Here is a 57,671-nt window from a genome sequence, read left to right on the forward strand (position 1 = left end):
CCGAATGATTCACGGATGGATTGTGTTCCGATTACCGTGATCGGGCTCAATGACTCGCCGACCGGCAACATCGCGGTCGCGGTGCCGGTGACATCGAGCATTTGATGGGCGGTGTCCATGAGTGTGTAGCTGCAGAAGAGAGCGACTTGGGAGGCGGCATGACGCTAATGCGCGGGGGGCTGGCAGCGTTGCCGCGGAAAGCCGCTCATGCGAAGTGTTCCAATGACACTCGCGGTTTCGATGAGGTTCACCGTGTCCTGCAGGAATATCGCGGAGCGTCGGGGGCGTCATTTCGCGATCGAGCGAGCACGCTATCTCGAATCGGCCAGGCGGAAGCCGCTGAATTGCCATCGAGCGTCAGGTGGGAAGAAGTTTCGATAGCTGAGGCGGATGTGGTCCGATGAGGTTGCGCAAGAGCCACCCCGGAGCACGAATTGGTTACACATGAATTTGCCGTTGTATTCACCCAACGCGCCGGAGACCGGACGGTATCCGGGGTATGGAAGGTATTGGCTTCCCGTCCACTCCCAAACGTTGCCGGTGAAGTCGCTCGCGCCGGCGGTGCGTGGATGGATGACGTGGCCCGATTCCATCAGTCGATCGGCAAACACGCTGCCGGTCGGGTTCGCAGTTGCTGCGTGTTCCCATTCGAACTCGGTTGGTAACCGTTTGCCGCTCCATCGAGCATACGCATCGGCTTCGAAGTAGCTGACGTGGCAGACCGGTTCGTGGAGGTCGAGCGGGCGTAGTCCGGAAAGGGTGAACTGTCGCCAATCTTCGTCGCCTCGAACCCAGTACTGAGGTGCCTTCCATCCGTTCTCGTTCACCGCGGTCCATCCTAGCGAGAGCCAGTGTTCAGGCTGTTGGTAGCCACCGGCGTTGATGAACTCGAGATACTCTCCATTGGTGACGCACCGGTCGGCGATCGCGTGTGGTTGGATCAGTTCGCGGTGGCGTGGGCTTTCGTTGTCGTACGCAAATCCTTTCCCGTTGTGTCCGATCTCCACGATCGTTTCCGGCGTCTCAGACCACTGAAGAGTGGTTGAGAGCGACGCTTCGGTGTTGTTGTTGGTGGCGGTGTTCTTGGTGTAAATCGGGTACAGAGGGTTGGAGGCGAGCACGTGTTTGATGTCCGTGAGCATCAGCTCTTGGTGTTGTTGCTCGTGGTGAAGGCCGAGTTCGAGAACGTACCGCTGGTGTTCGTTCAGTTCGCCCTGATCGATCAGTTGAGAAACAGCCACATCGACATGTTGCCGGTACTGAAGAGTTTCCTCCAATCCAGGACGCGATAGTTGTCCGCGACGGTGCCGCGGGAACGGTTCTCCGACTGAGTTGTAATACGAGTTGAAGAGCCGTTCAAAATCAGAATGAAATGGGCGAAAGCCCGGTTGTTCTTTTAACAAAAACGTTTCGAAGAACCAGGTTGTGTGTGCGAGGTGCCATCTCGTCGGGCTGACGTCCGGCATTGTTTGCATCGCGCAGTCTTCGGGGGTCAGCGGAGCGGCGATATTGACGCTCATCGCTCGAATGCGTTGATAACGTTCGCCGGTCGATCGGTTTGTCGAGGTGCCCGTCGATGGACTCGTTGCCTGGTCCGCGGTGAGGGCGGACTGCTCTGACTGCAGGTCAGTTGCCATGGTTGGATTCCAGATACATGACCGCGAACCAATCGCGAGGATCGGTCCACATCTTTCGAGCACTGAAGCCCGCTGCGGCCGCCATGCTGACGAAGCCATCGCGAGTGTACTTGTGAGAGTATTCGGTGTGAATCAGTTCGCCTTCGTCGAACTCAAATTCTCGTCCTGCGATGGTCGCGGTCTGGTCGCATTGGCTGACGATTGAAATCTCAATCCTACCTCTTTCCACGTTGTAGATAGCGTGGTGGTCGAATTGGTCGACATCGAGGTCCGCGTCGGCTTCGCGGTTGATGCGATGGAGCAGGTTGAGGTTGAACGCCGCGGTGATCCCTTGCGAGTCGTTGTATGCGTCGTGCAGGACAGCGGTCTCTTTCTGCAGGTCGAAACCGATCAACAACCCGCCGCCGGGACCGACGAGTCCGGCGATGTTCTGCAGCAGTTCAATTGCTTCGTCGGATTCCAGGTTTCCGATCGTAGAGCCCGGGAAATACACGCAGCGTTTTTTGTCATCGAACGACGCTGGGATTTCAATCGGCTGAGTGAAGTCGGCGACGAGCGGGTGGATGCGGAGGCCGGGATGTTCTCGTCGGAGTTTGTCTGCCGTTTCGAGCAGGTGCTCACGTGAAATGTCGACGGGAAGGTAGGCGGCGGGTGCCCGCAGGTGGTCGAGCAGCACTCGCGTCTTTTGACTGCTTCCGCTTCCGAGTTCGACCAGGACGGCATCCTCGCCCACCTGCTCGGCCATCTGATCGGCGTACTCATCCATAATGGCGAGTTCGGTGCGGGTCGGATAATACTCGGGGAGTTCGCAAATTCGGTCGAACAGTTGCGACCCGCGTTGGTCGTAGAGGTGTTTGCAGTGAAGGCGTTTGGGCGACTGCGACAGCCCGCTAAGGACATCGAGTTCAAACGACGCCGCTGATTGATCAGATTGCTCCGAGGACGCCACAGTCGGCCTTTGTTTTCCGTCAACAGGCAAGTAGGTCATGGCGTTCTTGCGGCGAGTGGTGAAGAAGAGGTCAGCAATCGTTAAGCGGCAACCTGCAATGTCGAAGCAAATGATGTGCCCGTCGCAAGGTTGCTGCATCCGGGTGATTCGCTGCGAGTAGGATTGCAGTCGGTCAAGTTGCTCAGTCGCGTTCTCTATCGCATGAGGCGGTGTGCAGTTGAGTTTCGGTTCCGGTCACAGGAGTTTTTTCGGAACATTCATGATCCCGGGTTGGTGCGGCGCTCGCCTAAGTCGACTTGCGTCAATCTAACAGATCTGCGGAAGCGTCGTTTTGCCGAGCCGCGTGAAGAATTGGTTAGCGGTGATCCACGGCCACAGCAGGCCACTGCGCGATTGTGGAGTCAGTGTTCCGGCGCAGTTCGGTTTTGGTGGCGGCGGTAGTGGATGTCGTGATAGATTCTGCTGCATGAGGATCTTTCACAGGATCCACTACGCGAAAACTGGAGTGGTGCGTCCGGTCCCGTCGTTGAGTTCGCTGGAATTCAGGCCACCGAAGTTTGGCGGTATCGGCTACGCCATTCTTGAAAACGCTCTCGCTAAGAACGTCGGTGATGCGACCCGCCGGTGCGCGTTGACCCGCCGAGGTGCGTGCTGGCCTCAGTGGCTTCCTGCAATCGCGTCGATTAGCCGTGTTAGCCGTCGACGTTTGCGTTACCGGTGATCTTATCGCTGTACATCGCGAGTTTGCCGAGCACTTGATCGATCGCGTGCGGGGTCACGCCGTGCGATTGCAGGGCCGAGGTGAAGTGGCCGACGAATTGAGAGAAGTGCTGCCGGGTGATCCCGCGGCCTTTGTGGACTCGCGTCAGGTCGGCGCCTGTGTACTCGATATCACCCGACGTGATAGATGCCATGAACTCGGTCTGCATGCGAACGAGTTTGTCCATCTCGACGTCGGCGAAGAAATGGTTCAGGTCTTTGTCGGCGAGGACTCTGACGTACATTTCGTCAACGACTCGGCGCAGCCCCTCGGTTCCGCCGAGTTGAGTGAGAAGGTCGGGTTCCGATTCGCTCATCGAATTGATTCTCAAAACAGTGCTGCAAACAGTGCCACGCATGTTGCGTGGTGATCAATGAGTTTCCGCCGATTCCTCGAGTGTGCCGGGAGGTAGCTCCCGGCATACTATGAACCTTTCCGAAATCCTCGGTGAATTGATTCGCCGGCGGGTGTTCGCTCCGGTTGTCTTGTTCAACCAAGGCTAACGCCGAGCGGCGATGAGTTTTTGGATAGGTTCTCAGAACAATCCCGAAGAGGTATTCGGGGGATGGTGGTTGGAACGGCGTCCAACTAGATCATCGGTGTCGGCTCGTAAGGGATGTCCTCGATCAGGTCCATCGGCAACGGAGCCACGGTCATGCCGGCTTCTTTGCAGATCGCGTCGATGGCTTCTTGTGCTTTCTGCACGAGGAACTCGCGAGTTTGGCCTTTATACTGCATCGTCGATGCGGTTGGGCTGATCGGGCCTTCGAAGTTGCCGTCGTGAAGGTGTTTGACGACCTTGACGTGATCGAGCAGGCCGTTGAGTTCAGGAAGGACACGGTCGTTCGAGGTGGCCGTCGATGGGTCGACGTCTTCAGGCAGCGATCCCAATCGGACAGCGACGATTTTCTCGCCCGGGATTTCGCTGAACTGATCCATGGCGCCTTCGCCAACAACCCAGTCCCAGGTGTCGATGAGGTAGCCGACGTTTGGAATTGCATCGACCAATGCGCGGAACGTTTCGACCTTCGAAATGAAGGGGAATTGTTTTCCTTCGGTATGTTCTTTGCCGGCCCGGAATCCGACGCCGAGTTTGATGTCGCGTGATCCGAGAACATCCGCGATTTGGCTGATGCGATCGCGTTGGACTTCGAAGAACTCGTTAAACGGAAGGCGATCGGTTGCTGCGGGGACGCGAATGAGTGCACGATCGACTTGCAGTTGTTGGGCGATCTCGCTGAGCGGGTGCAATGTTGCAACGCTCGCCGAGAAGGCGTCGTCATCGGCATCGAGATCCAACGCCAAGGTGAAGGTGCCGATGCGGATGTCCGTAGCCTTGAGGTACTTCGATGCCTCTTCGAACGATGAACGTTGTGAACGGCGCAACATGTCGTGCATGTCGATATCCATGCCGCGGAAGGCATAGGTTAGCGCCAATTCGATGAGTTCACTTTGGCGGCCGTTGATACCGAGGGCTTGAGGACAAAAGTTCTTAAACACTTCGTAGAGTTCCTTGCAAATTGATAATGGATCGTTGTTGGTTTGTTGTTAGATCAAGGCAACATTCGTTAGCGACGTCGACCTCGAGAGCCGTTCGACGCGTTGCCGCGTCCGCCACCACGGGAGTTGCCACCTCCACCACCGCTGCCACGTCGACTGCTGAGGTTTTTGTCGACCATGGTGTTCACGATGGTGTTCCAGGTTGGGAAATCCTGGGGCGTCGATGAGTCCGAACGCGAGTCGCGGTCTCGCCCACGGCCACGGCCGCCTCGGCGTGAGCGTTCGCGGCCACCACCGTCGTCATCACGTGAGCGGCTTTGGGAATCGCCTTTTGAGCGGCCCCGGCGGATCACTTCGACTTCTTCATCATCTTCGAGGTCGTCGTCGAATGCCGAACGCGGCAATTCGTCAGCGTCCTTCGATGTGCGTCCGGAGTTTTCCGAGTTGCTCGAATCGGAGCCTCCCGAACCGCGACGGCCACGTCGGCGGCCACCTCGGCGTGAACGGCGTCCTGCGCGAGGACCGTCATCACCGGATTCTTCACGGTTGGATTCGGACCGACTGTCAGAGTCGGATTCGAAATCGGATCCGCTGTCGTCGAAATCGTCAAAGAGTTCTGCGGCGAACGAATCGTCATCGTCGTCGTTGCTGGTTTCCGATTCGCGGCTGCGTGCGGCGGGCTGGTTCGATTCGTCGCGTCCGCCACGGCGTGAGTCGCCCCGGCGACCACCGCGTCCGCGGCGTGATCGTCGTGGAGAGTCCTGCGAGTCAGAATCATCTGAGTCGTTGTCGTCACGTGCATCTTTGGCGACGATCGTGTCACCGAGGTCATCGTCTGCGTCACGGTTGCGACCGCGTCCGCGGCCACGACCACTGCGCCCTCGGTCGTCACGTCCGCGTTCGTCGGAGGAATCATCGTCCCGTCCGCCTCGGCGGCTGCGTCCCCGTGGACGCGAACGCGAGTCATCGTCGTCGGACTTCTCGGCTCGTGGGCTACGGTTGGACGGCGATTCGTCATCGGACGAGTCGTCGGTCAAATCTGCCTCGGTCATCCGTTGGCGTTGTCCACGGCGACCGCGACGCCGCGACGGACGTGGCACCTGCGGTGACTCATCGTCGCTTTCGTCATCGGCGGATTCACGCCGAGTTTCCACCTTCGCAGATTCGGAGCGTGCTGCCGGTGCCTCCTCGGAATCGTCATCTTCGTCGGCTTGATCGAACTGGACGAATCCGAGTGGATCGTCCTCTTGGACTTCGTCGTCGTCATCATCCGGTGAGACGACACCGAGACCGTCGGCAAAACTCGACCGGCGTTGCGGGCTACGGGAGTCGTCCGAATCGCGCCGCGACCGTGAATCGCGACCGGTTCCCGAACGGCGTCCGGCGCTGAGTTTTGATTCGCGCTCGTTGATCTCCGCTTCGGCCGAACCGAATCCGGGTTTCTCCGGCTCGGCTGGCGATGAGGAGGCTTCTTCGACCGGGAGTCCAAAACCGGGCAGTTTCGGAGGCGGTTCGACGGACGTGAGTGCTTCGAGGACGTCGACATCGGGATCGTCGGTTTCCGGCTCGTCAGCGGCAGGTTCTTCGGCGACCAGTTCGCTGTCGACGTCATCGATCGGTTGCGTGTGCGATGACCGCAGGCTGTCGCGGCTGGATTCGCTGACTTCGATCTCGTCGGTGTCACCGTTTTCGTTTTCAGCGACCGCAGCGGAGTTTTCGTCGTTGTCTTCGTTTTCGGCGGTTTGGGACGCGTTTTCAGGCTCGTCCTCAGGAGTGTTGGCCGGCTCTGGTGGGCGTGGGGTACCCAGTAAGCTGGCGAGAATGTTCCAATTATCGGGCATGGGGATCGAAAATCCGATGGGAATCGACGGGGAAAATCGACCGTCGATTTGTTGTAGGTGATTGTTTCCTCGTAGGTATACCTTGTGGAGCGTTATCTCCCAAGGGTGAATGTGCTGATGAAATCAGGTTCTGTAGGGCTGCGGCGGGGAGGGGGCGATGCCGTCGGTCGGACCATCGATGTCCCAACCCGGCTTCGGGTCGCGAAAGATAGAAGAATTTTAGCGGCGTCTTTTTTTACCGAATCGGTGTTTTCGTAACTTGGTAACCCATGAATTTACGGGCAGTCGCTGATCGGATCGGGCGGCGAAGAAGCCGCGACAAAAATCCGCCGATTGACAACGCACCGGTCTCTGCCCAATCTTGGTCGCGTCGGCCGGCAATCGTGCCGGTGTCTGATGAGAGGCAGGCCAACGCGCATAGGTTTACTTGTGTTCAGGTGCGTGTGGTTCGGTGCCGTGGCACAGCAGTTGCCACTGGTGCAAAGTGCCTCTCACTCACCGACCGAGAGAAACACGAAATGCTTCCCCACACCAAGGCCCTGGCTACACGTCAGGACTCTAGGTATTGGCATTTTGTGGTTTCCACTCTCGATCGGTGGTTTCGATCCTCGTTGGAATGGACCTTATGAACCGAGCCAAGCTCGATTCGATTCGCAACGCCGGCCCGGCTATTTTGCCGAGCGTGCTGAACTGCGACTTCGGCGATTTGATGGCCGAGGTCGACCGTCTCCGCCAAGCCGGTGCCGAGATTCTGCACCTCGATGTAATGGACGGCCATTTCGTTCCGAACCTGACGTTCGGGATGCCAATCGTCGAAGGCCTGCGTCGACACACCGATATGCCACTGGACGTTCATCTGATGATAAGCGATCCGTTGGCGTACGCTAAACCGATGGTCGAAGCGGGGGCCGATCTGTTGACCTTCCACATCGAAGCCGTCAGCGACCCTGTCGACGTGGCGAACAAAATTCGCGACCTGGGCGTTGGTGTCGGAGTCGCGATCAATCCGGCCACCCCGCTGAGCAGTCTCGATGTGTGTTTGGGCAGCGTGGACATGGTGTTGGTGATGAGTGTCCAGGCCGGTTTCGGCGGGCAGTCATTCAATCCCGTGGCATTGGAACGAATTCGAGAATTGCGTTCACGCTATCCCGATTTGCTGTTGGAGATCGATGGGGGCATCAATACCGAAACCATCGGACCGGCACGAGAAGCGGGTTGCGATTTGTTTGTTGTCGGATCAGCAATCATTTCGAGCGATGACTACACGGCAGCCGTTTCGGAGCTGTCCGATGCGATGATGTCCGCAAACGGAGGTGCACGATGATTTCATTGAGAGCAGCCGCACGGTCGCGTGTGATCCTGATCCGTCCAGGTGCGACATCGTTTGATGAACAGGGGCGAATGAAAGGTTCGCTCGACATGCCACTGTGCGAGCGTGGCCGGCAACAGGTCGAAAACCTCGCCGAGGAGTTAGCCGGTATCCGGCTCAACGCGATCTACCATGCACCCTGCGAATCGGCAGGCGAAACCGCGGCGGTCTTGGTCGAGGGACGCGACCTGCGGCCGAAGATGATCGAAGGTTTCCGCAACATCGATCACGGATTGTGGCATGGGAAATTGATCGATGAGATTCGTCGCAACCAGCCTAGGCTCTACCGCAGCGCGGCGGAGAACCCGGAGACGATCTGCCCACCCGGTGGCGAATCGATGGACGAAGCATCCAACCGCGTGATGAAGGCGATCAATCGGATTCTGCGAAAGAGCCGTAACCAAGTAATCGCGTTTGTGATCCCGGATCCGATGGCCAGTCTCGTTGCGGCGCACCTGAATCACGAAGCGATGCCTGGCATCTGGAAGGTTGAGACCGACGCGGGCAGTTGGCAGTTGATCGACGCCGCCTGCTGATCCTGTGGCGGTCGTTGCTGTTAAGCGGTTTTCGATTTACTAGCCCGACGCACGACGGGCTGTAGATTTATTCGTTTAACGGCAATACCGTTCAATTTTCGTTTAACCCGTGCCCAAAGGGTAGGTCGTGTTCCGTCAAGCGTCGCCTACGGCTACCGGTTAAACGAAAACGCCACAACCCGGTGCTTCATTGAACGGTATTGCGGTTAAACGAAAATAGGTTGACTCTTGATTGAATCGACAAACCGGTGCCGGTCGGGCTAGTAAATCATCTGCTCAGTAACGGCCTGCGATGAAAAGAAGAGGCGATGTGCGTCGACTCTTTCTGTGTGCCGGGTTGATTAAAGGGAACTCACTCGAGGTGCACTTCCTCGACCTGAGGCAAATCCTCGAGCGATTCGAGTCCGAGTAGCACGAGCAATCGCTCTGCGGGATAGAACCTCGAGACCATTTTGGGTTTCGATTTCTTCTTGGGTTTTCGCGGTGCGGGTGAGGATTCCAAGGTGAATTCGTCGTCCTCAGGATTGCCCGGTGCGGCGTCTGATTTATTTTCCTCGGGGGCGTTTGCTGCGGAGTCGTCGGGCACGGGGGTCTCTGGTTCTCGCCGCATTTCGACGAGCCGGCGGCGGACCATTTGATTGAGCAGGGAGCCACTGTCGCGTCCGCGTTTGTCGGTGCATTCTGCGGCCGTGATGCCCGGTTGGTAGGCGACGAGCGAAAGGACTTCGATGGCGCCTTGGCTGAGCTTGGTTTCGCGAACCTTGCCGGTGAAGACGTGCCGAATCGATTCGACTTCCGGGGCAACAACGAGACGGTACCCCGAGTCGTCTTGGGCGATCCGAATGCCTTGTCGGTGGGTTCGATACGATTCATTCAACGCGTCAATGATTTCGACCACTTCCTCGGGCGTCATGCCACGCATGATCGAGGCCAAACGCGCTGCGGTGATGCCGTTTCCGTTGGGATGTCCGACGAACAAAGCCGCTTCGATGATCGCCTCTGGGGTCGCTGCGGTTTCGGGTTCTTCTTCCGTAGTAGTCGCATCGTCGGCGACGTCTTCGGATTCGTCGTCCGGTTCGGACGGCTCGTCACTTTGGTCAACGGCTTGGGCGGCAATTAGCTGTTCGCGCTGCAGGACCTCGCCTGTTTGAATCGCGTCGCCACCTTCCTCGGAGTCCGACTTGGCGACGATGTGTTTGTAGGCGGCGCCGAGTTCTTCGAGTGAGAACGCGTCCTCGTCGTCCTCGAAATCCACTTCGGCGTCATCGTGTTCCTCTTCCTCATCTCCATCCTCATCGGCATCGTCTTGGGGGGCGCGTGCGGCGTCGTCTTCCTGCGATTGTCGATCCTCGTTTGAGTTTGGCTCGGTCAGCTCGTGCGGTGGTTTGGCCGAGTCCGTCGGGGCAGGCGTGTCGGCGTCGGCCTCCTCATTGACACTGTTTGGGGAGGTATCCTCGTCGAGGTTTTCGTTGTTGGGGTTTGGGTCGTTGCTCATGATGATGGGTCTCGTGGAGAACCGGTTTGTGACGATTCCCAATTGGATCGCAGTTGTTTCATGCCACGATGCAGCAGGCCGGCGATCGCCCCGTTGGTTTTGCCCATCGCTTCAGCGACCTCGGCGAGTTTGAGTCCGGCGAGGTAGTGCAGCTCAATCGCTTGGCGTTGTGCGTCGGGGAGTTGCTCCACCGCGGCGGCGAGTGCGGTTACGTTTTCGCCGACGATGGCGACTTGGCTCGGCGTGGCTTGGTCTGCCGCGAGGAGCCCCTCGAGCCGCATGGACGACTGATTGAGTTTTTGTTCCATCGACTGTTCGCGACGGACATCACGTTTGTCGCGGTGCAGGTCTCGGTCGAGGTGGCAGATCTGCCGGACGAGGATTTGACGCAGCCACGCCCGGAGTTCGGCTTCGGTGTGGCCTCGGAACTGATCGATCGCACCGACCGCCTGCAACATGGCTTGCTGGACGATGTCGGATGCGCCAATCTTGGCTCGATAGGCCGCTCGCATGTGCGACCGGGCGAGCATCCTGAGGTACGGTTCGTATTTTGCCGCCCACTGTGGATCGGACAAGTCGACCGGGGGCGACAGCGGTGGATCGTGTTTATCCGGCGTCGGCTGCGGGGCCGGCGAAGGTTCCGACATGGTTGGGGCACTCGAAATAATGGCATTTTACGCGGCATTCTCGGGCGAGAACACGACGCAGCGTCGAACTGAACTACCAATGATGGGTTCTCGACCGCTACAGTAAACCAACTCGAACGCGTTGGTGTGACAGACAATTTTGACGGAATTCTCGATGGCACGTGAAGCAATCTACCAGCAATCCGATCCTGAACGACGAGGCAACTCGTTCGACGAAGGGGATCCGTCGGAGTCCGATGCATCATCGAATCAGCCGCCGGGGAAGCCGCCCGGCGCTGCCCCAGGAGCGGAATCGGGCGACGGTTCGCGTTCACGCGGTGAAGCGGACAGCAAGCTGCGGCCGCGACGGATGGATGAGATGGTCGGCCAACGCGACGTCATCGAGCGTTTGAAAATCGCGATCGACGCGGCGCAGTCCCGTGGCGAACCGCTCGGGCATATCCTCTTTGACGGCCCTCCAGGGCTCGGCAAGACGACCTTTGCCACGGTCATTCCGGCCGAGATGAACACATCGGTGCAAATGGCTAACGGTGCCGGTTTGCGGGCGCCGAAGGATCTGCTGCCTTACCTGACCAATGTTTCCGAAGGTTCGGTGCTGTTCATCGACGAAATTCACCGGGTCCCGAAATCGGTGGAAGAGTACCTCTACACGGCGATGGAAGATTACCGGATTGACGTGGTGCTCGGCGATGGCGTCAACGCACGCACTCTGAACCTGGAACTCAAACCGTTTACCCTGATCGGAGCGACGACCCGCGCTGGTATGCTTAGCGCGCCGCTTCGAGATCGTTTTCAAATCCGCGAGCACCTCGGTTGGTACACGCGAGACGAGTTGGCCGAGATCGTTCACCGAAATGCGGCGAAGCTCGCCATCAAAGTCGACGAACTGTCCGCCAACGTGATCGCCGACCGCTCGCGCAGCACACCACGCCTGGCGAACAACCGTCTGCTGTGGGTTCGTGACTACGCACAGAGCAAAGCCAAAGGGAAGGTCAGCGAGAAAGTCACCTGCGCGGCGCTGGATATGATTGGCATCGACTCGCTCGGGCTGGACAAGCAGGACCGGAACTATCTCGACACGTTGATGCGAGTGTTCTTGGGCGGGCCCGCCGGGCTCGATGCGATCGCTCACACGATGAACGTCAGTGGTGACACGCTCGAGGACGAGGTCGAGCCATTCTTGCTGCGGAGCGAATTGTTGGTGCGGACCCGGCGCGGTCGACTGGCAACGCCGGGTGCCTACGAACACATGCAGCGACCGATGCCGGACTGATTCGGCGGGAAACGTCCCGGCGGAAAATGTCCCGTCAGAAAATGATGTTTGTCCCTATCGAGGGCACTTCCCTGTCGCCGGTTCAGCCGATCGCTTTCTTTTGCAATTCGGTCAATTCGCCGATTCCTTTTTTGGCCAGGCGAAGCATTTGAGCGAGTTGCTCGTCGTCAAAGGTCGCTTCTTCGCCGGTGCCTTGGATTTCGATGAATCGGCCGTCGCCGGTCATGATCACGTTCATGTCCACGTCGGCGGCTGAGTCGAGCACGTAGTCCAGGTCGAGCACGACCGCATCGTCGATGACACCGACGCTGACCGCGGCAACGCTGCGCGGAAGCACGTCTGCGACGACAACCGGTTTCGCCTCTGGATCAGGATCTGGGTTTGCGGCGAGATTGGCGATTGCCAACGACAAGGCAATGAAACCGCCCGTGATCGATGCGGTGCGGGTGCCCCCGTCGGCCTGCAGGACGTCGCAGTCGACGGTGATGGATCGTTCGCCAAGGGCTTCCAGGTTGACGACCGCTCGGAGGCTGCGGCCGATCAAGCGTTGAATTTCAGTGGTGCGGCCGTCGATCTTGCCGCCACGTTCACGCCGTTTTCGCGGGCTCGTGCTGCCGGGCAACATGTTGTATTCCGCCGTCACCCATCCTTTGCCGCGTCCGACCATCCATGGTGGGACATTGCTTTCGACCGAGGCGGTGCACAGCACGATTGTCTTGCCGCTGCGGTACAGGATGCTGGCTGGATTCGATTCCAGATATCCGCACTCGATTTGCACCTCACGCATGGTGTCAGTGGGGGCGTTTGGGGGCGTCGGTCGTGGCGGTGTGGCTCATGGGGATTCGTTCTGAAAAAGGGGGCAGGGGTAATTGTGTGTTTCTCGAGGTTGGGTCGCAGGAGTTTCAGCGTTGCAGAAGTTTTCGGGCCTTGCGCAGGCGAGCGGTGACATCGTCGAGTGACTCGCCGACCGCCGACATGTGTCCCATCTTCCGCCCGACTCGCGCGGCATGTTTGCCATAGAGGTGCAGCGACACGCCATCAACCGAGAGTGCTGCCGGCCAATCAGGCTGCGTCCCGTCTTCGCCCCAAAGGTCGCCGAGGAGATTGATCATTCCCGCCGCCGGGGCGACCAGGTCAGTATCACCGAGAGGTAGCCCACAGATCGCGCGGACGTGCTGTTCGAACTGGCTCGTGTGACAGCCTTCGATGGTCACATGGCCAGAATTGTGGGGCCGTGGCGCGACCTCGTTGATGTAGATGCGTTGCTCGCCGTTTCGCTTTTGAACGAACATTTCCACACAGAGGAGGCCGACAACGTCGAGGCAGCGGGTTGCCTCGATCGCGATTTCGCGTGCCCTGGTTTCGGTCTCGGTTGAAATATTGGCAGGCAGGGTCGTGAGGTCGAGGATGTGATTTTGGTGATCGTTTTCAAAAACCGGGAACGTCTGGCACTGCCCGTCGACGCGGCGCGCGACCACGACGGAAACCTCACGTTCGAAATCGATCATGGCTTCGGCGATCCAATCACCGCCTCCTTCCCAGTCGACGTTGGCTGCCTGTTCTGGATTTTCGAGGCGGTGTTGTCCTTTGCCGTCGTAACCACTGCGTTGGGTTTTGACGATGATTGGCCAACCGAACGATTCGCCTGCCTTGCACGCTTCGTCGGCATTGTGAACCGGCATGAACGGAGTCACCGGCAACCCGGCGTCATGCAGCGTCGACTTCTCGAGCAATCGGTCCTGCGCGGTCGCCAATACCGAGGCGTCAGGATAGGTCGGTGCGTGACGTCCGCAGGCAGCGATGGTTTCGGCGGGAATGTTTTCGAACTCGAGCGTGATGACATCGCATCGATCGGCAAAGGCTTCGATCGCTGAGTGATCTTCGAGGGGGCCGCAGACGGTAAAGCTGGCGACGTCGGCCGCGGGCTCGTCACTGCTGCCGCAAAAAACGCCGACGCGATAACCGAGTTTGGCGGCCGCCATTGCAAACATACGTCCGAGTTGGCCACCACCGACCATCCCGATGGTGGAGCCCGGCAGGATCGGGGCGTGTGTCGAATTCATATCGCGTGTTTTTCTCTCGAGGGGCGGCGCGGATTCGCCAGACATGCGAGGTGTCCGACGAACTGCCGAGGATAGCGGTTCGTTGATTGCAGGGCAGAGACTGCAGGGCGTGCAGTTCAGGACGTGTCGTTTGGGATGACGGTGAACAGCGGGGCGTCGTTCAGAGGTCGCTCAGGTCGGCGCCGGCGATCACGTCGTCGTGTTGCTTTTGCACGAATGCCTCGACCCGGGATGCCAACGCGTCATCGGTCATCGCCAACATGCGGGCGGCCAAGATGCCTGCATTTTTGGCGCCTGATTTGCCGATCGACATGGTCGCGACCGGAATCCCGCCCGGCATTTGTACGATCGACAGCAGCGAGTCGAGACCCTGGAGGGCGCGGCTTTGAACCGGGACGCCGATCACCGGGAGGATCGTTTCGGAAGCCACCATGCCCGGCAAATGGGCCGCGCCTCCGGCTCCCGCGATGATCACGCGGAGGCCACGGCTGCGGGCAGATTGTGCGTACTCAAACATCCGCTGCGGCGTTCGGTGAGCGGAAACGACCGACTTTTCGTAAGGCACTTGCAGTTGCTCTAACATTTCACACGCACCCGACATGGTGTCCCAATCATTGCGGCTGCCCATGATCACGCCGACCAAGGCACGGCTGTCGGAGGTTGGATTCGAAGGGGCGGAAGCGGTGTCGGAGGTGTTGTCGTTCGAAGTCACGAGCGGTTGAGTCTTAAACGGGGACGAGGGCTGAGTTTGTGGCGGACGAACCCGGCGGAGGACGAACCAGGCGATTGTCGCCGAGAGCCAGCGGCGAGTGTCGCGAACTCGGGCGGATCGGTCGCCTCGGGTCGAGCCATGGGGTTGTACGGGCCATGGGGTTATAACCGAGAAGGGCGTTGATCGAAATCAGCCCAGTGTTTTCCAGATTCGATGTTTTCCAGTTTCCATTTCGATCGAGCACGCAAAGGTGATGGGTTGACGCAACCGTTCTGGCAAGGGGAACCTTCCGACCGAGATGACGAGCCGGGACGAGTTCGTTTGATGCATCATGACCCGAGATGGCGTCAGGAATTCGAACAGACTCGCAGCAGCATCCTGCAGTGCTGCGAAGGCCGCGTTGTCGCCGTCGAACATATTGGTTCTACCGCGATCAGCGGCATCATTGCCCGACCGATCGTGGACGCGGTCGCCGTGGTCGCCGATCCGGTCGACCTGGATGACTCGGCGGCGTTGATCGAAGGATTGAACTTTCTGCCGGTCGATTCGCCCGAGTGGGTTCCGACCGGAGGCGGACGGCAAATCTCGCTGCATAAACCGAGACACGGCGAAATCACTCACCGCGTGTATGCGGTCACGCAAGGCTCGCCGTTGCTCTTGCTCGCGACCCGGCTGCGTGATTATCTGCGTTCGAGCCCGGAAGAGGCGATCGCGTTCGAAGAGGCGAAAGTCAACGCGTGGCAGCAATGCGAAGGCGACCCGCAGGCCTATGCCGAGGCGATGAGTTCCGTTTTCGCAGGAATCGACCCGCGATAGATCGACCACACTCGGTTACGACCTCATTCGGTTACACAGGTACTCGGTCACGGACCGCTCAATCACTGGTCTTGCTATGGCGATTCGACTTCACCATTGGCGTTCGCCTTACTCTTGAGTTTGGATTCGGCTTCGAGTTTCGCGGCGGCTTCGCGGATCGCTGCGGCGTTCTTCTTTTCCGCTTCGGCCGCCGCTGCGGCTTCGGCAGCTTCTCGTTCCGCTTTCTCCGCGGCAACCGGATCGGCAATGTACGGTTTTTCGTTGCGGTAACGCGTCAGCATTTTTTCGGCGAATGTTTTGACGTCGGGAGGAGCGATCTCGACGACCTTTTCTTGCCAACCCACCGCGTCCTTGAAGTTGCCGGCGGCGGCGTAGGCTGCAGCCAACGCGGACAGGTCGCCGATGTTCCCGTACGAGTTAATCTCGCAGGCCTTTTCGGCCGATTGAATTGCCGCCTGAGGATCGCGGAGTGACTCGTCCTGGACCGTTGCCAGCAACCAAGCTCGGTTTTGATGAGCGAGTGCGTAGTTCGGTGCCAACTCGATCGCGTGGTTGTAGTCGGCCAACGCTTGCTCGGCTTTGCCGAGTTGATAGCGGTTGTAGCCTCGGTTGTTCCACGCGACGGGATCTTCCTCGTTGAGTTCGAGGGCGGCTGAGAAGTCGGCGGCCGCGGCGGCAAATTCTTGCTGTTGGAAACGGATGTAGCCGCGACCCATGATCGCGGCGACGTCTTCGGCGTCGGCGTCGACGATCGTGTCAAAGTCAGCAATCGCTTTATCGAGTTTCCCCGCCGCTTTGTACGCGATCGCCCGTTGTCGCAGGAGAGCCGCGTTGTTTTTGCGGACTTCCAACGCGTCGCTGTAATCGCTGATCGCTTTTTCGTATTCACCCTGCCCCATGTGCACGGCGGCCCGGTTGATCAACGGAGTGATGTCGTCCGGGTCGATTTTCAAGGCCCGGTCGTAGTCTTCGATCGCCTCGGCGTGTTTTCCACGGGCCGCCATGAACAGACCGCGACTGCTGTAGGCGTGCGCTTCCTTGTACCCTTTTTCGATCGCGGTGTTGAAATCTTCGAGTGCCTTTTCCTCTTTGCCGAGTGCCCACCATGCCGACGCGCGGAGGGTGTAGTAGCGTCCTTCGTTGGGAAATTCTTCGATCAACTCGGTGTAGATGGCGGTCGATTCGGCCAACTCCACGGCGTTGACTTTGTCGACCGCACCGCGGGTTCCGTCGTGCGTCACGATCACGTAGTCATCACCCCGGTCTTCCACCACGGTGAGCAGGTCGCCTTTGGCGATCACATCGACGATCTCTTCCCCGGTGGCGAATTTCATCTCAACGCGGGCGACGACGGGTTGACCGGGGCTCGCGGCCGATGCGTTGGTCGTCCACGTCAGGGTCGCAGTGAGGCACGAGGCGGTCACGATCAGGCTGCAGAGCGCCTGGAGCATGCCCCGCCGAGGATTGTCTCGGAGCCTCCGAACCAAAACATTCCACAGGTCGCCGTTCCACAGGCAGCCGTTCCACAGGCAGCCATTCCACAGGGAATCGTTCCTCAGGAAAGAAGGGGCACGATGCATTTGTTTACCTTTGGCGGGCTTGGGAAAAGATTGTAGGTGAGTTCTCGCCGCAAATTGGAACCATTGAGAATGGTCTTTTGAAGTCCGGAGGCCGCGAAAACGTGGTTTTTTAGCCATCGTTTCGCGTTTTCAACGGTTCATTGGGTAAGGCGGGGCGGATGTGGGGATGTTCACTATTATCCGCTAACTCCCCAATGTTGCGACTCTAATGATTGCAATGGTTTTGGTAAGACGCGACACTTTTGCCGGTTGCCCGTTTTGCGCAAAAAATAACGCCTGGACGATTGAATGAGTGGATGTTCAGTCTAGTCTTGTGTCCTGGTGTCATTTGGAGGCGGTCGACTCGGAAGTCTCGCTCGGAAGTAAATGTTTCGCCGTAACGGCTTTTTTGGAATCTCTTTGAGGAATACAGCAGTGAATTCAATGTCTCGAATCTTGGGCCTTGCTACTGTGGTGTTGGCGTCTTACGCGACGACCGCCACAGCACGATGCCGGCCATGCGGTGGCTGTTCGGACCCGTGCGGTGCCGCACCAACGGTTGTCAGCAGCGGATGTGGCGGTGCCATCGGTTGTGGGCAGGGCTACGTCGTTCCGACGGTCAGCAGCTACAACGCCGTTGCCACCTACGCCCCCTCAGTATCGGTGAGTTCCGTTCCGCAGCCTGAAACGCTGTGCGAACCGACGACCGCATACCGTGTGGTCATGAAGCCGACTTATGTCACCGAAACTCGGCCCGTCACTGTTCAGGAAACTCGCCCCGAAACCCGGTACCGGACCAAGACCGTTTACCGGACGGTTCCTGTCACTGAGGAAAAATACCGCACGAAGGTGACCAACGTTCCAAAGACCGACACCAAGACGATCACCTACACGGTTCTCGTTCCTAACAAAACCGAGAAGACTGTCGAAGTGACCGAGACCGTTCCACAATGGTCAGAGGTTCCTGAAGAATACACCGTTCGTGTCCCAAGCCTGGTCGACGTTCCTGAAGAGTACACCGTGAAGGTGCCACGTCTTCGCGACGAAACCTTCACTTACACGGTCAACGTGCCCTACCCGGTCACGACTCAGAAAACTCGCACGGTGGTCAACGCCGTTCCCGTCACTAAGTCGCGAACGATCCAAATCGACGTCCCGAAGACCGAGATGAAAACCGTCACCAAGGACTACGGTCACTGGGAAGAACAGGTCATCGAGGTGCCCGCCGCACCAGTTACGACAAACGTCGTTTACAGCAGCGGATGTGGAAGTTCGTCTAGCTACGCTTGTGGTTCCCGGCACAGCAGCAATTGCGGATGCGGTTGCCGTTCGGCATGTGGCGGATGTGCGACCGTTTCCTCATGCGGCGGATGCGGTGGCGGAAGCTACGGCGGATGTGGCGGTAGCGTCAGCTACTCGGCACCGGCTGTTGCGACTGCTTGTGCCCCAACGACGACCACCACCACGAAACGCGTTTGGGTTCCCAACGTGACGACGGAAACCATCGAAGTCACCACCACCCAAAAACAGTCGCAGGTCGTGAACTACACCGTTTACGAACAACAATCGACGCAAGTCCCTTACGAGTGCACCACGATCGCATATCGTCCTGAAACTCGTACAGGAACGAAGCAAGTTGTCGACTACGTGGACGAAACCCGTACCCGTAATCGCAAGGTCGTTCAGTACAACGAAGAAAGCCGCACTCGCATGCGGAAAACGTTGACCTACAACACCGTCACCAAAACGGAAACGATCCCGTACGTTACTTACTCAACCGAAGAACGTACCAAGGAAATCAGCTACACCTACAACGTGCCTGAGTACACCGTCGAACCTTATCAAACGACTCGCTACGAGCGAGTCGCCGAAGAGCAGGTCGAAGAGTATGTCGTCAATGTTCCCCATTCGGTGATCAAAGAGCAAACCGTTCAGGTTTGCAAAATGGTTCCAACGTTGGTGGAGGAAACCATCCACCCATGCCGCAGTGGTGCCGCGACCGGCATCATTAGCGGAGGTGTGATCAACACCGGGCCATCGATCATGCAGGGTGGCGGATGCGGGGCACCGGTTTACTCGGCCCCTGTGATGTCGACTCCCGTGCTCAACAGTGGTTGTGGCGGATGTGGCGCACCGGTAAGTGCATCGCCTTGCCACGGTTGCTAGACATCCGGCGCAGCACGTTTTTTGGGTAGGCAGGAGTGGATCTTGAGAATGATCCTGCTGCATAAGGATCTTTCACAGGATCCACTACCCGAAAATGGAGCCGGCATAAACTACTCGTTCGGTACGTTGCTAACTCCTGTCGATCGACAGAGAACAGCAAACACATCGAAATCGAAACCGAAATCGAAACCGCTACTGCCTCAGGCTGTAGCGGTTTTTTTGTGGACTGAGTTTAGCGGGGCGAGATTTTTGGGCGAGTCTGGTGGATTGGGTTTTGTCGACTGAGATTGTTTGTCGACGGTGATGTATGCCCCATCGCGTGGTTCGGTTTCGCTACACTGGGATGCCGATTGGGGGGATCGCCCCCTCTGGTCATGTTTTCGCTCACAACCGGACAAATCAATGAATCGAGCTTTCTTTCTCCACATCAACGAGGCGTCTGTTGCGTCTTCGTTCCGCATTCTGGCAATTGCGATTGCCGTGCTTTCGTCTTCCTTGATCGCCGCTCCAGGTTTTGCCCAGGACGCGCTCGCACCGACGAAAACCTCGAGCGACAACGGATCGCTGAGCCGGTATGTTCCCGATGATGCGTTGGCGGTGGCGATTCTCTCACCGGAAAATTGGCTCAACAACTCGATGCTCGAGATGTTCCCGATCGAGGTCGTTCGGGTGCAGATGATTGAGCAAACCGGCATCGATCCGATGGACATCGCGGAGATCAAAATTGTGGTCTCGCTGGACCCGCAGACGATGCAACCCGAGTTCGGTGCGATCACACAATTCACGGACTCGATTCGTTTCGAACGTCTGCGTGAAGCGTTGGACGCCTCGCCTGAGTCGATGCCGGTCGGTTCGCACGAAGGCTATGCGGTCGAAGGTCCGCCCGGGACGATCGTGTCGATGATTGACGACACCACGTTGTACGTCGGAATGGCGGGCTATCTGCAGAAGATGCTCGATGCCGAGAATGGCAATGGCGACCTGCCCTTCCTGTTGCGATCGATGTCGCATTCCTCTGGGCTCACGATTGCGATGGTTACCGAACAGGTCCGGCCGATCCTCAGCGGTGTCGCGATGCAAAACGCGAGCGAACTCGCGCCGGACCTTCAACCGCTCGCGCAGGTTCCCGGATTGACCGACGCGATCAAAATCCACATCGACTTCAACGATGAATCTGCGGCGGTGCGGGTGGCACTCAAAGGAACCGACGAGGTGGCGGCGCAGCGAATCGAGTCTATTCTCGCTGATTCAATCGTCGCGACGCGAGTGTTGGCGATCGAGGAGGTCAGCCGCAACCTAGCGGAATCCGAACAGTCCCGAGCAATGCGCGAGGCGATCGATCGGTACGCCAATCGGATCGCAGACAAGATTACCAAGGCTCTGCAACCAACGCTGCGAGGTGACGAAGTTGCCCTTGAGATGGAGCCCGAATTAAGCGTCGCGACGACCGGCGTTTTGGTCGGATTGCTTTTGCCCGCGGTCCAAGCGGCACGCACGGCCGCGCGGCGGATGAGCAGTTCTAACAACTTCAAACAGGTGATGTTGGCATTCCACAATTATCACTCGGCCTATAGGCGATTGCCTGCGCCGGCGATTACCGATGCCGATGGTAAGCCACTGTTGAGTTGGCGGGTTGCCCTGTTGCCGTTTCTCGAAGAGCAGCAACTGTATCAGCAGTTCCACCTCGATGAACCGTGGGACAGCGAGCACAACCTGCCGCTGTCGAAGAAGTTGCCGAGCGTCTACGAGTCCCCCGGGGTTCCACTGCCGCCAGGCAGGACCATGATTCAGGCTATCGTCGGCGAGAAGATCGGAATGCATCCTGAAAAGAAAACCAGCTTTCGAGATTTCCTCGATGGGTTGAGCAACTCGATATTGATCGTTGAGACGAATCCGGACGCGGCCGTGGTTTGGTCCAAACCGGAAGACATTGAGATCGATCTCGATCGTCCGCTGCGAAATCTCGGCAACGCGCGCGACGGTGGATTTCATGTCGGCATGGGGGACGGTGCGGTGCGTTTTGCATTGCGAGGCATTGATCCCGATCTATTCACGAAGTTGCTCACTCGATCCGGGAAAGAAGTCGTCGACCACAACGATTGGTAGCAGTACCGGCCCCGGGCTAACGTCGCCTGACCAGACGACAGAAACGAACCAAACGCACTAACGCCATGCGCCTTAATCCGCATGGCGTTTTGCGTTTGCATTTCGCTACAGGGGGCTGCCGACCCGACGTCGATGATGGCCGGAACCGATCGGTTCGCTCGCGCAAAATCCTCGTAGTTGGATTTGCCAGAATTCAGTTCTCCGAAGTCTGACCACATCAGCTGCATCCTTCCTGAACACGCTCTCGCGATCAACGAGTTGCAGCGAGCACTTCGGTATACGATGTGCTCTCTCGTGAGAATGGTTGGCGACAACGCCGGGTAAACGCGCGAGTCGCTCTTTGGCGGAGAAAAAATGGGCGAAATCCTCGGATTTTATGTCGCGGATGCCGCCCCATTTTCGCTATTAGGTAGTAGATCAAGGCCTTGTGGTTTTGGTCCATCGACTCAAACTGAATACACGAGTTTCGCAATGGACATCCCATCTCAAAGTAACAGCGGCGCAAACCGAAGCCTCAAACGAATCCAATCGATGATCCGTGTTCACGAGCGGTTGGGGGCGTATGCCACCCGTTTGCAGGTGTCTGTCGAAAACACCGCAATTATATTGCGTGGCACCTTGCCGAATCAGGAGCTGCGGAGCGAACTGGTTCCCACCATCCGACAAGCCGGCGTGTTGTGGCAAATCAAGAACCGCGTCGACGTTGCGGCCTCGTAAATACGAGCCCGTGAACGCCGGTCAGTCAGTGGCACGTCGTAGGCGGTATGTTGCCCACGACATCACTCTCGTCCGGTAGGCATTCATCACGGAAAGCCGTGGGGCGAATGCCACGCGGCGCGCTGAAACGTGATCCTTGCAAGCACCGACTCTCGCAAGCATTGCCTTTGCAAACGCTGTCTTTCCAAAACGCTGGTTACTCGTCGACCATCACTGAACGGCCGCGGCGAGCGTCTGTTTCTTGCGTTCCTGTTCGCTCATCTGGGCAGCCACCACGTCGTGAGCTTGAATAGCTTGCTGCAACGCCTTTTGAGATGCCTCAACTTCCATGCGTTTTTGAGCCGCAGTTTGCTCGGCCGATTTGGCTTTCGCGACTAAGTCAGGCAGGCGCGTCTTTTCTGAATCCGCTTGGGCGACCGAGCTGACGATCTCTCGTCGCGTTTGAGCGATCTTTGTCAGTTGGGCGGCCAACTCCGACTCCGCAGCCGCAGTCTGTTCGATGCTTTTGGAGTCCATTTCCGGCCCGTGAGATAGACGAATCGCGATGACTTTGTCATGCAGGTCTCGCGATGCCGTCACCATAGCAGGCAGACTGCCGTTCAATTGTTGGGCTTTCTCTCGCATCGTCTTTTCGTTTTGGCGACATGCCTCAACGGTGGCTTGGGCTTTTTGAAACGCACCTTCGGCATCACGCAGCGCCTGCTTGGCTGTATCCAGCTTCGCTTGGGTCTGCTGTTTGGTTTTGATCAGAGGTTCGAGACGTGTGCGGATCGATGCGAGGGTTTGTTCCACTGCCTTCAGACGCACCGACGCGGGCGGTGGATTGGGAGCCAACGTTTGGGTGGATTTCGGGTCAGCGATCATGGTCATTTGAACGTTGCCCGTCCAATCGCCATAAACAACGCGGCTCGAATCGTGCGTGATCGCAGCTTCGAGAACGGCTTCTTTCATAGCGGGGAACTCTTTGAGTTTCTTCCCGGTTGCGTCCCACAATCGGACCTTGCGGTCTTTGGTTGCCGTGACCAGTTGGCCTTTATGGTCGAACCGAACCGCTGTGACCGGGCCGCCACCGACGTTGATCGACTTGACGGCTTTCCCGGCAATCATGTCCCACAGTTTGACCGTTCCGTCGTCGCTGGCGCTGGCCAAGACATTGGAGTCATCACGCCATGAGAGCGAATTGACCGCACCTTTGTGCCCGGTCAGGTCGAGGAACTGTCGTCCGGTGTCGGCTTCCCAAACCACGAGCCCACCGCTGCGATCCGACGACGCCACCAAGACACCGTCGGGGCTGAAGGCCACCGAGTAAATCCAATCGGTGTGCTTTTTCAGGTCAAATAACAGCGACCCATCGGTCGCGTCGAAGATCCGCAGCATGCGTTGCGGTCCGCCCAACGCGATTCGCGAAAGTTTGTCGTTGCAGTCCGCGTCGAACACGACATCGTATTCGTCACCCACGCTGGCGACTCGTGTTCCGTTTTCGATTTCGTAGACAGCCGCAATGCCACGCACACTGTGTTCGCCGCCTCCGGCGATCAAGTAGCGACCGTCGCGGCTGAACCGGAGTGATTGAGCGATGCCTTCGTCGAACGGTAGGATTCCGAGCAACTCGGCGGTCTCACCGTGATAGAGCACGATTTGCTTCTGACCGGCGACCGCAACGAGAGGTGCCCATGGGCTGGCTCCGATGGCCGTGACCGCGGCTGCTCGCTGCGTGACAACGGGCGCTTTTTGAGGGAGCGATTTGGGCATCGGCGGTGGACCTTCCGGTTTGCCGCCCGCGGGGGCGACGAACGCCAACGCGTTTTTCTTCTTTGCTTTCGCTTTACTGCCCGAGTTCTCGAGCACGCCGCCTTCGATCCAAGCTTTCAGAATCTCGAGTTGCTTTGCGGGGATCTTGGGTTGATCCGGCGGCATGACCGGCGTGTCGTCATGATTGACGAGTTGCCACAATCGGCTGGCTTCGATGTCACCGTCGTCATAGACGACTTCACCGCTGCCGCCGCCTTCCATCAACGCTGCGTACGAGTCGATTGCGAGACCGCCACGTTTATCACTTTGGTTGTGACAGGTCATGCAGTGCTGGCGGAAGATCGGTTTGACGTCGTCTTCGTACGTTACTTTTGCCACGACGCCGTCGGGCGATTTTGCGTCGGCAGCGAACGAGCAAAACGACGCCGAACCGGCAGCCAAACCGAACGCCGCTGCGGTGATCTTGAGGGACAACTTCATAGCTTCAGACTCAGTGGTTGAATACGAATTCGCGGCTGTTCAGTACCGCCCAGAAAACATCCTCTAACACCTGGGTGGTGTTCGCGTCTTTCTCGGCGAGCATGGTTTGGACGGCTTCCTGCTCTGCCGGTTCGGGCATTCGGCTGAGTGAGCGTAGGTAGATGCGGTCAACGATTTTTTCCGGCTCGAGTTTGTCTTGCTCGACCCATCGTTTGATCACCTTGCCGGTCGTGATTTTCCGAGAGACAGTTGCTCCGTTGAGCAGATGCAACGCCTGCGAAAGAGACGGATCGGTTGTCGCCTCGCAGTCGCACACCGTCGTCCGTGGCGATCGGCCGAACGTGTTTAGGAAGTAGTTCGAAACCGCACCGTCGGCGATTTGCACGGCGCGACTCCCCAACGGCAGTCCGCTGAATTTCTCGTCCGATTCGGTGACCTGGCAGATGCAATCCAGAAGGCTCTCAGCCGGAATGCGTCGGATGACCGCGTGGGCATAGTTGCGGGTATCGTGCGCGTTGGTTTCGTTCGTTTGACAACTGCGAGCGTACGCGCGACTGACACAAATGTCTCGTACCAGTTTGCGGAAGTCGTAGTTGTACTCGATGAGTTTCTCGCCGAGTTTTTCGAGCAGTTCCGGGTTTGTTGGCGGATTGCTGACCCGAACGTCATCGACCTGATCAACGATCCCGACGCCCATGTAATGCGCCCAAACGCGGTTCGCGATGCTGGTGGCAAAGTACGGATTTTCGGGCGAGACGAGCCAATCGGCCAAGACCTCACGCCGATCCTTTCCACGTGTTTCCGGTGCGTCCCCGCCGAGAAATTTGGGGGCGACGTTTTGTTTGGTTACCGGGTGTTTCATTTCGCCACTGAAGCGATTGAAAACGATCTGTTCACGATAGTCTTCGGCTTGTTTTCGGCCGACTTGCGTGAAGAACGCAGCGAACCCGTAGTAATCGTCCATCGTCCAACGATCGAATGGATGGTTATGGCACTGAGCACACTGCGTGCGAATACCCATGAAGACCTGTGCGACGTTTTCGGACGTCTTCAGCGTGTCTCGTTCGATCTGATAGAAGTTCGTCGCTGGTTCACCAAACGTGCCTCCCGTGCTGGTTAACAGGTCGTGGACCATTTGGTTGATCGGGATGTTGCGAGCGAATTGGTCGATGAGCCAGTTCGCGTAGAGCAATGCCGACTTCTTGCTGACGCGGTTGTCGCTCTTGATCATCAACAACTGAGCGAACTTCATCGCCCAAATTTCGCTGAACTCTTTCTTCGCCAGAAGTTGATCAACGAGAGCTTCACGTTTGTCCGGAGCAGGATCGGCCGTGAATCGCGTGACCTCTTCTTCGGTGGGCAGCAGGCCGGTGACGTCGATCGTCAGACGGCGGATAAACTCCTCGTCGGTGCAGGGACCGCTCGGGAGAATGCGGAGTTGCTGCAGTTTCTTATCAACGAGTTCGTCGACATAGTTGCTCGGTTGTGATTCCGGCGGTGTGTAGTCGAGGTCCGCTGGGAGGGTGAGGATTTGACTGCCGACGGTATGGGTATCAAATCGAGCCATGACGAATGCTTCGCCGCGGCCATGGGCAGTCACGACGCCGTCTTGCTCGATCGAAGCAACGGATGAGTTGTTGGTCGAAAATGCAGCGAGTCGGCTGAGGTCGCGTGTGGTCCCGTCGGCATAGGTTGCAACCGTAACCATTCGTTGCACCGCGAGGTCGCCTTCGAGGACCGCTTGTTTCGGATAGATCTCGACGGACGTGACCGCGGGCGGTTGCGCGTCAGCGGAATCATTCAACGCTCCGGCTTTGAGCCATCGATGGAGCGTCGCGTAGTAGTCACTGTCGACATCGAAAAGCTTGCCGCCGGTGTGGGGCACAGCACCGATCGCCTTCTTCAACAACAGACTCTCAGCGGGGATCGCTAGGTTGATCCGTCGAACACCGATCTCTCGAGTGATGCGTTGGTAGTCGCCTTGAGGATCAAATCCGAAGAGGCTCAGTCGGAACCCGTCTTTCCCCCGAGCAGCTCCATGGCAGGATCCTGTGTTGCAACCCGACCGGGTGAGAACCGGCATGACGTCTTTGGCAAAACTGACCTCGGGCGTCACCGCTGCGTTCTCAACCTTCACGGGAACTCGAACGAGCCCGCCTTCATAGTGACCCGAGAGCACGGTTTCACCGTCCGCCAAAGGTCGCAGGACATGGCCGTCGATTTTGGCGAGAGCCGGATTCTCGAGGGTCCAGCGAACTCGGTCGGAGATGTCGAGCGTGACACCATCATCACGCCGAAGAACCGCGATAAAGGATTGAAAATCGGACCCGGAGTTCAGGGAGATGGTTTCCGGATAGACATCCATCTCAATGGTTTTTCGCGGGTCCGGTTTCGCAACCGACGCGTCCGGGGTGGCTCCCGAAGCGGTCTGCAGGCAGACCAAGCAGCCTACCACTGCGGCGAGATAAACGCTCAGCCAAACTGCGGTGGGCGTTGTCGTGGGGAACGCCTGCGCGTTCTGCGTCGCGGGGTGTGTCGTTTGGCGACGCTTGCTGTTGACGCGGATAGAACCAATCATGAGGACTCCTTTTCGAGACGCAGTTGTTCGAGGCGGCTCAGTGGTTTGGGTGCTGCGTCTTTCTTTGGTGGAGGCGACGCAGGTTTCTTCTCCGGTTCAGGCTTTGGTTTCTTTTTGACAACGGGTTTATCGACACGGATCTCACCGGTGCCGTTGGTTTGGATCATCGTTTCGCCGTCGCGCCGGATGCGTGTTTGCACGTTGAGGGTTTTGTGCAGACCCGTCTTGGCGTTGGCCGCGATTTTGAGCGGGAAGGTCACCGTGGTGCTCTCGAGCGTGACCTTCTGAACGGGAGCATCGCACGAAACGCCGTTGGGCATCCCGACGAGTTGGACTTCGGTCTCGCCCTCGATGTCTCGGATCTTTTCCATTTCCAGAGTCAGCGACGTTTCGCCACCGGTTTCCGCGGCTGCTCGAGGGAATTTGAAATTGAAAACAGAGTCCTCGACGTCGAGCATGATCGGGGCGGTGGCGACCGTTTGGGTACCGAGTTTGGTTCCATAACTGACCTGCATGACCATCGGCCACGTTCCCATCGCAGCGTTCTGGTTGGCGGTGATCGGAATGGTGACTTCGTTTTTTCCCTTGTCGATCTTTCGGCTGTTGTTAACGCCGACGCCCGGCGGGTTGTAGAGCGTCTTGAGGTAGACGGGATTTTCGAACCCTTCGTTGCGTTGGATTCGGACGAGCAATTCTTTGCTGCCCCGGCGGAGCAGCGGTGTCTTGGGCTGCACGAGCTCGATCGAAAACGGCATCGCCTCGCAAACCGCCATCACCGCTTTGGGCGTCGAGTGTTCGAGCATCGCACGTCGGTTCTGACCGAGAACGATCTTGTGATGCTGTTGCAGGTCCGAACGCACGGTTTTGTCACCGAGTTTGCCTTCACCTAGCACATCGAAGAATGTGCCTTTGAGTTGGGCATCGGCCGCTGCGGTGAGGACCACCGGGATTTCGATTCGTCCTTTGGGGATCGGAAAGGTCTGGGCGGTTACGCCCTCGGGCAATCCGTCCAACGCGAGGGCGATTTCTTCATTGAATTGATCGCGTTTGACTTGCACCATCATCGCGCCGGTGCCACCGATCGGAACGGGGACAACCATCGCTTCATCGCGACGCAATTCTTTCAGGTCGATGCTGAAACTCGGTTGGAGGCGAGACACCTCGATAACGTAATTGTGCAGCGGGCTGCCGCCACGCAGGTGGTCGTAGATTCGGATCGTGTGTTTGGAATCACTCGCGGCGGTGAAGTCAAAGAAACCGTCGAGTTTGCCACCGCTATCGTCGCTGCCCTTGACCGATTTGCCGTTGGCATCGAAGAGGTTCATGACACCGTCGAGCGGAGAACGCAGGGTTTCGCGTGCGTAGAGTTTGACTCGGTATTTCTCGCCTTTCTTACAGGCAAACGCGAAGCAATCGAAATCGCCCGGTTCGTTGATGACCCCGCACAGGAGTGCCGGTACCGAACACTCCGGGGCTTTGCGGTGATCGTTGTTTGGCTCCGTTTCGGTGACGATCGGTAGGTTGCCGACGCGGATCCAGTTCGGAGACGGCGATACACCAGCGTCATCCGCGGTGACGACCGGGTATGGCTGTGTCGGTCCGGAGGAGGGATTCTGCGGATCGAGTAAATCGGTAGGCAGCTGCACCGAAGCGTCGGTGATCGTGCCGTCGATGTCGATCAGCTTGGCCTGCAAAATCTCTCCCTGGACTCCGCCTGACGGAATGACCGTCGTCGGCCGTGGGAATGACCCGATGTGGAGCCGATATCGGCAGACGTTCTTCTGCCCCAGGAAGGAACTGTCCCGGACCAAGATCGTGTACTGGCCGTCTTGTTCGGGCGTGTACGAGCAAACGCCGTCCTGTTGGAACAGAGCGGAGTCATCGCTCACGGCTACCTCGAATCGTTCTTCATCGAGGATCGCGATGTAAGGATCCAGAATGTCGCGGTTGTTGAGGCTCCAACGATGACGGATTCCTTCGATCTCAACCGTGAGTTTCTGGCCCGCTTTGAGCGAGACTCGGTAGCAGTCGACGTCTTCGCGATCAACGTTCCCTTCGACGGTCCGGTCCATCGGGATGTCTTGAGGAGCGGCGAAGTCGTTGTTCGGTTCGACCTCTTGCACGATGGGCATCGTTCCCACGCCGAGAAAGCGTAGGTTGGTCGCGCCGCTGGCGGTGACCAAGCGGAATGAATACAAACCTGGGGACAGGTTCTCGCCGGTTTTGACTTTGAGTTCGACCTTCTTATTATCAATCGGTTTGCAGCCGACGACTTCGATCCCGGGTTGGTCAAAAAGAACTTCTCGGGCGTCGGACAGTCGGTCGCCATGGAGAACAATCGTGGCTTCGCCGCCCCGCGTTACGCCGAGCGGCGTGTGGTACGTGACAACAGGAAACGCCGCGGGCGATTGAGACGCCAACGCGCACGCGAGGGTTGCCACTCCCATCATTCGGCCGAACACGCAGCCGGTGGAGATCAATTGCATCGGTGAGACTCCCGCCTAGCTGAGGATATTTTCAATGACTTTGCCGCCGTCGACAATTTCGATCGGTCGGGCACCAGGAGCCATTAACTCCTTGTCGGCGACGATGCCTAGCAAGTGATACATCGTGGTTGCCAAATCAGCGGGCGAAACCGGATCGGAATCCGGTTCGGTGGCCGTCGAATCGGACGCCCCGTGGATCATTCCGCCGCGGATTCCGCCACCGGCGAGCATCACGCTGAACACCTTCGGCCAGTGATCTCGGCCGGCGTCGTTGTTGATCTTGGGCGTGCGACCGAACTCGCTGCTAACCATGACGAGTGTTTCGTCGAGCAGTCCACGTTCGCTCAGGTCTTCGAGCAAAACCGAAAGGCCTTGGTCGAACGCGGGCATTTGGCCATTAACGCCTCGAGTGATGTTGGCGTGCATGTCCCAGCTGCCGTAGGTCAACGTGACCAAACGCGATCCGGCTTCGACTAAACGGCGAGCCATCAACATTCTCGCGCCGGCTTGGTTGCGTCCGTAGCGATCTCGCGTTTTGTCGTCTTCCTTCGAAAGGTCGAACGCTTCCTTCGCCGCCGGGGTATCGAGAAGATCGTAGGCCCGTTCGTAGAACGTGTTCATCGCGCCGATGTTGTCGGCGGCCGTCATCGATACGAACCGTTGGTTGATCTTCTCGAGGGCTTCTTTGCGACGGATGAACCGATTCGCATCGACGCCACCGGCGAGATTCAAGTCGCGGACTTGGAAATCGCCACGAGCCGGATCGGCACCGAGTGCGAACCCGCCGTAGCTGCTCGGCAGGTATCCCGTTCCCGCAAATTCGTTGGGAACGTTCGGGATGCAGATATAAGCGGGCAGGTTGTTGCGTGGCCCGTATTCATGGCTGACCACCGCCCCGAAACTGGGATACTGCAACGCCGGGCTCGGTTTGTAGCCCGTGAACATGTTGTGTGTTCCCCTCTCGTGCGCCGCCTCGCCGTGCGTCATCGACCGGATCACACAGTACTTGTCTGCTTGCTTTGCCAGTTTCGGCATCGAGTTGCAGATCACCTCGCCGGTATTCGTCTTGGTCGTTCCGAGTTCGCCTCGGTACTCGAGCGGGCTGTAGGGTTTCGGGTCCCACGATTCTTGTTGAGCCATTCCACCGGGCAGGTAGATATGAATCACGCTCTTTGCACGTGCTTTGATGAAGTCGTACTGCTTCATCTCCGCCGCGGCTCGCCGCATAAGTAGATCGGGAAGCGAAAGGCCGAGCCCTCCGGCAGCACCCGCCATTAAGAAACCACGGCGTCCAAACAGGCCCGATCGGGTCAATGGATTTCCTTGACACGTCATTGTTGTCGGCTCCTCACAAGAGCAAAGGGAAGTCCGCATCCCCACCGTGCATTTCGGAACGAGTCCGGGTGAAGGGAGTAAAGACTTAGAGGTGGGAAATTTGTTAAAAGCTCTCGCGACGCGAATTCGCGAGGCTTGTTCGCAGGCGTCTGTAACAAATTAGGAGGCGGGATTCGGCGCGAGGCGAAGGGGCTCGCTTCGACCGAAAGTAAAGGTGGGGGAGATCAACGGGGCACTTACCTCAGTGAGATCTATGGGCCCGTCGAATTCGTCTTATGGTATCAAAGTCACCCTGACTGTCAAATCTTACCGCACCCGGTTGTGGGGGTGAGTGGCGGGGAAAGAAAGCATCAAGTTGACTCTTCAACCGGTCGATGCTGCAACGCATTGCCCTGGATGATGTACCAACCAAATTGGCATTTTTTGCGGTTTCAGTGTCCGGCGGTCACTCCTACCGAGGCGTTTAGGTTGTCTGGTGGCGCCTCACGGGAGGTTTCCCCTGCCCTTTTTTTCGCTGGGCCAATCATTTTTTCGGGAGCAATTTCGTCGGCGCTCAATGTCTCTGGGGCGACTGTTTTCTCGGGATTCGCGGTTTTCTCGGGAGTTGCGTCGGTGGTGCGGGCGAATCCTCGATGGGATTCCGTCAGGCCATTTCGGTGTGACGTTTGGGGGCGCTCTTCCGAGCAAAGTGGTCCAATTGACGGCAGTTGCCGGGTGATTTCCCTTTTGTGCGCAGTTTTCACGAGTTATTGACGTTATCTCACAAGATAGGTAAGCTTCCCGCATTAGCCGAGCTAACGATCTCGGTCCGCAGTATCAGGCAAATTAATAAGGTGCGATTTGCAGCTACGAACCCTCGAACTTTTCTGTCATGTTGCCGACCAGCGGAGCTTTTCCAAAGCCGCCGCCGCTGGTGGCGTGACTCAAAGTGCGGTGAGCCAATCCATCGGACACCTGGAGGAATCACTGTCGACGACATTGATCGATCGTTCCAAGCGTCCTTTGAAATTGACCGAGGCCGGGCAGATCTATCTCGTCGGTGTGAAAGAGATCGTTCGCCAATACAAAGAACTCGAGGAACGTGTCCAACAACACGGTCGCCGCTTAGTTGATACGGTGACCGTGGGGGCGGTTTACTCGGTCGGGCTGAGTTACATGCCCGAGGCGAAACAGGCCTTCGAGCAGAAGCATCCCGAGGCCCGCATCCGGACCGAGTTCGGTTCGAGCCAGCGGGTGGTCGAGATGGTCACCAGCAACGAGGTTGACTTCGGGTTGGTCAGTTTCCCGCGGGCGACGAAGACTCTCGGGGCGATCGCCTGGCAATCCGAACCGATGCGTCTGGTATGCTCTGCGGAGCATCCGCTGGCGAGCGAGACGGAAATTCCGGCTTCACGCCTCGAGGGGATGGACATGATCAGTTTCGACAAGAGTCTGGTGCTGCGTCGGGCGATTGACCAATGCCTGAAATCGGCGGGCGTGAGCGTGTCGACATCGATGGAGTTCGACAACTGCGACTCGATCGTTCGCGCCATCCAGGCAAACCGAGGGATTGCAATTGTTCCGGAGGCCGCGGTTCGTCGAGAGACAGCCAACGGCACCCTGAGAGTTGTTGCCTGTCCCGAAATTCAGATGGTTCGTCCTTTGGGCATCATCTTCCGTAAGCGTGGCAAATTGAGCCGCGCCGCAACCGAATTCGGCTCGCTACTGCTGGGCCGCGAGATGGAGCACGACCTGCTCACTAAAACCGAGGCTGCCAAAGCCGACCGCGAAAAAAGCGAGTCCAGGGACCGGGCCGTGTCCGTGCTGATTTAGGACGGGAATCAGCAGCCATTATCGATTAATCGTTTTCACTCCTCACTGTATTCCCATAACGATGACCAAACTCAACCAATTCCATCTGCCGCCGGCACAAGGCCTCTACGATCCAGAAATGGAAAAGGATGCCTGTGGCGTCGGTTTCGTCGCTCACATCAAGGGTGCACCGAGCCACCAAATCGTGATCGACGCAGACACGATTTTGCAAAACATGGATCACCGCGGGGCCTGTGGGTGCGAACCCAACACAGGCGACGGGTCTGGAATCATGTGCGGTTTGCCGCACAAGTTTCTCCGCAAGGTTGCCAAAGCGGATCTCGGTGTGGATCTCCCCGAGGCCGGGAAATTCGCGGCCGGGCTGATTTTCCTGCCGACCGACGAAGCCGAGCGGAAGATCTGCAAAGACACGCTGGAGAAACTGATCGCCGAAGCAGGGCAAACTCTGATCGGTTGGCGTGACGTCCCGCAAGAAACAGACGCCGCCGACGTCGGGCCGACCGCGCGACGCAGCGAACCGGTGATCGAACAACTCTTCGTTGCCGCCGCTGACGGAATCTCCGAAGAGGAGTTCGAGCGTCGTTTGTACATGATCCGCAAACAGGCTTCGCACCAACTGCGTGGCAGCGAAACGCTCGAACAAGCGTTGGTGTTCTACGTCTGTTCGCTGTCGACGAAAGTGATCATCTACAAAGGGATGCTCACGCCGGCTCAGGTGATGCCGTATTTCCCCGACCTTCGCGATGATGATTTCGAAACGCATCTCGCAATGGTTCACAGCCGGTTCTCGACCAACACGTTCCCGAGTTGGGACCGGGCTCAGCCGCTGCGTTTCATGAGCCACAACGGTGAAATCAATACGCTGCGGGGCAACCGAAACTGGATGCGTGCCCGTGAAGGGATGGCCGAGAGTGAAATCTACGGCGACGATCTGAAGAAACTGTTCCCCGTCATCGAGCCTCATCTGAGCGACTCGGGGACGTTCGACAACGTTCTCGAATTCCTTCTGATGAACGGCCGGACTCTGCAAGAAGCCATCATGATGATGGTGCCCGAAGCATGGCAAAAGCATCAAACCATGCCGGAAGAGAAGCGTGCGTTCTACGAGTACTTCAGTTGCTTGATGGAACCGTGGGACGGCCCTGCGTCAATCGTGTTCACCGACGGGAAGTACATCGGTGCGACGCTCGACCGAAACGGTTTGCGTCCGAGTCGCTATTACATCACGCACGATGATCGCGTGATCATGGCGAGCGAAGTTGGAGTGTTGCCGGTCGATCCATCGATCGTTCGCGAGAAAGGTCGCTTGCAACCGGGCAAGATGTTCTTGGTTGATTTCGAAGAAGGACGTCTGATCCCGGACGAGGAACTGAAAGCCAACTTCGCGAGCCGGATGCCCTATAGCAAGTGGCTCAAGGAACAGCGAATCCGTTTGGCGGATTTGCATCCCGAACAGGAACCACACGGCTTCGACGCGGACACCTTGTTGTCGCGGATGCAAGCGTTCGGTTACACCGCCGAAACGATGAATTTCATGCTCCGCCCGCTCGTTGAGCAACTGCGTGACCCGGTCGGTTCGATGGGCAACGACTCGGCGTTGGCGTGTTTGTCTGACAAACCGCGGATGATCTATGACTACTTCAAACAACTCTTTGCACAGGTGACCAACCCCGCGATCGACTCGATTCGCGAGGAAGTCATTATGTCGCTCGAGTGCTACATCGGCCCTGAGCAAAACCTGCTCGCCGCCACGCCTCAGCACTGCCACCGATTGCTCGTGGATCACCCGATCCTGACCAACGAAGAAATCGCGGCGTTGAAGCACATCAACCATCAAGGTTGGAGCAGCCGCACGATCGACATCACGTTTGACCGCAGTGAAGGAAAGGCTGGCGTTCAAAAAACGCTCGACCGAATTTGTGCGGAAGCGGAAGCGGCATGCGATGAGGGAATCGAGTTGGTGGTCCTGAGTGATCGCGAAGTCGGCCATGGCCGCGTCCCGGTCAGCATGCTGCTAGCAACCGGTGCCGTACACCATCACTTGGTCGCACGTGCGAAGCGAACCCGCGTCGGTTTGGTGCTCGAAACAGGCGAAGCACGCGAAGTGCATCATCACTGCCTGTTGATCGGTTACGGTGCCGATGCGATCAACCCGTACCTGGCATTTGAGGCTCTTTGGCAGGCTCACCGTGACGGTTTGTTGCCGCCGTCGATGGACGACGACAAGATCGTTGCTGCCTACCGCAAAGGTGTCGGCAAAGGCATGCTGAAAGTCATGGCCAAGATGGGGATCAGCACCCTGCAGAGTTACAAAGGTGCTCAGATCTTTGAGGCGCTGGGACTTCGTGATGAAATCATTGATCGTTGCTTCGTCGGTACGGCCAGCCGTATCCAAGGGGTTTCGTTTGATATCGTTGCCGAAGAAACACTGCGGCGTCACGAACTCGGCTATCCCGAAAAGGCAGACGACAAGTTGCCTTCGTTGCCGAACCTTGGTGAGTTCCACTGGCGAGCCGAAGGTGAGAAGCACGCGTGGAGCCCGCAGGCGATTTCGAGCCTGCAAGTCGCCGCACGCAACAACGACGAAGACGCCTATTGGAAGTTTGCTCACGCAATCAACGAAGACAACCGAACCCGTTGCACCCTTCGCGGTTTGCTGGGTTTCAAAGAGGGCGTCGCCGGTCCGTCGATTCCGCTCGACGAGGTCCAAAGTGCGAAGGACATCGTTAAGCGGTTCTGCACCGGCGCAATGAGCCTCGGCAGTATCAGTGCTGAATCGCACGAGTCGCTCGCGATCGCGATGAACCGTCTCGGTGGCAAAAGCAACACCGGAGAAGGTGGCGAAGATCCGGTTCGGTTCAAGCCGCTCGAAAACGGTGATTCGAAACGATCTTCGATCAAGCAAATCGCGTCGGGACGCTTCGGTGTGACGATCGAATATCTCGCCAACGCCGACGAACTGCAGATCAAGGTGTCTCAGGGAGCCAAGCCTGGTGAGGGTGGCGAGTTGCCCGGTAAGAAGGTCGATGACTACATCGCCGGGATCCGTTACAGCACGCCGGGTGTTGGTCTGATCAGCCCGCCACCACACCACGATATCTATTCGATCGAAGACCTCGCGCAGTTAATTCACGACCTGAAGAACAGTAACCCGTCTGCTCGGGTGAGTGTGAAGTTGGTGAGTGAAGTCGGTGTCGGTGTGATCGCATCCGGTGTCGCCAAGGCTCACGCAGATCACATCTTGATCTCCGGTGATACCGGTGGTACCGGTGCGTCGCCTTTGACGAGCATCAAACACGCCGGTCTGCCGTGGGAACTCGGGATCGCGGAAACTCACCAGGTCTTGGTGCTCAACGATTTGCGCAGCCGAGTGGTGTTGCAAACCGATGGCGGTCTGAAGACCGGACGCGACGTTGTGATCGCTGCCCTGCTCGGTGCCGAGGAGTTTGGTTTCTCGACCGCTCCTTTGATCACATTGGGCTGCATCATGATGCGGAAGTGTCACCTCAACACCTGCCCGGTCGGAATCGCGACGCAGGATCCTGATCTGCGTAAAATGTTCAAGGGCAAACCGGAACACGTTGTGAACTACCTGTTCATGGTCGCCGAAGACGCCCGCCGTCTGATGGCGAAACTCGGTTTCCGAACGATTGATGAGATGGTCGGACGCAGCGACGTGTTGAAGACCGAGGAAGCAATCAAGCACTGGAAGAGCGACGGGTTGGATTTGACGCAGGTTCTGCAACCGGCATCCAAACCGCATGACGACGTCGGCGTGATTTGCTCGCGTGCACAGGATCACGGTCTCGAAAAATCGTTGGACATGACCAAATTGCTCGGTGAAGCTCGCAATGCGATCGACACCGGTGAACCGGTCCGCATCAGTTCGCCGATCATCAACATCAACCGAACCGTCGGCACGATCCTGTCTCACGAAATCGCGAAGGTTCACGGACAGAAGGGACTGCCTGATGACACCGTGCATATCGATTTGACGGGGTCGGCGGGACAGAGTCTCGGTGCCTTCTTGGCTCACGGTGTGACCATCGAACTCGAGGGCGATGCCAACGACTATGTCGGCAAGGGGCTCTCCGGCGGTCGAATTGTGGTCTACCCACCACGCGAAAAGACATTCACAGCCGCCGACAATATCATCGTCGGAAACGTGTGCCTCTACGGTGCGACCGGCGGTGAAGTGTTCTTCAGCGGTCGTGCTGCCGAGCGGTTCTGCGTTCGCAACAGTGGTGCCAACGCCGTTGTCGAAGGCGTCGGCGATCACGGGTGTGAGTACATGACCGGTGGACGCGTCGTGGTGCTCGGTCGAGCCGGACGAAACTTTGCCGCCGGGATGTCCGGTGGGATTGCTTATGTTTGGGACCGCGACGGCGAGTTCAATCTGAACTGCAACCTCGCAACCGTTGAACTCGAGAAGATCGAGGGCGCCGAAGAGGAAGCGATGGTTAAGGAGATGGTTCGTCGTCACCAAGAGTTGACCTCGAGCGAAGTCGCCGGCGAAGCCCTCGCGGACTGGGGCACGTTCCTCAGCCAATGTGTGAAGGTCATGCCGACCGATTACAAACGCGTGCTGCTCGAAAAGGCGGAAAAGAAGGCCGCCGAGGTCGCCGTCAACGCGTAACTACCAAATTTATTCGGACCCGTGGTCGGTGACCGCGGGTCTCGCGGGACCGCTCTTTGCCGTTCCGATCATCCCCAGCCTCTCCGACTCATCTAGGATCATCATTATGGGAAAGCCCACCGGATTCAAAGAATTTGATCGCGAAAAAGTGCCGTGGCGTTTGCCAGTTGTCCGGATCAACGACTACGACGAAATCTACACCGAGCATAAAACCGAGCACCTCAAAACGCAGGGCGCTCGTTGCATGGATTGCGGAGTTCCGTTTTGCCAATCGGCCAGCGGATGCCCGATCGATAACCTGATCCCAGAGTGGAACGATCTGGTTTACAACAACCGTTGGAAGGAAGCGATTGAGCGGTTGCACAAGACCAATAACTTCCCCGAGTTCACCGGTCGGACTTGCCCCGCGCCGTGCGAAGGTGCATGCGTGCTCGGAATCACCAATCCGCCCGTGACGATCAAGAACATCGAGAACGCGATTGTCGATCGTGCGTGGGACGAAGGTTGGATCAAACCCGAACCGCCCGAAGAACGCACCGGTAAGAAAGTCGCGATCGTCGGTAGCGGGCCTTCCGGTTTATCGGCCGCAGATCAACTCAACAAAGCCGGTCATTTGGTAACCGTGTTCGAACGAGCCGACCGTATCGGTGGTTTGTTGCAGTACGGCATCCCAAACATGAAGCTGTCCAAGAAAGCGGTGCAGCGACGTGTCGATAAAATGACTGCCGAAGGCATCGAATTCCGTACCGGCGTGAACGTCGGGAAAGACATCATGCCGGAAGACCTGCGGAAAGACTATGACGCCGTTCTGCTCGCCTGCGGTGCAACGAAACCTCGTGACCTGCCGATCGAGGGTCGTGACGCGAAAGGCATTCACTTCGCCATGGAATTCTTGACTGCGAACACGCAGAAGAGTGTGCACGGCGACAGTCTGAACGGTCGCTTTATCAGCGCCGAAGGCAAAGATGTGATCGTCATCGGTGGTGGTGACACGGGAACCGACTGCATCGGCACGAGCCTGCGGCATGGTTGCCGTTCGGTCGTCAACTTTGAATTGTTGCCGAAGCCGCCGGAGTCTCGCGGTCCAGATAACCCATGGCCTGAATGGCCGCGGATCTTCCGTGTCGACTACGGTCACGAAGAAGCCGAGGCGAAGTTCGGCAAGGATCCACGCGAGTATCAAATCCTGAGCAAGAAGTTCTTGACCGATGATTCGGGCAAGCTCAAAGGTATCCAAACCATCGAGGTCGAATGGACCAAGAACGACGAAGGCGGATGGCAAATGAGCGAAGTCGAAGGCAGCGAGAAAGAGTGGCCGGCTCAATTGATCCTGCTCGCGATGGGCTTCCTCGGCCCCGAGCAATACGTCGCCGAGTCAATCGGTTTGGAAACCGACGGACGGAGTAACTTCCAAGCCGAGCATGGCAAGTTTACGACGAACATCGAAGGCGTCTTCGCCGCCGGTGACTGCCGTCGTGGACAAAGCCTCGTGGTGTGGGCGATCAATGAAGGCCGCGGCGCTGCCCGGGCGATTGATATCTACCTCGAAGGCTCGAGTTGCCTACCCGCCCCCGGGCAAACGCTTGGTACATCGCTCGCAGGCGTTTAGTTCCTGGGGGTGACCCTTTTGTGCGATCGGTTTGCCTCGTTCGAGTCTTATCAGCGAGACAAACCGATCCGGTTCTCGGCCGGTCAGCCGATTCTAAGAACCTATCTGAAAACTCATCTGCCGCTCGGCGCGCCCCGAGGTTTCCATGGGACAACCCGGACGAACACCCGCCGGCTGATTGGTTTGCTGGCTGTTTGGAAAGGTTTGGACAGGTTCTAAGACGAGTCTGTGACGTCCCACGATTGCTCGTTTTCGCGAGACGCACTTCATGATGAATCTCGATCATCGCTCCTTGCTCAGCGGTCAGAGAACCGGACCGGCAGCCGCCTCGATGCGAGCCTCTTTGTGGGCGGCGAGTCTTCTCTATGGTGCGGCAGCACGTGTTCGTCGGGCTCAATATGACGCCGGTCGCAAGGAAGTTTGTCGAGCCGACGTGCCGGTCATCAGCGTCGGAAATTTGACGACCGGCGGAACGGGCAAGACGCCTGTCGTTTGTGATCTGTGTCGGCGATTGCGAGACCTTGGACGACAGGTCGCCATCGTGAGTCGCGGCTACGGTGCGGGGGAAACGGGGGTCAACGACGAAGCCTTGGAATTGGCCGAGCGGCTTCCGGACGTCCCCCATGTTCAGCACCCTGATCGAGTCGAGGCCGCTCAAATCGCCGTCGATGAGTTAGAAGCCGACATCATTGTCATGGACGACGGGTTTCAACATCGTCGCTTGTACCGCGACTTGGATCTCGTCGTTGTCGATGCCACCTGCCCGTTCGGGTTTGGGCATTTGCTGCCACGCGGCTATTTGAGGGAACCGGTCAGCAGTCTGCGTCGTGCCGACGCGGTGATTTTGACAAGGTCTGATCAGATCGAGGAGTCCAGACGAGATGCGATTTGCCAAGAGATTCGATCTCATCTCGGTAATCGTCCGTTGCTCGAAACCACTCACGCGGCGACACGTGTCGTGTTCGAGCATCGTCCCTCCGAACCGATCGCGTCTTTGTCCGGGCGTCGCATTGCACTCGTTTCAGCGATCGGAAATCCGGATGCGTTTGAACAAACGGCACGCGAGTGTGGGGCCGACGTGATCGGGCACTTTCGACTACCTGATCACGACCCCTACGAGCGAGAGGCTCGAGAGCGATTGAACCAATGGCTGGTCGAGTTGAAGGCCTCCAACACACCGGAGTTGGTTTTATGCACACACAAAGACGCGGTGAAAATCGCCGTCGACGAACTCGCCGGTGTGCCGCTCGGCTACTTGCAGATTGATCTCGCGTATCGGTCGGGCGACGAGGAACTGCAAGGACTTCTCATGAGTCTTCTGACGACGTGAGCGTTTCGGATCGGTCGTATTCCCCACCCGTCATGCGAAGGTATCCGATCGCAAGAGGCAGCGTCGCTATCGGTGTGGTCAGAATTTGGCCAACATAAAACAGCATCGATCCTGCGGTTGCGAGCACGAAATAGATCGTGACAAGTGACACTGTCAACTTTCGGTGACGCATTGACAAGCCTGCTCCCCACTGCGTCGCAGTGATCAGATCGGCACGTCCGTCGGAAATGAAAAACACCGTCGGCCACAGCAGCCACTGCAGTAGGAAGATGATGCCGACCAGGAGAGCTCCCACGAAGAGTGTGCCGACCCAGACTGCGGTCTGTTGGTCCATCGCAAACGACAGGCAGACCGTTGCGATCAATCCGATGAATGAGGTGAACGCAAACAAGGTCGCCACCATCAGCAAGAGCCCCGTCATTCGCATGATGATCGAGAAGGGGACACGCAGCGCATTGACGATTTGGGAGAGTTTGTTTTCGGTTTGCAGTGTCGCACCGTACCGAGTGATCTCCAGTGAGAGACGCACCAGGACGACGAGGGTGTATGCCGAAACCGGCACCAGCAGGAATCCCGTGATCGCACTTCCGCTGAGCAGCGTTCCGAGTGACAGAGAGCCTCCGTCTTCGCGTCCGAGCTGGCTCCATCCTTCCCGGAGCATGTTGATCGGCCAGCCAATCAGGACGAACCAGATCAAATTCGCAGCGACCGATGTCAGTAATAAAACTAGCCAGTGTTCTCGTAGGAAGACAATTGCTTTGACGAGTATCCCGTCCAACGCGGGCACGATCGGAAACGATCGCAGCGCCGAGTCTCCTGGCGATGAGTGATTAATTGTTGCCGGGGTGTTTCGGGAAGACCGATCGAACTCAACGTCCGCGTCGCACGCACCACAAATCGCCACCGAAGATGAACTCCGTCGATCGATCTCGAGCACGGCCTTGCAGTGCGGGCAAATGGTGCGAACTCTCGCGGTCGTCATGGCGTGGAATCCGGTGAAGAATCGTTTGTTCGTTCTCCGCGTGTCCCGTCATCAACTGTTTCGTTTTGAGGTGAATCGTTGATTGTGGGGAGACGGTAGACGGCGTACGTCGAATTGCGTTCTTCGCCAACCGGATAAACCTGCACCAAAGGCAACTGCGGTCCGACAACCCGACGGTCAACAATCATCCAATCGACTTCGTATCGGCGTCGGAAGTCGCGGAGACGGTCGTATCGGATGGTAACCCGCATCGTCGACAGTTCCATGGGAAAGACCTCGACGAATCGGCGTGCCCATTTGCGGAGGTGTTCGGCGTCCTGGGGGATGTCTTTCCAGTTCACGACCTCGGCGCGATGTGAATACCACTTGAAGGATTGTTGGTGACGAGGTGTCAACAAGACCGCGTCGGTGGCGGTGTTGGCACGAACGAATCGGCAAACGTCGATCCAATCTTCCATCGTGCGGCGTTGTTTCCAGTAACTCGCACTGCGGTTGAGCCCCAGCAATCGGTTGCTGTGTGAGATCGGGACGTTGTCGGCAACACGTTCCCAGGTCGATCGACCCGCGTGATAAATCGCAAATACGACAACGATGCCTCCCGCAATAATGCATGTTGAGCGTAGATCGCGTTGAACCGAACTTCTGATCCGTTTCCAAATCGACGCGTCCGGTTCGGCGGGTAATTTGGATGCGTAGCTCGACAGTAGGCCAGTGATGCTGCACGCGAGTGCGAGTGGTGTGATCGCATCGGCCAAACGAAACCAATAAAAACGCAGCAGCTTGGCCGCTAAATCCGGTGCAACGGCTGGTAGCATCCCGACCACCAGCCCACAAAGACTGATCAACAACGCACCCGCGGCGAACGAAGCCAAAGCGACAATGCCGCTGCGACGCGAGTTTTCTGCGTAGAACCAATCGGCACCTAGAAAGAGGCCCGTCACGATCGTCAGAACACTGTGGCGGACAAACCAATCGAAATGGAACGCGGACGGTAGAAGGTGGTGTGATATGCGAAAGTACGTGTAGATTCTCGCCGCGGAGACGGATTCCTCCGGCGTCGTGCCCGCCGACATTGCGGCAGCCGGCAACAACCCGACCAGCGATATCAGCCCGCCGGCAAACAGCGCGGGACGAAAGAAAGGTTGGCGAACCTGTTCGCCGTTTGTGCCGATCCGTTCGAGATAGAGAAACGCGATTGCCCCGGCGACCACTGACCATCCACCGGTCAGGACGTGAAAGGCTGACGCGGTTCCAAACAAGATCCAAGTCGCCGACCAGTTTCGGCGGAGCAATTCAGCGATGCCAAACAGTACCAAGGCGTAGGCGGGAACCTTCGCTTCGATCCCTCCAACAACCCATTCACCGGCGAGGTTGCCTTCTTGGATTCCGGCAACCCAGAGAACGGCGACGAGCGGGGCCGCCGCGGATGGCAAGCGTATTTGGGAACTCAGACGGGCCAAACCTGCCGCAAGCATGCCCCAACCGATCAAACGCCCGATCCACGCAGTGGTCGAGAGCGAAAAGAACAACGTTGGCCATCCGAACAATTGATAGAACAGCCAGTGTGCCTTCCCCGACGACACGAAGAGGTCTTCACTGCACCAACTCGGGTCCCAGAAGTTTTTTGCCTTCGCAAGATAGTGGGCTTCGTTGACACCCGGCGGGGCATCTCCGGCGTAAACGAAAAATAGCCCTAGGATCGCAATCCAGCTCAACCATTGTTTCGACCGGCTCATCACAACGTCGACTCAACCAACTCAGATGCCAATCGGATTGCCGCAATCATGCTTTTTTCCGACGCGACGCCTTTCCATGCCAAGTCCATGGCTGTCCCGTGGTCCACACTCGTACGAACGATTGGCAGGCCGAGTGTCACGTTCACGGCGTCATCAAAGGAAAGTGCTTTCAGTGGAATCAAACCCTGGTCGTGGTACAGACAAACATAGACGTCGATTCGTTCTCGCATCGCGGGAGTGAACGCCGTGTCGGGCGGTAACGGACCATGCACGTCCCATCCATTTTCGCGGGCAATCTCGATCGCCGGAATGACAATATTCTCTTCTTCGTGATGGCTGAACATCCCATGTTCACCGGCGTGTGGATTGAGCCCGCAAACGCCGATTCGAGGCGGTAGCAGACTGCCGCGTCGACGATTGCGACGCTGCATCGCGCGGCCGGCCATGTCGATCGTTTTGGCGAGAGACTCCGTGTTGAGCAGTCCGGGAACGTCCGCCAAGGGGACATGAATGGTTTCGAGGACACACGCGATGGTCTCGCTCGCTAGCATCATTCGCACATCGATCGGGGCGGATCCCTGTGCCTTTCCGACTCGATCGGCGAGCAGTTCGGTATGGCCAGGAAAAGTGATGCCCGCCTGCATCCACGCTTCTTTCTGAATGGGACCGGTGACGACCGCATCCACCCTTCCGTCCAACGCCGCGTCGATCGCCGCGCACATCGTTTCGTAGGACGCCTTGCCTGTATCGCCTGAGTAAGAACCGGGCTGTACGGCGGCTGCGTCGAGTTCGCCCACGTCAACGATAAACCCGTCGGAACCTAGCGGTATGTCGGCGAGTTGCGACAAAGCGATCGTTTCGGGTAAGTCGAGCGAGTTTTCTTTGGCGACACGTGCGAAAAGATCGGCACAGCCCATCAAAATCGGCAGCCCGGCTTCGCGGACATCCTCACGTTGCCAAACACGCAACGCTAATTCGGGGCCGACGCCTCCGGCATCGCCCATCGTGATCGCCAACTTGGGACACGGTTCATTCATTCTCGGGATTAGCTTCTTTGACTTCGGCGATAATTTTTTTTGCTCGCTCAGAATCTTTTTCAAACACTTTCACTTGGACCCATCCGGGTGCCTCCGCACGGAAACCCGCGGTAAATCCACCAACGGAAACTGCACGAATTCCTTCGTCGGCCAAAATATTTACCAGAACGCCAGCGGAGATCTCGTTGGCACGCTCCGCGACGGTAACTAAATTGGCATCGTCGAGCTTGTCGTCGTCCTTATCGGCGGGCATGTTCATTGTCTAGGTTCTTTGAGTGTGAATCTTTCTGACCGAATCGAGCGGTTCGCACACACGGCGAGCAACACGATACAATAGCAACACCATGAACGAACCCACCATCATTCTGTCGGGAACAGACCCCGATTTGCCAAAGAATGTTCCTCGCGGGCTGAAACGATACACCGGCCTGCGGGAAATGGCGCGGGGAGGTACGGGGGTTTTGCAAGCAGCGTTTGATCCGGTCACCGGTCGCACCGTTGCCATCAAAAAACTGCTGCCGGAAACGAGGTTTGATCGTCGCGAACGACGAAGGTTGCTTCGTGAAGCCCGGGTGACGGCTCAGTTGCAGCATCCCAACACGGTACCAGTATACGATATCGGCGAAGATGATCTCGAAGGTGTCTATTTCGTCATGAAACGGATCTCGGGCGAGAATCTTTTTGAGATTCTCAAACGGATTGCCCGCGGCGACGAGAGTGCCATCCGTGATTACCCGATCGATCGTCGAATCGAGATTGTGGCTTCGGCATGTCAGGCGCTTGCCTACGCGCATGCTCGCGGTGTGATCCATCGCGACGTCAAACCCGAGAATATTTGGGTCGGAAACTTTGGCGAAGTGATTTTGTTGGATTGGGGGGTTGCCAAGGTTTGGGGCCACGCCGACGACAACCAACCGCTGCACGATAGCTCGCTCGAAGTCCGACCTGAAATCGAAGCCGAACAGTTGCAGACACTGACCGGCGGTGGCCAACGACCGGGAACGCCGCTGTACATGTCACCCGAACAGATCGTTGGCAACCGGACGATCGACGAACGTTCCGATGTTTTCAGCGTTGGGGTCGTTCTCTACGAAGTGATGGCGATCCGTGAACCGTTTCGTGGCAAAACGATCGATGAAACGTTTGAGAATATTCGACATCGTGAAATCGAACCGCCGAGTCAGCGATCCCCACAGTACAACATTCCCAAAGAGATTGATGAGATCGTCGGGCGTGCTTTGCAGAAACGTCCCGAAAAACGATATCAGTCCATGCGTGATGTGATCTCGGATTTGCGAGACCTGGTTTGATCGCTTACGGGAAGCAGCCGACACACTACCCCTGTGAAGCGGTCGGTTCTGTCGGTGCCGTCGATCCTCAAAAACGTGTCGGCGTCGTTACTGGTACCGAATGTTTGATCGTCGAAGGCGACAGCGCTGCGAAATCAGTCGATCAAGTTCGAGATGCACGCGTGCAATCCATTCTTGCTTTGCAAGGCAAGCCTCTCAACGCGATCAAGGCGGGCCGAGATGCGGCGAGAAGCAACGAAGTGTTTTGCCGTATCTTCGAGACGTTGTTGGGATCTCGAATGCAGAATCCGGCCGACTGTGATGAGGCGATCCGAAATCTCGCGTCACCGCAGAACTGCGTTTACGAGAAGTTGGTCCTGCTGATGGACCCCGACGCTGACGGGATTCACTGCAGTGTGTTGATGATGGCGTTCTTTCGAAAGTACGCTCCCGACCTGATCCGAGCCGGGCGTATCGAAGTGGTTCGCCCGCCGATGTTCGTCTTCCGGTTGCAGGCAGTTTCATCGAACGATGTATCAAGATGGCCGGTCGCCTCGAGTCCTGAGCACGCCGCTGCGGTGGAAGACGCGCTCAAGAAACATGGCGTCACCGACTATCAGAGGATTCGCCATCGCGGGCTCGGCAGTTTGCACGTTCCCTTGCTTCGCAGCACGTGTGTCGATCCGGCCTCGCGGCGGCAATCTTGCCTGACCATCGAAGAGGTCGACAGCGCGATCTCCATGTTCGGCAGTTGAAGGGGCGTTTTGCGACGCTGAGCAAGTTATAACGCGGCAGCGGTCGTGCGCGGATTCACCTTGGCCGATCAGCCCCTCCCGAACACGTGTGTATTCGGAAGAGGCGTTCATGTCGATTTCGGCCTACAGCATCGGTGGCGGAGGCTCTGGTTCCGGTTCTGGTTCGGGCTCCGGTTCAGGAGTTGGTTCCGGTTCGGGCTCTGGCTCCGGTTCTGGTGACGGCTCTGGCTCCGGCGTCGGTTCGGGTTCTGGCTCTGGTTCCGGCTCCGGTTCTGGTTCTGGTTCTGGTTCTGGTTCTGGTGGAGGAGGCGGTGGTGTCGGCATGGCTTTGCTCATCACCATCGCCGAACGTTCGGTGAGCAGGGTGCAGCGTCCGACGACCGAGCCGGTAAAGTGTTTGGGCATGATCCAGCTATTGCCGGACGCCGGAATGGCGACTTCGACTTGAACCTGGGTGGTCGCTTCGGTGATCGGATCGGGGGCGACCGTGACGACGGCGTTCTTGACCCCGAGTTTCGCCAAGTGATCATCCACTCGGGCTTCGACATCAGACGTGCTCGCACCGGTGATAATGCCGACACGGGCTCCGAGGTAGGCGGAATAGTCAGCCGAGTGACGCAGCATGGACATCCGCGACATCTCGATGCTGCTGATGATCACTGCAAACAGGACCGTTGAAACGATCGCCATTTCCACGGCTGCGGCACCGGCACGATTGGACCGGCGCGTTGGAGTTTGAAATACGCTCATATTTATTCGGTCATCAGGGATGGAAGGCGTCGGGCGATATCTTCAAACGCGGCGGTCAACTGAGTCGCATCGACGGCGTGAAAGTGCAAGCCGCCACAATTCTCAGCGAGATTCTTCATGCGGTTTTGTCCGGCCTCGTTACTGAAGGTGATCGTGAAAAGGGTGACACCCGCATTCTTAATGCTCCACGACGCGGATTCCGGGCTGGTGCCCGTGTTGTGATTTCCGTCGGTCAGAAGAATCATGACTTTCACCGCGTAGGGACGAGAAACGGATTCATCCGTGATCGCACCGAGGGCTTCGTAGAGCCCCATTCCAATGGCTGTCCCTCCACCGTTGAACTGGTTGGTGTGCACGTTCAATCCGTCGAGAATGCTTTGATACTCGAACGTCAGGATTTGCTCGGTCGAGGTGTTGTCAGAGTAGGTTGAGAGCGAGAGCTTTTCCTTTTGAGGAGACTCTTCGAGGTAATTCTTGAACGACTGCACCGACGCCACCACGTCCAACCAGCGAGAGTTCGGTGGTGCCGGATCGCCAAACGTCCACCCCGGCGGAGCGGCAGCGGGATTCACATAGGGATCCGCCGTTTCGTCGCTCGCGTAAGCCATCGATCCGCTACGGTCGAGGATTAACGCGACATCCATCGTGCTTTGGGTGCTGATCGCGGTCCGATGCGGGCGGATCTGTACGTCGACACCCATGGTCGGAAACAGTGGCGAAAAAACGGGGGACGTCGCGTTGCGAAGAGCGTTTGTTGTGAGGCGAACCGCGTTGCCCTCTTCTGCACCGGAGACCGGAGTGAAATCGTAGCCGTCCGACATCGACGTTCGCAAACTCGATCCGAATTCGAGATCCGATGCGGTGATCGGAATCGTTTTGCCTGAGATCTGGTTTCGCGCTGCGGCGTCTTGGGCGGCGACCAAAGCGGCGTTTTCATCACCGCTCTGGATATAGGCTCGGCCTGCTGCCTGCACCGCCGCGTCAGTTGTGATTTGGACTTCCGCGTTCACCGCTTCGATGTAAGCGATGTTGATCGCGTAGGAGGAAAGCATGAACAGCACGGGAAGCAACACGACCAGCAAGACGGTAACCGAACCGTTGCGTGGTTGTTGTTTCACAGGCGTGTCGAAAAAGGTGCGTGACATGGATGTCTCGAATGCGGATGGGCGATATGGGGCGGGCCGAGTTGCTGCCGCGAAACTGGATTGCTGCGAAAATGGGGGGGCGAAAGTGGAAGCGATTACGGTTTTTGCAGCGAGACTGATTCATCGAGCGAGAAGGCGTCGATCATCCAGGCCCCCGTCAACGAGTTCGCGGTAAACGGTGCCGCGACGCTGACTTGGAACCAGTCGCCGGAGTCGAGGCTGCTCGGATCGGCCGGTGTCATTTCGATCGAGGCAGATTCAATGGATTGTTCGGTGCATAGAGTGGTGCATTGCCAATCGACGTTCTCCGCCCCGGCGTCGGGCAGGATGCCGACACGTGCGCCTTCATATGCGATCATCTTGAGTTTCTGGCGAAGTCGGATGATGGTGCACATTTCCATGGTCCCCATCGCAACGAGCAGCACGATAGGAAGCCCGATAGCGAGTTCGGTGACGGCGATCCCGCCGCGCGCTGGCTTGCCGTTCTTCTTTCTCAGGCGGCCTACCGGCGTGGAATTCGGAAGCCGGTCATGCCGGCGGAAGAATGATGAAAAGGTCTGTGCGAACATCCGCATAACTCGTTTTACAATCAGGTGTTCGAATGGTTTGGGATTGTGTTGAAAATCGATATCGTGCCTGTCGATCGGTCCGTACCCATCGCATCGACGTGCTCAACGCATCGTTAAAAAAGGGGCAGGCGTGTTCCGCGGGCGGTTTCGAAGCATCGATACCTGTCGCGCCCTAGCGTGTTTGCGCAACGGGGACCACGGAACGAGACCTCAGGTAAACCTAGGTCACGGATTTTCACTACGAGAAAATGCGTCGGCCAAGAATGCTCGCTTCGGAGCCAGGTGAACGTCCGGATAGACAATCTGTAGCGATTGATCGGGAGCAGACGCTACGATCGACGCTCCCACCGCACGTCGCCGCGGGCATCTCTGAGGTAGTGCGGGCATCTCTGGGGTGACGCCTCGCAGGAGTGGGGCGTTCGTCTGTGTGGCGATAGAGGGCGGCGAGAGAGCGGCGATGCTACGCCGGAACGCTATGAATTGGAGGCCGAATTGCCTTGCGGCGAATTGGCGTCATCGCTTTGGTGCGGGATTGGCTGATTGTGCAATTCCGCTAGCGCGTTTGCCGCCGCACGCTGTTCAGCGTCTTTCTTATTGTTGCCCCACGCCGGCGCAAAGGCCCGCTGGTCCACGACGGCACCGATCAAGAAGGTTTTTCGGTGATCAGGTCCGCTTTCGCGAATCAGTTTATAGACCGGGGTCGAGGCCAGTTCTCGCTGAGCGTATTGCTGAAGTACTGATTTATGGTTGCCGGATCCTTGCGTGTCGACCGCCAAGCGGACTTCCTGGGCGAGCCATTTTTTCAGCCGGTCACGCACGATCTCGGCACCGCCGTCTAAATAGAGCGCGGCGATCACCGATTCGAACACGTCACTGACGAGCGAGCGTGGATAGCTGCGGTTGCGGGTCACGCCCCGACCGACGATCAGGCATTCGTCCAGACCCAGTGCGGTGGCGGTTCGCCCACATGCTCGTCTGCTGACAACGGCGGATTTGATCTTGGTCAGGTCGCCTTCGCTGTACTCGGGGTATTCCTCAAAGAGCCATTGGCAGACCGTCATCCCCAAAACGGCATCGCCAAGGAATTCCAATCGTTCGTTGCTCGAAAGACGATTCGCTGCGCCCGATGCGTGGGTGAGTGCCGCTTTGAGCAGCGTTTGGTCTTGAAACTCGTAGTCGAGAATTTCCTGGCACCGTTTCAGTTTGGCGTCGGAATCCGCATACGGTTGGTCGGCCGCCGCGGTGTCAACGAGATGAATCGATCCGGGATGCTTTTGCCGTTGATTGGCAACAAATTGACCTGGACCGGCGAGCTCCGCGTTGGACGGTGAAGGCGGAACGGCATCGACTTTCGTAGCATCCGAAGATGGCGGGTCGGAATCAGAGGAGGACAAGGGAGAACCATGGGTAGATTGAAGAGACGAACGTTCATCCGCCAAGCTTCAGTCCCGCGCCGGTGGCCGAATGTGGTTCCGCTCCGAAGACGTGACCGTCTTCCGGATGCGAGCGGCGTTTTCGATTCAACGAATCCGACGCTGGCGATCCGCGATCAGACCGTGAGGGTGATCGGAGGAAACGACGCTTTTCGGCCACCGGTGAGTGACTGCGACATCTTGCCTAGGATAGTCGAGGACGCCCTATTTCGCCAGAGCGTTGCGCGGGCAGGTTGGGGCATGTCGCCGCCGTCCGCAGGCTCCCGGATTTCGAGTCAACACATGCAATAGCAGGTGCGATTTACCCCGTTACGGTTTGGCTCGGTGGGAGACGCTCACTTATTTGGCTTGCTCACCTATACTGATTGTGATTGAGTTCATTGACGCCTCACACGCATACAATATTGATCTTCGCATGATTGATTCGCTCGGATTCATTTTGAAGTCTGGCCGACGAGGGTTCGCTCTAGCTAACGTTGCTCTCTTTGCGGTTGTCCTCCTGGCAGCAACGGCTTGCGCGGTCGAACCGAACGAGATGTCGGTTCCCGACGCGTCCGACCCATCCGCGGATGATGCCACCTCGGCGGACCTGCAACGAAGGATGATTGAGGATCTGAAGTTTCTCACCGACGATGAACTCAAGGGCCGCAGTAGCATCGACCCTTCCATCTTTCGAGCCGCCGATTATCTCAGCGAGCGGTTCGCAGAGCTCGGCTTGCAAACGGAAGTGTTCGGCAATTCACCTTTGCAAATGGTTGACATTTCCGTCGGTCCGGAACTGAACTCGGTCGAAGAAAACTACCTCGAGTTGACGGTTGCGGGGGAACCGGTGTCGAGCACCGATCTCGAAACGACTGATGCCAACGCCAGTGCCGACGGGTTGCAGCTCGAACGCGACTTCACGCCGCTCGCCGTGGGCACCCGTCAGGGCCTCGCCGAAGCCGACGTGGTTTGGGTCGGCTATGGAATTCGTGCTCCCGAACATCGGTATGACGACTACGCCGGCGTCGACGTCCGGGGCAAAGTCGTCATGATGCTGCGTAAGGAACCGGGGGTGAACGATCCCACCAGTCCGTTCGATGGAGTCGAGAATTCACGCCACGCTTACTTCGATACCAAAATCACCACCGCGGTCGATCAAGGGGCCGCGGCGGTGATGATCGTCAATGATCCGAGCAGCGTCGAGCGGATGATCACTCAGGTTCGCAAACGACGCGAGGCCGAAGAAGAACGCCTGGAGAAAATCCAACAGCGTTGGCTCGCCTTACCCGAAGCCGCGGTGAATTCCCGTAAAAAGCTGAGCGACCAGATTGCCCGGATCGAAGCGATGCTCGGTGAAATGGACGGGCAGGTCGATGCGGCCCGGCGTGGACTGCTCGCGATCGGAGGAGCAGGCCTGAATCCGACCCCGGGTGATCAGGAGATCGTGGACCCGGCAACCGGCGAACGAACGACACGACCGGCGATCCCCGTGCTGAGTATTTCGCGGGAACTTGCCAACCGCTTGATGTCGAGGCCGCTGACCGAGGTTGAGGCAAAGATTGATTCCGACTGGCAACCTCGCAGCTTCGAACTGGATCAGGTTCACGCCCGATTGGGGGTGAGTATCTCGCCATCGAAAGTCTCCAGCCCCAACGTCGTCGCTTATTTGCCCGGTCGCGGCAATCTGGCCGACGAGACGCTCATTATCGGAGCTCATTTCGATCACGTCGGGATGGGGGAGTTTGGATCACTCGCTCCTGACACGATCGCGATCCACAATGGGGCCGATGACAACGCCAGCGGGACGGCGGCGTTGCTGCGCGTGGCCGGTGAATTGACCGATAAACTCACAGGGCCCCATTCGCCGACCGACCATCGACGCGTGGTGTTCATTGCTTTCACCGGTGAAGAGCGAGGGCTCTTGGGAAGCAAACACTACGTCAAACATCCACGTTTCCCGATTTCATCGACGGTTGCGATGATCAACATGGACATGGTCGGCCGACTCTATGACAACGAACTGACGGTCTACGGTTCCGGGACGGCTCCTTCGTTCGAGCCTTTGATCGAACAGGTCAATCAGGCGACACAATTTCGCATTGTCACGGTACCGAGTGGGTATGGGCCGAGCGACCATTCGTCTTTCTATGAGGCGAAGATCCCGGTGCTGTTTTTCTTTACCGGGCTGCATGCCGACTATCACCGCCCAAGCGATGATTTTGACAAACTAAACCTGGACGGTATGGAACGAATAACCGATATGATCTCTCAGGTCAGCGAGCGATTGGCGACAGTGCCTGAGCGTCCGGTTTACGAAAAGACAGAAGCAAACGTCCAAATCCGTCGTCAATTGACGGTTGTCATGGGGGTGACACTGTCTCAGCAACCGTCCGAGGTGGTACTCTCGTCAATTCTCGCGTCCGGTCCCGCTCAGGAGAGTGGTTTGCTCGCGGGAGATCGTGTGGTCAAGATTGGCAAAGCACGCATTTCCACAATCGAACAGTTCATGGATCAACTGCGTCGGCGTTCGCCGGGCGATCGGTTGCCGTTGACGGTTCAACGAGGGCAGACAGAGTTAACGTTTGACATCAAGTTACGTGCTCGATAATGGCATTTCCTCGTGAAATCCCGGCTTTGAGGACTTTGTAAATATTTTTTCAGAGGGCGAAAAACGGCACAGATCAGTCTTGCCCGATTCGCCCGCGAGTGACACAATCCGAGACCACATTGGGATGACCTGCGTTTCATTGGCGCAAACGTATACATCTCGATTCGGAGACGTTTGATTTACAGCGTAGGACGCTGTCAACGATGAAGCGTCTACTCGGTTTTGAAATTCGCATTCACCACGCAAGGAGTAGCGGACGTGCGACTATCTGTTCTTTCGGCCTTAGCCCTGGCCATCACCACCCTCACCGTTCTCGCCCCGACCGCCGCGTCTGCTCAAGAAAGTGGACACCGGATCGCCGTGGTGGATGTTGCATACATCTTCAAGAACAACGAAGGGATCAAAGCTCAAGTTAAACAGGTTGAGCAGAATCTCAAAGAGTTCGACACCGAACTCCAAGGAAAGCGAAACGAGCTGAAAGCAGCCGCTGAGAAACTCAAGACTTTCCAACCTGGTTCGCCTGAGTACACCGCGCAAGAAGAGCGTGTCGCCTCGATGGAATCCAAGCTCCGTCTCGACATGGCTCGCAAACGCAAAGAGCTCGCTGACCGCGAAGCAAAGATCTACTACGACAACTACCAGCACATCGCTGCCGGCGTCAAAGTCCTCGCTCAGCACTACAAGATTAACCTTGTTCTGCGTTACAACAGCGAAGACATGGACCTCGAAAAAGGTGAGTCCGTCATTCGTGGCGTCATGAAAAACATCGTCTATCACGACGAAGCTCTCGACATGACCCCAGGCGTGATGCAGTACCTCGACAAGGTCTTGGTTGCTGGCGGACAAGCTGCCGCACGCAAATAGTTCTCGACCGAGAACTCGCCGAGTAGTCGGCGTCAAGCGTTACCAAGTAACGGCAACGGCATGAGGCCGTTGTCGTTGACGTGTTCAACGACATGTCAAATTGTTCAAACGGTTCGGCCGTTTTGCGTCGAACCTAGTTAATCGTGAAGAGGGGCGTCACTCACGAGTGGCGATCCCTGGCGCGGCAAGGAGGCCCACGCCGTGATCGGATATCGAAACGAACATACCATTGCGTCGACCTGCGAGGTCGTCGGCCGCGGCTACTGGAGTGGGCAATCCATTCGAGTCCGTTTCCTGCCCGCATCCGCGGGGACAGGCATCGTTTTTGTACGCACTGATTTGCCCGGACACCCCCAATGCCCGGCCCGCATTGATTTCGCAGACAGTGTGCAATTTCGAACCAATCTCCACAACGGTGAAGCTTGCTTCGCCATGGTGGAGCACCTCATGGCTGCACTCGCCGGGCTCGAAATCGATAACTGTGTCGTTGAAACCGACGCGGAGGAAATGCCCGGACTCGACGGCAGCAGTGATGCCTACGTCGGCGCTCTGCAATCCGCAGGGCTAGTGATCCAAGCCGCTCTCAAACAGCAATTGGTCATTGATCGGCCGATGAGCGTGCGGCAAGGCGACGCCTGCATCGAAGTCAATCCGTGTGAAGACATGCGGAGTCACTACGGGTACCGACTCGACTATGGCACCGCCAGCGTGATCCCCAAACAGTCGTTTCAGTTTGACCTCACGCCACGACAATTCTCGCGGCAAGTTGCCGCAGCACGCACGTTTGTGACCCTCGAACAGGCTCAACAACTGCGGGCCGGTGGAATTGCTAAACACGTTTCCAACCAAGAGTTGCTCGTGATTGGCGAAGACGGACCGGTCGAAAACCAGTTCCGCTATCGAAACGAATGTGCTCGTCACAAGACACTCGACCTGATTGGTGATCTTTCGCTCGTCGGAGTCGATTTGATAGGACGGTTCGTGTCCGAACGTGGAGGCCACCGCCTCAATGGAATGCTCGCCCAGAAGCTCTCGCAAATGCTGGCCCATTCCGCAACACCACACAATATGTTTGCCCCACAAGCGACCCAGAAAACCCGCCGTGCCGCGTAAGGCATGACGACAATCTTGAACCTCCCGCCTCGAATGCTAGCTCTCTCACTAAGGACTCCCCGATGAGTGTCGTGATCGCTCCTACCGCCGTGGTCGACCCGAAAGCCAAGTTGGGTAAAGACGTTCGCGTCGGTCATTTTTGCGTGATCGGACCTGATGTCACCATTGGTGATCGTTGCCGGATCGAAGATCACGTGACCATTACCGGCGTTACCCGCCTCGGCAATGACAACCAAGTGTTCTCTCACTGCTCGATCGGATCGCACCCGCAAGACGTGAGCTATCGTGCCACGCCAACTCGTGTTGAGATCGGTGATGGGAATGTGTTCCGTGAACAAGTCACGATCAACCGCGCCAGCGAAAAAGAAGATGGTGTGACTCGTGTCGGCAACCAAAACTACCTAATGACCGGAACGCACATCGCCCACGATTGCAACATCGGCAATCGGATCGTGATGGCGAACAACTGCATGATCGCGGGCCATGCCCATATCCATGACGATGTCACCATCGCCGGTGGTGCCGGTATTCACCAATTTGTCTCGGTCGGAACGCTCGCCTTCGTCGGAGCGATGAGCCGTATCCTTCAGGACGTGCCTCCCTACGTCATCATCGAAGGGTATGACGCCAAACCGCGTTGTATCAACACCGTCGGTCTGAAACGTCATGACTACACCGAAGACGATATTGCTGTGCTGACACAGGCCTTCCGTCTGTTGTATCGCCAGCGAATCGGCATCGAACCATCTCGCGTCGAGATGTTTAAGACAGGTCCTATACGACCTGTGCTCCGACACCTTTTTGATTGTTTAGAAACCACATGTGGTGGTCGGGCCGGACGAGGTCGGGACCGCCGAAAGAAAGCAGCATGAGCCGTGCACTACGCGTTGCCGTCATCGGAGGCGGTCATCTCGGACGAATCCACGCTAAATTACTGACCCAGGTCGATGGCGCCGTTCTTACCGCCGTTTGCGACCCGGATCTCCAGGCGGCTGAAGCGATCGCCGCAACGCACCATACGGATGAATCGCCGGTTGCCGCTCACGCGAACTACCGCGACGCGATCGATTCGTTTGACGCCGCTGTCATCGCGGCGCCAACGCAGTGCCATGCTGACATCGCAACCTCGTTGATCAAAGCGGGGAAGCATCTCTTCGTCGAAAAACCGTTGACTCACGAAGCCCAAGACGCTCGCCGTTTGGCGATGCTCGCTTCGACCCGAAACCTGGTTTTGCAGGTCGGGCACGTCGAACGTTTCAATCCGGCCTTCACCGCGCTCGAAGAGTTCGGCGTTGATGTGAAGTACGTCGAGGCTACTCGAGCGTCACGTTTCCCCGGCCGTTGTCTCGACGTCGGGGTTGTCATGGATCTGATGATTCATGATTTGGATCTCGTGCTGTCGCTGACCAACGCACCGGTACGCTCCATTTCCGCGAGCGGCATGTCGGTCGTGTCAGACCACGAAGACATTGCCGAAGCACGGTTGGAATTCGAATGTGGATTGGTCGCGAACCTAAAGGCGTCTCGTATCAGCCCGTTGCCAGCTCGCGACATGGTGATGTACAGCCCTGCCGGTTTCGCGCAAATCGATTTCGGTAAACCAGCCTTGGCGACCGTTCGGGCGAGTGAATCGCTCTCCAAACGCGAGTTCGATCTCAACACCGAAGCCGAAAACCCGCTGAAGTATGCCGATTCGCTGTTCGATTCTCACCTGCAGTGTGAATTGAAGGAACTCGAGCCGCGAAACGCGATTCTTGACGAACTGCACGATTTCGTGATCAGCGTTCAGTGCGGTGGCGTTCCGGTCGTCGATGGCTCTGCCGGAGCCCGCGCCGTTGCCGTTGCTGAATCCATCTTGCAGGCGATCGACCAACGAGCTTGGTACGCATTCCCAAGTCAGGACGAACTCGGTGCCAACGCGGTCCCGCGTCGTCGTATCGAACAAGATCGCGGAACCCGTCGCGCAGCCTAGTGGTGCGACATGATCAAGATTTAGGGTTCCAGGCCGTAGCGAAAGTCGCCAAGACTTTCGGTAATACACGAGCCTTCCCGAAACTCTTGGCGAGTTTCGCTACCCGAAAAATTCGCTTTGACGGAACACTCGTTCGTCGACGTTTTCTTCACGAAAGTATTCCCAGGTTGCTCAGTCTCCCCGAGATTGAGGGCCTTCTCGCAAACAGTGTTGCCACGACGCACAGCGTGCGCCGCAGCAACGCTATTTTTTGCATCTTCAATTCGGACGCTCCGGTTGATACAGGGACTCGATGCCACGCAAGACTTCTTCCAAAACCAAACATCCCGACCCCGATCCCAATCAACCTCTCCAACAGCAAACCCTCGTGGTCGCTCCCGGTCCGAATGACCGTACCGTGCGTTTGCCTTCGGGAGATGTGGTCGGCGTGCCCGAATCATGGACCTTGCTGCCACCGGGCGATGCCGGGGTAACGCGTCGAGTCAAAGCGGCAGGTCCGACGTGGACGATGAAGGAGCGAAAGGGGCGTCGAGAGTTTTCCAAAGGGCTGTGGGCTGACGACTCGCAGATTCAATCCGCGAAAGCATCGATGGAGTCCACTCGCAGCACTGCCCAGTATGCCAAAGCAAAAGCAGCCGCAAAGGCACGGCGAGAAGAAAAACAAGAAGAGTATGTTGAAGACTTTCATGCGGCCGTCGTCACGTTTTTGAACTTCCATTCGGCGTATGCGGCGATCGCGCAGCGGTTTGCGGTCGCAGTGACGAAGCACGCCACGCCTGTGGGCAGTGGGACGGTCGCGAGGACGCAGCGGATTCCGATCGAACGTCGTGCCGAGTCCGCCGTGATCGCGTGGATGCGTCATCAAACAACGGCATACGACGACATGAAAATTGCGAGAGTCAAAGGCGAACGTCGCGAAGTCCGCAGACAACTCGCCGCCCAGTCAAGAAAGCTGCTGCAGAAGTATCGCAGCGGCGAAAGCGACGCGATGCAAAACTGTCCTCTCGCAAAAGCCCTGCGTTCACATTAGGTCGTAGCGAAAGTCGCCAAGACTTTCGGCGATTCACGGGCCTGCCAAAACTCCCGTCGGGCTGTTGATTTACTGGCCCGCTGCGCTACGGGCTGTTGATTTATTCTTTTATCGGGCAGCCAAAGGCGACCTACTTGCTACTGCACGTCGCCGATGGCTGCCGGTTAAACGCAATACCGTTCAATGAAGCACCGGGTTGTGGCGTTTTCGTTTAACCGGTAGCCGTAGGCGACGCTTGACGG

General features: G+C 57.6%; 42 protein-coding genes. 19 read left to right on the top strand and 23 right to left on the bottom strand.

Translation table 11 applies throughout. The annotated features are described in order from the left end of the window. Positions 1-311 precede the first annotated feature (311 nt). From egtB to RSSM_RS14340, 5 genes are all read right to left on the bottom strand, one after another. The gene (gene egtB, locus RSSM_RS14320; protein ID WP_008679958.1) at positions 312-1,637 is read right to left on the bottom strand and encodes an ergothioneine biosynthesis protein EgtB; all 1,326 of its coding nucleotides are present in this window, start codon (positions 1,635-1,637) and stop codon (positions 312-314) included. Next, a complete protein-coding gene (gene egtD, locus RSSM_RS14325) occupies positions 1,627-2,724 on the bottom strand; it encodes an L-histidine N(alpha)-methyltransferase (RefSeq protein WP_008679959.1) in 1,098 nt (365 codons plus the stop codon). The genes egtB and egtD overlap by 11 nt, the downstream gene beginning before the upstream one ends. A 554-nt stretch (positions 2,725-3,278) precedes the next feature. Continuing rightward, the gene (locus tag RSSM_RS14330; protein WP_044302568.1) at positions 3,279-3,662 is read right to left on the bottom strand and encodes a group I truncated hemoglobin; all 384 of its coding nucleotides are present in this window, start codon (positions 3,660-3,662) and stop codon (positions 3,279-3,281) included. 272 nt (positions 3,663-3,934) lie between these two features. Next, positions 3,935-4,846, bottom strand: a complete 912-nt coding sequence (locus RSSM_RS14335) for a TIM barrel protein (RefSeq protein ID WP_008679964.1) — start codon at positions 4,844-4,846, stop codon at positions 3,935-3,937. 68 nt (positions 4,847-4,914) lie between these two features. Continuing rightward, the gene (locus RSSM_RS14340) at positions 4,915-6,687 is read right to left on the bottom strand and encodes a hypothetical protein (RefSeq protein ID WP_008679965.1); all 1,773 of its coding nucleotides are present in this window, start codon (positions 6,685-6,687) and stop codon (positions 4,915-4,917) included. Between the two features lie 625 nt (positions 6,688-7,312). On the opposite strand from RSSM_RS14340, the gene rpe reads away from it, so the two are divergent. Beyond that, positions 7,313-8,011, top strand: coding sequence for a ribulose-phosphate 3-epimerase (gene rpe, locus RSSM_RS14345; protein WP_044302569.1), 699 nt, complete (start codon positions 7,313-7,315; stop codon positions 8,009-8,011). Then, complete coding sequence (locus tag RSSM_RS14350; protein ID WP_008679971.1) at positions 8,008-8,592, top strand: histidine phosphatase family protein; 585 nt, start codon at positions 8,008-8,010, stop codon at positions 8,590-8,592. Before rpe ends, RSSM_RS14350 begins: the two co-directional genes overlap by 4 nt. 352 nt (positions 8,593-8,944) lie before the next feature. Here the strand turns inward: RSSM_RS14350 and RSSM_RS14355 are convergent, their stop codons facing one another. Continuing rightward, a complete protein-coding gene (locus RSSM_RS14355) occupies positions 8,945-10,087 on the bottom strand; it encodes an SMC-Scp complex subunit ScpB (RefSeq protein WP_008679974.1) in 1,143 nt (380 codons plus the stop codon). Next, positions 10,084-10,734, bottom strand: a complete 651-nt coding sequence (locus RSSM_RS14360; RefSeq protein ID WP_008679976.1) for a sigma-70 family RNA polymerase sigma factor — start codon at positions 10,732-10,734, stop codon at positions 10,084-10,086. Before RSSM_RS14360 ends, RSSM_RS14355 begins: the two co-directional genes overlap by 4 nt. Before the next feature lie 139 nt (positions 10,735-10,873). Here RSSM_RS14360 and ruvB point away from each other — a divergent pair, with 139 nt between their 5' ends. Further along, positions 10,874-12,007: a Holliday junction branch migration DNA helicase RuvB gene (ruvB, locus tag RSSM_RS14365; RefSeq protein ID WP_390174057.1), complete on the top strand. Its 1,134-nt coding sequence runs from the start codon at positions 10,874-10,876 to the stop codon at positions 12,005-12,007. Between the two features lie 82 nt (positions 12,008-12,089). Here ruvB and rph read toward each other — a convergent pair whose 3' ends face one another. From rph to purE, 3 genes are all read right to left on the bottom strand, one after another. Next, positions 12,090-12,794 carry a ribonuclease PH gene (gene rph, locus RSSM_RS14370; RefSeq protein WP_008679980.1) on the bottom strand — a complete coding sequence of 235 codons (705 nt, stop codon included), beginning with the start codon at positions 12,792-12,794 and terminating at the stop codon, positions 12,090-12,092. A gap of 115 nt (positions 12,795-12,909) precedes the next feature. Next, complete coding sequence (locus RSSM_RS14375) at positions 12,910-14,070, bottom strand: 5-(carboxyamino)imidazole ribonucleotide synthase (protein WP_008679981.1); 1,161 nt, start codon at positions 14,068-14,070, stop codon at positions 12,910-12,912. Positions 14,071-14,230: 160 nt separating this feature from the next. After that, complete coding sequence (gene purE / locus RSSM_RS14380; RefSeq protein ID WP_044302583.1) at positions 14,231-14,698, bottom strand: 5-(carboxyamino)imidazole ribonucleotide mutase; 468 nt, start codon at positions 14,696-14,698, stop codon at positions 14,231-14,233. 297 nt (positions 14,699-14,995) lie between these two features. Between purE and RSSM_RS14385 the strand changes: the two genes are divergently transcribed. Further along, complete coding sequence (locus RSSM_RS14385; RefSeq protein ID WP_008679985.1) at positions 14,996-15,598, top strand: GrpB family protein; 603 nt, start codon at positions 14,996-14,998, stop codon at positions 15,596-15,598. A gap of 74 nt (positions 15,599-15,672) precedes the next feature. On the opposite strand, the gene RSSM_RS14390 is transcribed toward RSSM_RS14385, so the two are convergent. Then, positions 15,673-17,049: a tetratricopeptide repeat protein gene (locus tag RSSM_RS14390; RefSeq protein ID WP_008679988.1), complete on the bottom strand. Its 1,377-nt coding sequence runs from the start codon at positions 17,047-17,049 to the stop codon at positions 15,673-15,675. Between the two features lie 552 nt (positions 17,050-17,601). On the opposite strand from RSSM_RS14390, the gene RSSM_RS14395 reads away from it, so the two are divergent. The 3 genes from RSSM_RS14395 to RSSM_RS14410 all read left to right on the top strand — a co-directional run bounded on the left by RSSM_RS14395 (position 17,602) and on the right by RSSM_RS14410 (position 22,146). Beyond that, positions 17,602-19,323, top strand: coding sequence for a ferredoxin (locus RSSM_RS14395; protein ID WP_044302571.1), 1,722 nt, complete (start codon positions 17,602-17,604; stop codon positions 19,321-19,323). Positions 19,324-19,725: 402 nt separating this feature from the next. After that, positions 19,726-21,429, top strand: a complete 1,704-nt coding sequence (locus RSSM_RS31690) for a DUF1559 domain-containing protein (RefSeq protein WP_008679994.1) — start codon at positions 19,726-19,728, stop codon at positions 21,427-21,429. Positions 21,430-21,900: 471 nt separating this feature from the next. Continuing rightward, a complete protein-coding gene (locus tag RSSM_RS14410) occupies positions 21,901-22,146 on the top strand; it encodes a hypothetical protein (protein ID WP_008679996.1) in 246 nt (81 codons plus the stop codon). Between the two features lie 210 nt (positions 22,147-22,356). On the opposite strand, the gene RSSM_RS14415 is transcribed toward RSSM_RS14410, so the two are convergent. The 4 genes from RSSM_RS14415 to RSSM_RS14430 are packed head-to-tail and all read right to left on the bottom strand — an operon-like array spanning position 22,357 to position 30,777. Further along, the gene (locus tag RSSM_RS14415; RefSeq protein ID WP_008679999.1) at positions 22,357-24,378 is read right to left on the bottom strand and encodes a c-type cytochrome domain-containing protein; all 2,022 of its coding nucleotides are present in this window, start codon (positions 24,376-24,378) and stop codon (positions 22,357-22,359) included. A gap of 10 nt (positions 24,379-24,388) precedes the next feature. Further along, complete coding sequence (locus RSSM_RS14420; protein WP_008680001.1) at positions 24,389-26,956, bottom strand: DUF1549 domain-containing protein; 2,568 nt, start codon at positions 26,954-26,956, stop codon at positions 24,389-24,391. Further along, complete coding sequence (locus RSSM_RS14425) at positions 26,953-29,442, bottom strand: PPC domain-containing protein (protein WP_008680003.1); 2,490 nt, start codon at positions 29,440-29,442, stop codon at positions 26,953-26,955. The genes RSSM_RS14420 and RSSM_RS14425 overlap by 4 nt, the downstream gene beginning before the upstream one ends. A gap of 15 nt (positions 29,443-29,457) precedes the next feature. Continuing rightward, positions 29,458-30,777 (bottom strand): DUF1501 domain-containing protein, encoded by a 1,320-nt coding sequence (locus tag RSSM_RS14430; protein ID WP_008680006.1) that lies wholly within the window; start codon positions 30,775-30,777, stop codon positions 29,458-29,460. An 840-nt stretch (positions 30,778-31,617) separates the two neighbouring features. On the opposite strand from RSSM_RS14430, the gene RSSM_RS14435 reads away from it, so the two are divergent. From RSSM_RS14435 to lpxK, 4 genes are all read left to right on the top strand, one after another. Beyond that, on the top strand, positions 31,618-32,589 hold the full coding sequence (locus RSSM_RS14435; protein ID WP_008680007.1) for a LysR family transcriptional regulator: 972 nt from the start codon (positions 31,618-31,620) through the stop codon (positions 32,587-32,589). A gap of 61 nt (positions 32,590-32,650) precedes the next feature. Beyond that, positions 32,651-37,225 carry a glutamate synthase large subunit gene (gene gltB, locus RSSM_RS14440; RefSeq protein WP_008680009.1) on the top strand — a complete coding sequence of 1,525 codons (4,575 nt, stop codon included), beginning with the start codon at positions 32,651-32,653 and terminating at the stop codon, positions 37,223-37,225. A 106-nt stretch (positions 37,226-37,331) separates the two neighbouring features. Further along, positions 37,332-38,834: a glutamate synthase subunit beta gene (locus tag RSSM_RS14445; protein WP_044302575.1), complete on the top strand. Its 1,503-nt coding sequence runs from the start codon at positions 37,332-37,334 to the stop codon at positions 38,832-38,834. Between the two features lie 271 nt (positions 38,835-39,105). Then, positions 39,106-40,164 carry a tetraacyldisaccharide 4'-kinase gene (lpxK, locus tag RSSM_RS14450; protein ID WP_044302589.1) on the top strand — a complete coding sequence of 353 codons (1,059 nt, stop codon included), beginning with the start codon at positions 39,106-39,108 and terminating at the stop codon, positions 40,162-40,164. On the opposite strand, the gene RSSM_RS14455 is transcribed toward lpxK, so the two are convergent. The 4 genes from RSSM_RS14455 to RSSM_RS14470 are packed head-to-tail and all read right to left on the bottom strand — an operon-like array spanning position 40,142 to position 44,178. Continuing rightward, positions 40,142-41,146, bottom strand: coding sequence for a hypothetical protein (locus tag RSSM_RS14455; protein ID WP_008680016.1), 1,005 nt, complete (start codon positions 41,144-41,146; stop codon positions 40,142-40,144). The two genes, lpxK and RSSM_RS14455, sit on opposite strands and share 23 nt — an antisense overlap. After that, positions 41,143-42,882 carry a DUF6798 domain-containing protein gene (locus tag RSSM_RS14460; protein ID WP_044302576.1) on the bottom strand — a complete coding sequence of 580 codons (1,740 nt, stop codon included), beginning with the start codon at positions 42,880-42,882 and terminating at the stop codon, positions 41,143-41,145. Before RSSM_RS14460 ends, RSSM_RS14455 begins: the two co-directional genes overlap by 4 nt. Beyond that, positions 42,882-43,919: a 4-hydroxythreonine-4-phosphate dehydrogenase PdxA gene (pdxA, locus tag RSSM_RS14465; RefSeq protein WP_008680021.1), complete on the bottom strand. Its 1,038-nt coding sequence runs from the start codon at positions 43,917-43,919 to the stop codon at positions 42,882-42,884. Before pdxA ends, RSSM_RS14460 begins: the two co-directional genes overlap by 1 nt. Further along, complete coding sequence (locus RSSM_RS14470; protein ID WP_008680023.1) at positions 43,912-44,178, bottom strand: putative signal transducing protein; 267 nt, start codon at positions 44,176-44,178, stop codon at positions 43,912-43,914. The genes pdxA and RSSM_RS14470 overlap by 8 nt, the downstream gene beginning before the upstream one ends. Positions 44,179-44,263: 85 nt before the next feature. Between RSSM_RS14470 and RSSM_RS14475 the strand changes: the two genes are divergently transcribed. Then, positions 44,264-45,229, top strand: coding sequence for a serine/threonine-protein kinase (locus RSSM_RS14475; protein WP_008680025.1), 966 nt, complete (start codon positions 44,264-44,266; stop codon positions 45,227-45,229). Continuing rightward, positions 45,226-45,963 (top strand): toprim domain-containing protein, encoded by a 738-nt coding sequence (locus RSSM_RS14480; protein ID WP_008680026.1) that lies wholly within the window; start codon positions 45,226-45,228, stop codon positions 45,961-45,963. Before RSSM_RS14475 ends, RSSM_RS14480 begins: the two co-directional genes overlap by 4 nt. 123 nt (positions 45,964-46,086) lie before the next feature. On the opposite strand, the gene RSSM_RS14485 is transcribed toward RSSM_RS14480, so the two are convergent. The 4 genes from RSSM_RS14485 to rnc all read right to left on the bottom strand — a co-directional run bounded on the left by RSSM_RS14485 (position 46,087) and on the right by rnc (position 49,821). Further along, complete coding sequence (locus RSSM_RS14485) at positions 46,087-46,713, bottom strand: TadE/TadG family type IV pilus assembly protein (protein WP_173403153.1); 627 nt, start codon at positions 46,711-46,713, stop codon at positions 46,087-46,089. Positions 46,714-46,715: 2 nt separating this feature from the next. Beyond that, positions 46,716-47,858, bottom strand: coding sequence for a vWA domain-containing protein (locus RSSM_RS14490; protein WP_008680029.1), 1,143 nt, complete (start codon positions 47,856-47,858; stop codon positions 46,716-46,718). Positions 47,859-47,953: 95 nt separating this feature from the next. Then, a complete protein-coding gene (locus tag RSSM_RS14495) occupies positions 47,954-48,427 on the bottom strand; it encodes a TadE family protein (protein WP_144059819.1) in 474 nt (157 codons plus the stop codon). A gap of 473 nt (positions 48,428-48,900) precedes the next feature. Further along, positions 48,901-49,821 (bottom strand): ribonuclease III, encoded by a 921-nt coding sequence (gene rnc, locus RSSM_RS14500; RefSeq protein WP_008680036.1) that lies wholly within the window; start codon positions 49,819-49,821, stop codon positions 48,901-48,903. A gap of 574 nt (positions 49,822-50,395) precedes the next feature. Between rnc and RSSM_RS14505 the strand changes: the two genes are divergently transcribed. The 6 genes from RSSM_RS14505 to RSSM_RS14530 all read left to right on the top strand — a co-directional run bounded on the left by RSSM_RS14505 (position 50,396) and on the right by RSSM_RS14530 (position 57,429). Beyond that, positions 50,396-52,450, top strand: coding sequence for a M20/M25/M40 family metallo-hydrolase (locus RSSM_RS14505; RefSeq protein ID WP_236621157.1), 2,055 nt, complete (start codon positions 50,396-50,398; stop codon positions 52,448-52,450). A 258-nt stretch (positions 52,451-52,708) separates the two neighbouring features. Next, positions 52,709-53,314 carry an OmpH family outer membrane protein gene (locus RSSM_RS14510; RefSeq protein ID WP_236621158.1) on the top strand — a complete coding sequence of 202 codons (606 nt, stop codon included), beginning with the start codon at positions 52,709-52,711 and terminating at the stop codon, positions 53,312-53,314. A gap of 201 nt (positions 53,315-53,515) precedes the next feature. Then, on the top strand, positions 53,516-54,427 hold the full coding sequence (lpxC, locus tag RSSM_RS14515) for a UDP-3-O-acyl-N-acetylglucosamine deacetylase (protein ID WP_008680046.1): 912 nt from the start codon (positions 53,516-53,518) through the stop codon (positions 54,425-54,427). Positions 54,428-54,489: 62 nt separating this feature from the next. Next, the gene (gene lpxA, locus RSSM_RS14520; protein ID WP_008680048.1) at positions 54,490-55,299 is read left to right on the top strand and encodes an acyl-ACP--UDP-N-acetylglucosamine O-acyltransferase; all 810 of its coding nucleotides are present in this window, start codon (positions 54,490-54,492) and stop codon (positions 55,297-55,299) included. Then, positions 55,296-56,399, top strand: coding sequence for a Gfo/Idh/MocA family oxidoreductase (locus RSSM_RS14525; protein WP_008680051.1), 1,104 nt, complete (start codon positions 55,296-55,298; stop codon positions 56,397-56,399). Before lpxA ends, RSSM_RS14525 begins: the two co-directional genes overlap by 4 nt. A 292-nt stretch (positions 56,400-56,691) precedes the next feature. Further along, positions 56,692-57,429, top strand: a complete 738-nt coding sequence (locus RSSM_RS14530; RefSeq protein WP_008680054.1) for a DUF2293 domain-containing protein — start codon at positions 56,692-56,694, stop codon at positions 57,427-57,429. Positions 57,430-57,671 lie beyond the last annotated feature (242 nt).

This window comes from Aporhodopirellula sallentina SM41, assembly GCF_000346505.1.
Classification (GTDB): Bacteria; Planctomycetota; Planctomycetia; order Pirellulales; family Pirellulaceae; genus Rhodopirellula; species Rhodopirellula sallentina.

What these genes read in the sequence shown, in the direction of transcription:
- RSSM_RS14425 (WP_008680003.1), bottom strand. Translation starts at nt 29,442, where the DNA reads ATGCAATTGATCTCCACCGGCTGCGTGTTCGGCCGAATGATGGGAGTG.
- RSSM_RS14395 (WP_044302571.1), top strand. Translation starts at nt 17,602, where the DNA reads ATGTCTCGAATCTTGGGCCTTGCTACTGTGGTGTTGGCGTCTTACGCG.
- RSSM_RS14505 (WP_236621157.1), top strand. Translation starts at nt 50,396, where the DNA reads ATGTCGGTTCCCGACGCGTCCGACCCATCCGCGGATGATGCCACCTCG.
- RSSM_RS14340 (WP_008679965.1), bottom strand. Translation starts at nt 6,687, where the DNA reads ATGCCCGATAATTGGAACATTCTCGCCAGCTTACTGGGTACCCCACGC.
- RSSM_RS14485 (WP_173403153.1), bottom strand. Translation starts at nt 46,713, where the DNA reads ATGAGCGTATTTCAAACTCCAACGCGCCGGTCCAATCGTGCCGGTGCC.
- RSSM_RS14490 (WP_008680029.1), bottom strand. Translation starts at nt 47,858, where the DNA reads ATGTCACGCACCTTTTTCGACACGCCTGTGAAACAACAACCACGCAAC.
- rpe (WP_044302569.1), top strand. Translation starts at nt 7,313, where the DNA reads ATGAACCGAGCCAAGCTCGATTCGATTCGCAACGCCGGCCCGGCTATT.
- RSSM_RS31690 (WP_008679994.1), top strand. Translation starts at nt 19,726, where the DNA reads ATGAATCGAGCTTTCTTTCTCCACATCAACGAGGCGTCTGTTGCGTCT.
- pdxA (WP_008680021.1), bottom strand. Translation starts at nt 43,919, where the DNA reads ATGAATGAACCGTGTCCCAAGTTGGCGATCACGATGGGCGATGCCGGA.
- lpxA (WP_008680048.1), top strand. Translation starts at nt 54,490, where the DNA reads ATGAGTGTCGTGATCGCTCCTACCGCCGTGGTCGACCCGAAAGCCAAG.
- RSSM_RS14415 (WP_008679999.1), bottom strand. Translation starts at nt 24,378, where the DNA reads ATGAAGTTGTCCCTCAAGATCACCGCAGCGGCGTTCGGTTTGGCTGCC.
- RSSM_RS14525 (WP_008680051.1), top strand. Translation starts at nt 55,296, where the DNA reads ATGAGCCGTGCACTACGCGTTGCCGTCATCGGAGGCGGTCATCTCGGA.
- RSSM_RS14375 (WP_008679981.1), bottom strand. Translation starts at nt 14,070, where the DNA reads ATGAATTCGACACACGCCCCGATCCTGCCGGGCTCCACCATCGGGATG.
- RSSM_RS14360 (WP_008679976.1), bottom strand. Translation starts at nt 10,734, where the DNA reads ATGTCGGAACCTTCGCCGGCCCCGCAGCCGACGCCGGATAAACACGAT.
- RSSM_RS14475 (WP_008680025.1), top strand. Translation starts at nt 44,264, where the DNA reads ATGAACGAACCCACCATCATTCTGTCGGGAACAGACCCCGATTTGCCA.
- RSSM_RS14460 (WP_044302576.1), bottom strand. Translation starts at nt 42,882, where the DNA reads ATGAGCCGGTCGAAACAATGGTTGAGCTGGATTGCGATCCTAGGGCTA.
- RSSM_RS14470 (WP_008680023.1), bottom strand. Translation starts at nt 44,178, where the DNA reads ATGAACATGCCCGCCGATAAGGACGACGACAAGCTCGACGATGCCAAT.
- egtD (WP_008679959.1), bottom strand. Translation starts at nt 2,724, where the DNA reads ATGCAGCAACCTTGCGACGGGCACATCATTTGCTTCGACATTGCAGGT.
- RSSM_RS14420 (WP_008680001.1), bottom strand. Translation starts at nt 26,956, where the DNA reads ATGATTGGTTCTATCCGCGTCAACAGCAAGCGTCGCCAAACGACACAC.
- RSSM_RS14455 (WP_008680016.1), bottom strand. Translation starts at nt 41,146, where the DNA reads ATGACGACCGCGAGAGTTCGCACCATTTGCCCGCACTGCAAGGCCGTG.
- RSSM_RS14410 (WP_008679996.1), top strand. Translation starts at nt 21,901, where the DNA reads ATGGACATCCCATCTCAAAGTAACAGCGGCGCAAACCGAAGCCTCAAA.
- rph (WP_008679980.1), bottom strand. Translation starts at nt 12,794, where the DNA reads ATGCGTGAGGTGCAAATCGAGTGCGGATATCTGGAATCGAATCCAGCC.
- RSSM_RS14530 (WP_008680054.1), top strand. Translation starts at nt 56,692, where the DNA reads ATGCCACGCAAGACTTCTTCCAAAACCAAACATCCCGACCCCGATCCC.
- lpxK (WP_044302589.1), top strand. Translation starts at nt 39,106, where the DNA reads ATGAATCTCGATCATCGCTCCTTGCTCAGCGGTCAGAGAACCGGACCG.
- egtB (WP_008679958.1), bottom strand. Translation starts at nt 1,637, where the DNA reads ATGGCAACTGACCTGCAGTCAGAGCAGTCCGCCCTCACCGCGGACCAG.
- RSSM_RS14445 (WP_044302575.1), top strand. Translation starts at nt 37,332, where the DNA reads ATGGGAAAGCCCACCGGATTCAAAGAATTTGATCGCGAAAAAGTGCCG.
- RSSM_RS14385 (WP_008679985.1), top strand. Translation starts at nt 14,996, where the DNA reads ATGTTTTCCAGTTTCCATTTCGATCGAGCACGCAAAGGTGATGGGTTG.
- RSSM_RS14390 (WP_008679988.1), bottom strand. Translation starts at nt 17,049, where the DNA reads ATGCTCCAGGCGCTCTGCAGCCTGATCGTGACCGCCTCGTGCCTCACT.
- purE (WP_044302583.1), bottom strand. Translation starts at nt 14,698, where the DNA reads ATGGGCAGCCGCAATGATTGGGACACCATGTCGGGTGCGTGTGAAATG.
- RSSM_RS14350 (WP_008679971.1), top strand. Translation starts at nt 8,008, where the DNA reads ATGATTTCATTGAGAGCAGCCGCACGGTCGCGTGTGATCCTGATCCGT.
- RSSM_RS14430 (WP_008680006.1), bottom strand. Translation starts at nt 30,777, where the DNA reads ATGACGTGTCAAGGAAATCCATTGACCCGATCGGGCCTGTTTGGACGC.
- RSSM_RS14330 (WP_044302568.1), bottom strand. Translation starts at nt 3,662, where the DNA reads ATGAGCGAATCGGAACCCGACCTTCTCACTCAACTCGGCGGAACCGAG.
- RSSM_RS14355 (WP_008679974.1), bottom strand. Translation starts at nt 10,087, where the DNA reads ATGAGCAACGACCCAAACCCCAACAACGAAAACCTCGACGAGGATACC.
- gltB (WP_008680009.1), top strand. Translation starts at nt 32,651, where the DNA reads ATGACCAAACTCAACCAATTCCATCTGCCGCCGGCACAAGGCCTCTAC.
- RSSM_RS14495 (WP_144059819.1), bottom strand. Translation starts at nt 48,427, where the DNA reads ATGTTCGCACAGACCTTTTCATCATTCTTCCGCCGGCATGACCGGCTT.